This is a genomic window from Mycetocola miduiensis (genome assembly GCF_900115155.1).
Taxonomy (GTDB): Bacteria; Actinomycetota; Actinomycetes; order Actinomycetales; family Microbacteriaceae; genus Mycetocola_A; species Mycetocola_A miduiensis.
The window spans coordinates 1-57671 of sequence record NZ_FOVM01000001.1 but is presented as its reverse complement, the minus strand read 5'-3'; the positions used below and the strand labels follow the sequence as shown (position 1 = coordinate 57671).

The window sequence follows — 57671 nt, the reverse complement described above, 5'->3', positions numbered from 1 at the left end:
TTCGGTGACCCGGAAGCCCAGGTCCTCCATGTAGCCGCGGGCTCTCGGCACGTCAGGGGTGACCTGGTTGAAGTGGTCGAGCCGCACGAGCGCTCCAGGGCCGTACAGGTCGTACCGCCAGGCGAGCCGCTCGACATGCTCGACGTCGTGGAAGAACTCGTACGGGAATCCGAGCGGGTCCTCGACCCGGACCGAGTCGCCGATGCCTTTCGTGAATCCCTCGGCGCGACGTTCAACGCGGCAGCCCAGTTCGGTGTAGAACTCGACGGCGCGGTCAAGGTCCTCCGGGCTGCGCACCCGGTAGGAGAACGCGGCCACCGCGGCAACCGGTCCCTTCCGCAGCACGAGGTTGTGGTGGATGAACTCCTCGAACGAACGCAGGTAGATCTCGTTCTCGTTCTCCTCCGTGACGACGAGGCCGAGGATGTCGACGTAGAACTCCCGGGACGCAGCGAGGTCGGTCACGACGATGTCCATGTACGCGCAACGGAGGATGTCCGGCGGCGTCGCGGTCGGCGTCGGAACGGGGTTCGAGTTCGGGTTCCGCTTGGCGTGCGGTTCCGGGATGGGGCTTGGATTGTGGTCCATGTCAGCTTCCTTGCGTGAGAGAGATCAAAAAAGGCGGGGAGCGGCTACGGGTTCGCGGTGACGACCGGAGCGGCATCGTCCGGCGCGGTCGCCCCGAACCGGGCGGTGTGCACATCGCCGATGGTGATGTGCACGGCCTGCTGGTCGGTGTAGAAGTCGATCGAGCGGTAGCCCCCCTCATGCCCGAGACCGGATGCCTTTACGCCGCCGAACGGTGTGCGGAGGTCGCGGACGTTGTGCGAGTTCAGCCACACCATCCCCGACTCGACCGCCTGGGCGAAGGTATGCGCACGGGTGAGGTCCTGGGTCCAGATGTACGCGGCCAGCCCGTAGCGGACGCCGTTGGCCAGCTCGAGAGCTTCCTCATCGGTGTCGAACGGGGTGATGGCGACGACCGGGCCGAAGATCTCCTCCTGGAAGATCCGCGCATCAGCGGCGACATCTGCGAAGACGGTGGGGGAGACGTAGTTGCCGTCTGGCAGGTGGTCGGGGCGGCCACCGCCGGCGAGGAGCCGGCCTTCGGACTTGCCGATCTCGACGTAGCTCATCACCTTGTCATAGTGCTCGGGGTGCACGAGAGCGCCCACCTCGGTCCTTTCGTCGTGCGGGTCGCCGACGATGATGTTCTTCGCCCGCGCGGCGTAGCGCTCGAGGAACTCGGCGTAGATCGGCCGTTCCACGAGGATCCGGCTTCCGGCGGTGCAGCGCTCGCCGTTCAGTGAGAACACCCCGAAGAGAGTCGAGTCGATGGCGGCGTCGAGGTCGGCGTCCGCGAAGACGATGGCTGGTGACTTGCCGCCGAGCTCCATCGACATTCCCTTGAGGTTCACCGCGCAGTTAGCGAAGATCGTCTGGCCGGTGCTGCTCTCTCCGGTGAAGGAGATCAGCGGGACGTCAGGGTGCTTGACGAGCGCGTCCCCGGCTTGTTCACCGAGCCCGTGAACGAGGTTGAAGACACCCTTCGGAAGCCCTGCTTCCTCGAAGATCGACGCCCACAGGCTCGCCGACAGCGGGGTGAACTCGGCCGGTTTCAGCACGACGGTGCAGCCAGACGCGAGGGCGGGCGCGAGCTTCCAGCTCTCGAGCATGAACGGCGTGTTCCACGGCGTGATCAACCCGGCCACGCCCTTGGGCTTGCGGTTGACGTAGTTCACCTGGCGACCGGGCACCTTGTAGGTGTCATCGGACTGGGCGACGATGAGGTCGGCGAAGAAGCGGAAGTTCTCGGCCGCGCGCTGTGCCTGGCCGAGCGCCTGCGTGATCGGGAGTCCGGTGTCAAAGGTCTCGAGTTCGGCGAGGCGGGAGTCCTGCGCCTCAACCGCGTCGGCGATCCCGTGCAGGACGCGAGCCCGCGCACGCGGAAGCATCCGTGGCCATGGTCCGAAGTCGAACGCGCGTTTCGCAGAGGCGACCGCGCGGTCGATGTCCTCCTGCTGGCCGGCCGCCGCGGTTGCGTAGTTCTGGTTTGACACCGGGTCGAGCACGTCGAAGGTCGAGCCTGAGATGCTGTCGACGAATTCGCCGTCGATGTAGTGCTGGATTCTGTTCGGCAGGTTCTCGGGAATGTAGTGGGCCATGATGCGCTGCTCCGTTGCTGTTATCGCTGGGCGGGGGAACGTTTGCGGTCGGCCTGGTACGCCGCGAACGCATCGAGCGTGCGGGTGCGGTGGGCCCGCGCCGCCATCTCGATCTCGAGGCTGTCTGCGCCGTCTTCGATGAGCTTCAGAATGTGTTCGTGCTCGTCGACGGATGCGCGCGCACGGCCGGGGACGAAACTGAAGGTCGAGTCGCGGAGCACATTCATCTGGTTCCAGCCGCGGTGAACGAGATCCAGGAGCTGGTCGTTCGGGCAGCGTTCGAACAGCACGGAGTGGAACTCCCGGTTGAGTTCTGTGAACCGGCGCGGTTCGAAATGTTCAAGCGATTCGATCATCTGGGCGTTCACGAGCCGGGCGGCGGCGATGTCGGCCGCGGTGATGAACGGCGCGGACAGCATGGTGGCTGCGCCCTCCACGATCCCGAGGGCCTGCATTGTCGCACTGTATGCACTGTCGTCGAGCATGGCGACCTGGGCGCCGACGTTGCGTTCGAAGGTGACCAGTCCCTCCGCTTCGAGTCGTCGGATGGCTTCGCGCACCGGCACGACGCTGACCCCGAGTTCCTTGGCGATCGACCCGAGGACGAGGCGAAAGCCCGGGACGAAGGCGCCGGAGTTGATCCGTTCGCGGATCCAGGAGTAAGCCTGCTGTGACTTGCTCAGCGTGCCGTTCGTGTCTGTCGCGGTCATGACTGTTCCGCCAGCCAGGCCTGGTAGCGCTCGGTCCACGCGGCGTTCATCGGGTAGAGACCGTCGACACCTTCTCCGTTGGCGACCTGCTCGGCGATGAACGTCTCCTCGCGCTCCTGCTCGATGGCGTCGGCGACGACCTCCTCGACCAATGACGGCGGGATCACGATCAGCCCGTCGGCATCCCCGACGACGACATCTCCTGGCTGAACGGATGTTCCACCGCACGCGACGGTCACGTCGACGTCCCACGGGATGTGGCGCCGGCCGAGCACCGCAGGGTGCCCACCGGAGTGGTAGGTGGGTATGTCGAGTGCGGCGACGGCGGCGAGGTCGCGGACGCCACCGTCGGTGACGATCCCCGCGGCGCCGCGCACCTGGGCACGAAGCGCGAGGATGTCGCCGACGGTGCCCGTGCCTCGTTCGCCGCGCGCCTCCATCACGAGGACGTCACCGGGGCCGAGGGCGTCGAATGCCCGCTTCTGGGCGTTGTACCCGCCTCCGTGCGAGGCGAAGAGGTCTTCCCGGTTCGGGATGTAGCGGAGGGTGCGTGCTCGTCCGACGAGCCGCGCATCCGGCCGGGTCGAGCTGAGCCCGTCGATGGATACATTGTTGAGGCCACGTTTGCGGAGCTGTGAGCTCAAGGTCGCCGTTCCGACGGAGCTGATCTTGCTTTTGAGTTCGGCGGTGAGCTCGAACGGGTGTTCCGAGCCGAGTCCGGCGGCTTCGGCGCTGCCCCACGCTTCTTCGCGCTGTTTGTCGTCGACGCTCGGTTTCGTGCCGAAGTCCGCGAATGGTTCGGTTCCCTCGGTGATGGTGGTGATCAGGCGCCCGGTCGACGGAGAACCGGGTGCGCCAGGGGCGTCGACTTCGACCTCGACGGTGTCGCCTGGCACTGTCACGGATGACCCGGCCGGAGTTCCGGTCAGGATGACGTCGCCTGGCTCCAGCGTCATCAGTTGGGAGAGGTCGGCGATGATCTGGCCGAAGGGAAAGAGCAGGCCGGCTGTCGTGTCGTCCTGGACGAGTTCACCGTTGAGCCAGGTGCGGACGCGGAGCGCGTCTGGGTCGAGCCCGTTGGCCGGGAGGACGATAGGGCCGATCGGGGTGAATCCGTCGCCGCCCTTCGAACGCACGTTGGAACCGTTGTCGGCGGTTCGCAGGTCGTAGACGCCGAAGTCATTCGCTGCAGTGACGCCGCCGACCGCCGCCCATCCCTGCTCAGGGGTGACCCGGCGGGCGCGCGTGCCAATGATCAGCGCGACTTCTCCTTCGAAGGCGAGGAGTTCCGTGCCCGCGGGGCGCTCGAGCTCATCGCCGGAGGATGAGAGCGACGACGCCGGCTTGAAGAAATACGATGGGTGCGACGGCACCCGGCCGCGCTGCTCAGCTCGCGAACGGTAGCTCAGGTGCACGGCGACGATCTTGCCGGGCTGTGCGATGGGTGAGCCCTGAAAAGTCATAGACTTCCTTGTCTGTCGGATCGACGATACGCGGTATCTCAAATAATATACAATCTCTCTGCTAACGCAACCGCTTCGCCCGGTCGGAATACCGTTCGCTAGTAGCTCGCCCGGGGCTCCGAGGTCTCGGCCTGATCCTGGGTCGGGATGAACGAGCCAGCGAGCGCCTCCGAGCCGCGGGCGAGGAGCGCGACATCGGCGCCGACAAGCACGAAGGTGGCGCCGGCCGCGCGGTAGCGTTCCGCGACCTTCGTGCCGAACGCGTTCACCCCGACCGGTTTGCCGAGTGCCGAGGTCGTCCGGATGGCACGTTCAACGGCCTCGACCACCTCCGGGTGTTCCTGCTGGCCGAGGTACCCCATCGACGCGGCAAGGTCGGATGGGCCGACGAAGGCGCCGTCCACCCCGTCGACGGATGCGATAGCGGCGGCGTTCGCGACGGCATCCGCCGTTTCGATCTGGACGAACAGCGAAACGTACTCGTCGGCGCGGCCGAGGTAATTTTCGACCCGGTTCCAACGGGCGGCGCGTGCCAGGGCGCTTCCGACACCGCGTACGCCCAGCGGCGGATAGCGAACGGCCGAGGCGACCGCCAGGGCGTCGGCTTCGGTATTGACCATGGGGACGAGAAGGTTCTGAACGCCGAGGTCGAGGTACTGCTTGATCACCACGGTGTCACCGGAGGGAACCCGGACGAGCGGCGTGATCGGGTAGGCGGCGACCGCCTGCAGCTGGGCGATGATCGATTCGAGGGAGTTCGGGCTGTGTTCGCCGTCGATGAGCAGCCAGTCCAGACCGGAGCCGGCGCAGATCTCGGCGACCAGCGGGCTTCCCGAGCACACCCACATTCCGATCTGCGCGCGGTCGGCGTCGGCGAGAACGTCGCGGAACGTTGGATTCAGGAAAAGCGGCATGTGATGCTCCCCAGCTGGCCGTAGTCTGCGTGAACGGTGTCGCCCTTTTCGACCCACATCGGGCGGGTGAACGAACCAGCGAGGATGATCTCCCCGGCTTCGAGTGTGGTGCCGTGTTGGGCCAATTTGTTGGCGAGCCAGAACACGCCGGCCGCCGGGTGATTGAGCACCGCTGCGGCGACGCCTGACTCCTCGATGGTTTCGTTGCGGTACAGTAGCGCAGATACCCAGCGCAGGTCGACGTCGCCGGTCTTCACCGGGTTGCCGCCCATCACCATTGCCCCCATCGCGGCGTTGTCGGAGATGGTGTCGACGATGGTCCTGCCCTCCATGTCGATGCGCGAGTCGAGGATCTCGAGTGCGGGGACCACGTAGTCCGTCGCAGCCAGGACGTCGAAGATGGTGCAACCAGGGCCGGACAGCGGCTTGCCGAGGACGAAGGCGAGCTCGACCTCGATCCGGACGTTCGAGAACGTGTCGAACGGGATGACGGCGCCGTTCTCGTAGACCATGTCGTCAAAGATGATGCCGTAGTCGGGCTCGGTGATCCCGGTGGCCTGTTGCATCACCCGCGAGGTCAGGCCGATCTTCCGGCCGACCAGGCGCCGGCCTGATTCGAGCCCGCGGTTCTTCCAGACGTTCTGCACGGCGTACGAATCCTCGACCGTCATTTCGGGGTAGCGGGCCGTGATCCGGGGAATCACTGACTTGGATTGCTCCGCCTCGTACAGTTCGTCAGCGATGTTCCGGATGGTGGACTCGTCTAACACGCGGCGCGCCTTTCGTTCCTGACAGCTTGAGGAAATCATCCGTCCGTGGTGTGCCGGTGACGGCGCCTTCATCAACGGTGATCGTATACGACACCCTATCGCCCGCGCGGTCGAGTCGGGCGGGGGTCTTCACCGGGCGCGGGCGGCTCTACCTGGCGCGCAGCTAGGGCGTCCACCACGGGCGTAAGGGCAGGTCCCCGGTGCTGCCCTTCCAGTCCGGTCGAACGGCCAGCACCTGGTGCAGCTGGATGCCGTTCGATTCGAAGGCGAGTCGCGACCCCGCCATGTAGAGGCCCCAGACCTTCGCTGTCGGGAGCCCCACCTCGGCCACCGCTTCGTCCCAGTGCGCGACGAGGTTGGCGCACCAGTCGCGCAGCGTTATCGCGTAATGAGGTCGCAGGTTCTCTTCGTGAAGGACTTCGAGGCCGACGTCCTGCGCCGCCCGGATGATGCGGCCTGAGCCGGTGAGCTCACCGTCGGGGAAGACGTACCGGTCGATGAAGCCGCGAGCGGACGGTTCTGAGCGGTTGTCCGGGCGGGTGATGCAGTGATTGAGCAAGAGCCCGCCTGGACGCAACCGGGACTGCAGGAAGCGGAAGTACGACGGATAGTTGCGCACGCCGATGTGCTCGAGCAGCCCGATCGACGAGACCGCGTCGAAGCCTGCCTCGGGAATGTCACGGTAGTCGCCGTAACGCACCTCGGCGAGGTCGTCGAGGCCCTCCGCGGCGATGGCCCGTTGCGCCCATGACGCCTGCTCGGTCGAGAGCGTCACCCCTGTGGCGCGGATTCCCCGGCGTGCTGCGTAGCGCACCATGCCGCCCCATCCGCATCCGACGTCGAGCAGCCGGTCGCCCGGCTTCAGCCGGAGCTTCTCGAACACCAGCCGGTACTTGTTCTCCTGGGCCTCGTCAAGCGATGCGTCGAGGCGCGGATAGCACGCGCAGGTGTACGTCATCGATGGCCCGAGCACCCACTCGTAGAACGTGTTCGAGACGTCGTAGTGGTGATGGATCGCTTCGGCGTCCCTGCTCTTGCTGTGCCGCATCCCCTCGGCGACACGCCGCCAGCGGGGCGGTGCTTCCTGTGGAGGTGGCGCGATCGGCCGCAGGTGTTCAAGGCCGATGGAACGGATCACCTGGACCATCACCGGTGGCGGCGGCATCGTGAATACCAGGTCGTCGGCGAGTGCCTTGAGGAGCTCATACGGGTCGCCGGGGTGCACCCCGTGCACATCGAGGTCACCGGCGATGTAGGCGCGGGCAAGGCCCAGGTCGCCTCGCCCTGTAGCGAGGTAGGTCAGCCCCCGCGGTGTCTTCAATTCCAACCCGAATGCGGCATCCGGTGGCCCGGCGGAGCTGCCGTCATAGGCGCGAAATTCCATTGGAAGCCGACCGCCCGCGAAGATCTCGAGGATCTCTGCAAGCGTGAGCTTCTCCGACGGCGCCGTCGTTCGCCGCGTTCGTTCCCTGGACGTCGTCATCGTCGTTGCACCGCCTTGGCGTAGAGGTCAAGGAGACGGGAGTCGGGATCGTATCGACCCTTCGCCGCACGATAGGTCTCGCCCCCGTAGAGCTGGTCGAAGTCCTCGCGCGAATAGAACGAGTCGGAGTAGAGCGATTTGTGCCCGCTGAGTTCGGCGACTTTCCGTTCGATCTGCCGGTTGGTCTGCCCGTCGGTCGATCCGACCGGCACCGTCGACCAGAAGCCGACGTTCACATAGGTCCGGCGCGGTTGGAGCGGATAGAGCGGCCAGGCTTCGTTGTCCCGCAGCCGGAGCGGGCACAGCCAGATCGGCTGGATCGGGACGGTGGCGAGGAACCAGTGGAGGAACTGAGCCGTCCGCTCGATCGGCACCTCGATGTCCTGCACGACTCGCTCGCGCGGCGGACGGCCGTGGAGCTTCTCGATCCGGTCGCCGATGTGCAGCCGTTGTTCGTGTTTCATCAGCGTCCAGTAGAAGCTGCTGCGCCGGTAACGCCTGGGCCACAGCCGGCGGATCCGCGGATTCTGCACGCCGAAGGCTTCGGAGCACCAGAACCAGTCGGTGTCCCACCGCCACAGGTAATCAGCAATGGTGAGCCGGTCCTCCGAGACGCCCTCGTCATGGTGCAGGGAACGGTAAAAGATCTGCTGCCCGGTGTAATCGCTGACCGGCCCGGGAGTGGAGGTCTGGGTACCCACGCACAGGTAGCTCTCGTCGGCGCTGAACACCACGCCGTCGAGATAGTGGATGCGCACTCCGTCCAGCGTGCCCGTTTCGATGATCCGGGCCATCGTCCCGACGAGGTCGGATAGTGAGTGGAATCGCACGTGACGGAGTGCCACGAACGGCGCAACAGCCTCCAACTCGATACGGAGCCGCACCGCGTAACCGAGAGTCCCGTAGGAGTTCGGGAACGCACGGTACAGGTCCGTGTGTTCGCCGGGTGATGCGGTGACCACCTCGCCGGTGCCGGTGAGGATGTCCATGTCCAGCACTGATTCGTGCGGCAGGCCGTTGCGAAATGACGACGATTCGATGCCGAGGCCGGTCACCGCGCCGCCGAGCGTGATGGTTTTCAGCTGGGGGACCACCAGCGGTGCCAGCCCGTGGGGGAGGGTTGCGGCGACGAGGTCTTCGTAGGTGCACATGCCGGCGACGTCGGCCGTCCGCTCCTCCGGGTCGACCGCGATCACGTTCGTCAGTCCGGACGTGTCCAGGCCCTTCGCGCCGGTCTTTCTGCGGGAACGGAACAGATTGGAGGTGGGTTTGGCCAGCCGGACGGCCTCAGTCGGAGGGAGGTCCCGATAGCTCGAAAGAAGGCGCCGCACGCCTTCGGCGTGATCGGCTCGGGTATTGGCCGCCGTTACAGACACGTTCGCACGCTACTCCGCCGCGCGATCCTGCGGCAGCCCCCGGCATCCGCTGGTCTCTACGCCGAGATCGCCACGGCGTGTTCGTAGATCTCCCGCTGGAACGGCGCCACGACACTCGTGGAAATCCGGCAGTCAAGCAGGTATACGCCGCCCTGGCCGGACGCCAGCCAGGCCTCGACGCTCGACAGGTCGTCCAGTGAACGGATGACGTCACCTCGGCCGCCGAGGGATCGGGCGAGCCCCGCGAAGTCGGCCTCCTCGATGAGCATCGGAGCCCTGTCGAGTCCCATTCGCCCGTACAGGTGAATTTCGGCACCGTAGGCGGCGTCGTTCCAGACCACGATGACGCCCCGTCTCGCGGTGCGGATGACCGAATCGAGGTCGGCCAGGGCCATGAGCCCTCCGCCGTCGCCGGTCGTGACGACGAGCGTGGAGTCCGGCATGGCGGCGGCGGCGCCGACCGCGCTCGGGAAGCCGAGGCCGATGGACTGGAACGCTGTGCCGACCATCATCGTCCTGTTCGGCGCGGCAACATCCCAGTGGGTGTTGGACCAGCCGAGGAAGTGCCCGCCGTCTGACACGGTCACGCGGTCCGTCGGAAGGATCCGGTTGAGGCGGCTGGCGAGGCTGCGCGGGTCGAGGCGGCCGTCTTCGCACAGCGGGGCGCCGGCATCCCGCAGGCGAAACGGTGCAGGGTCCGCCATCACCTGGCGCCAGCCCCGGCCGACGTGGTGTTTCCGCTCGAGATCGGCGAGGAGGGCCTCTGTCGCGAGGCGCGCGTCACCGAGGATGCTCACCGTGACGGCTGGGTGTTCCCCCTGCGACCGGTCGTCGATCCGGATGACGGTTGCCGCCGGCGAGAACAGGGTCCCGAACCGGGTCGTGAACTGGTTGAGGCCGGCCCCGATCACCAGGACGACGTCGGCCTGGCCGATGACGTCCATGGCTTCGTCCTGTCCGAAACCGCCGACGACGCCGAGGTCGAACTCCGGCCGCCGGAACAGGTTCCGCCCGAGAGCGGTGGTCGCGGTGATCGCCCCCAGCGCATCGGCGAGGTCACTGAGCGGTTTCCCCGCGTTCGCCAGCCAGGCTCCGCGCCCGGCGAGCAGCAGGGGCCGGGAGGCTCGGGCAAGGGCCTGGCCTGCCGCCTCGATTGCAGCCTGTTGCGGGGCCACCGCCGTCGGAACGGTGGGGGCGCGCAGCATGCCCTCGTCATCTGCAGGGGCGATGGCGAGCCCGTAAGGCACGGCGAGCACCACAGCGGTGCGGTGCGTGAGCGCGTGGCTGATGGCGGCGATGGTGACCCGACCGGCATCCGACGTTCCGACGGTGAAGGTTTTCGCCCCGACGGAAGCGGCCAGGCTGCGCTGGTCGATGTCCCACGGGCGGGGTCCGGTTTCGGGCGCATCGCCGACGAGGAGAACCAGGGGAGTGTGTGCCTGCACGGCCTCGGCGAGTGCGGTGATGGTGTTCGTGAAACCGGCGCCATAGGTCGCCGTTGCGAGGGCGAGTGAGCCGCTGGCGCGGTAGAAGCCGTCAGCGGCGGCGACCGCCGCGGTCTCGTGCCGGACGGCGATGTAGGTGACGGACGTTTCACGGAGCGCGTCGATGAGGTGCGCGTTTCCGTTTCCCATCACCCCGAAGGCGTGCGAAAGAGAGGGAGCGAGAGCGTCGGCGATGCGGGTGGCTACGGTTGTCATGGGATCCTTCGAGGTCATATAGCGGGATGGAATCTCCGTATATGTCTCGCGACCCGAGAGGATCGTTCAACGCCCCTTTTCCGAGCGCACCGGCCGCAGTGCCGTTTGACGAGGGCAGTCTATCCGGATGCCGTGGGTGGCGCGAGCGGTCGTTGCCGCGATCGAGGAGTCCCAAAGGGCCGTTCCCTTCGACGTGAACCACCCTTTCGGCCCGATCGGTAGCACGAGCTCTCGCTAAACTCGCCGAGTGCCCGTTCTCGAGATTTCAGACCTGTCCGATCCCCGTCTCGTGGACTATGCGCACGTCACCGACGTCGCCCTGAAGAAGGCCCGGGGAACCGAGCACGGCTTGTACCTGGCCGAGTCGCTCCTCGTCTTCGAACGCGCTCTCCGCGCGGGCCACAAACCTCGGTCGGTTCTGGCCCTCGGCGGCACGGCGGATGCCGCGCTCGACCTTCTCGGGGATTCCGATGTGCCCGTCTTCGTCGGACCGGGGGAACTCCTCGAGGAGCTAACCGGCTACGTGCTGCACCGCGGCCTGATCGCGTCGATGCATCGGCCCGCCCTGCCGGACCCGGACGAGCTGCTCGCCGGCGCTCGCCGCATCGTCCTCCTCGAGGACGTCGCCGACCCGACGAACGTCGGTGCGATCTTTCGCTCGGCCGGTGCGATCGGTGCGGATGCCATCCTCGTCACGCCGCGTTGCTCCGACCCGTTCTACCGCCGGTCGATCCGCGTCTCGATGGGCACGGTGCTCCAGGTGCCGTGGACACGCGTCGCCGGCTGGGACGACACCAGGGCGCTGCTGACCCGCCACGGTTTCCACGTCGCGGCGCTTGCCCTCACGCCGGATGCCGTCAGCCTCCGCGATGTGCACAGCGCCGACCACGACCGTCTAGCCCTCGTGCTCGGCGCCGAAGGCACCGGGCTCACTCCAGCCGCCATCGCGGCATCCGACACCGTCGTGCAGATCCCGATGAAACACGGCATCGACTCGCTCAACGTCGCCGCAGCCAGCGCCGTCGCGATGTGGGCACTGGGGTAGAGGGTTAGTAGTCGAAGGGCGCTAGACGCGGACGAACGTTAGCGTGTCTGAGACGGTCCCTGCCCTTCGGCAGGCTCAGGAACCAAGCAGGTCGCTCCGCGACCGAGTCGAAGGGTCGCTCGGCCGGACCGGGGCGTCCTCGGCGATGTCGATGCGGGTGGCGCCGTTCGCTCCCTCGCTGACCTCGATCCGCGGGGCAGCGTCGGCCTCGGTCGACTCCGGAGCGCTCGTCAGCTGGTCGTGACGGTTCTCCTCATGCGAGGGTTCCTGGGTTTTCTTGACGGATTCAGTCATGCCGCGACCCTAACACTCGCGCGTCGTCACCGGTTGTATGCCGGCCTCGGTCCGCGGAGCTCGACGCCGACGGCATCCGCTGCCGCGGAAACGTCGGCGAGAAGCGGGCCACGACCGAACGCGTCGATGTTCTCGCGGATGTGCGCGACCCGGGTGCAGCCGAGCACGACCGATTGCACGGCCGTCAGCTGCCGCTGTGTCGTTCGAGGAAGTCGTACACCTCACTGTCGTCGACGCCGGGGAACGTGCCGCTCGGCAGCGGCGACAGGACGTGGGCGTGCAGCCGGGCACTCGGCCAGGCCTTGCCGAGCCAGCGCTCCGCGAGGTCGTTCGGCGGGCGCCGGCAGCAGGACGGATCGGGGCAGGATGACACCGCCCGGTTCGTTGTCTCCCTGCCGCGGAACCACTTGGCCTCGTTGAACGGCACCCCGACGGAGATGGAGAACTCGCCGGCGCTCGTTGTGCCCGTCTGGGTCGCGCACCAGTACGTGCCGGCGGGCGTGTCGGTGTACTGGTATAACTCGGTGGTGCGGTTGGTGCGCTCGAATGCGCTGCGTGCGCTCCATTTGCGGCACACGAGTTGCCCCTCGATGCCGCCGGTGACGTCGGCGGGCAGGGGCAGGCCGTCGTTTTCGTAGCCCTTCGCAAGCGACCCGTCCTCTGACACGCGGAGGAAGTGAAGCGGCATGTCGAGGTGGTGGGTGGCCAGGTTCGTGAACCGGAGTGCGGCCGCTTCATGGGTGACGCCGAAGGCATCCCGGAAGTCTTCGACCGCCAGGTTCCTGTCCCGTTTGGCCTGGCGGAGGAAGGCAACCGCTGCCTCCTGCGGCATCAGGCAGCAGGCGGCGAAGTAGTTGATCTCAAGGCGCTGGCGGAGGAAGGCGGCGTAGCTCGTCGGCTGGGAGTGTTCAAGCAGCCGGTGTGCCATCGCCTGCAACGCCATCGACCGCAGGCCGTGGCCCCCGGGGATCGAGGCAGGTGGGAGGTAAATGCGGCCGTTGGCAAGGTCGGTCACGCTTCGCGCCGAGTGCGGCAGGTCGTTGACGTAGATCAGGCTGAAGCCCAGCTGCTCCGCCATGATGCTCACCGTGCGGTGCGTGACCGCCCCGCGGACGTGCCCTGCGGCACGGATTCGCGCTTCGGCGAGTTCCTCGATCTCTGGAAGGTAGTTGTCGCGTTCGCGCATCCACTCGCGAAGTTCGGTGTTGGCCCGGCGGGCTTCTTCGGGGGTGGCGATCGCTTCGGTCGCCTTGCGCTGCAGTTCACGGTGCAGGCCGACGAGCGCGGCAAGGGCGTCGTCGCTCATGCCCTTGTTCGGCTTCACCGCCGGGAGGCCGAGTTCGGTGTACAGCGGTCGTTGCTGCGCCTGACGGAGCTCGATCTCGAGCGCGGCGCGCGGGTTCGGCGGTTCGGCGGCGAGGAGTTCGGTCAGCTCGACGTCGAGTGCGCCGGCGATCGCCTGAAGGATCGAGAGCTTCGGCTCCCGCTTGCCGTTCTCGATGAGTGAGAGTTGGCTGCCGGCCAGGCCGACCCGTTCGCCGAGCTCATCGAGGGTGAGTGCGCGTTGCGTCCGGAAATGACGGATGCGATGCCCGAGGGTCGAAAGATCAGAGCCCGTTCGATTCATTCCTTCACAATATCGTAAAAACGGGCATTTTTAACACGATTAATTGCGATATCTCTGCCTGTTTATGCGTCATCGTGGAATTACGCCGCGAGGACAGAGGAGCCAAGAGGAAATGAGCATCGCCGAGATCAGCCGTGACACCGAAGTCGACGCACGGGTCGACAGTGAGGTCGGCACCCCGTCCATGGCTGCACCAGACCAGGGCGAAGCCGGGTCGCGTCGCACACGGACCCCGAGCGCGACATCCGCCCCGCTGCAGGCGCTGCGCGACTGGGTTGACTCGATCGCAGCCCTCACCCAGCCCGACGCGGTCGTCTGGTGCGACGGGTCCCGTCGCGAAAGCGACCTGCTGACGAAGCAGATGGTGACCGAAGGCAAACTGATCAAGCTCAACCCTGAATGGCGCCCCAACAGCTACCTTGCCCGCAGTGCCCCGAGCGATGTCGCCAGGGTCGAAGCGCGCACCTTCATCTGCTCTGAGAACGAAGAGGATGCCGGCCCCACGAACAACTGGCAGGCGCCGGATTCGATGCGCCAGGAACTTGACGGCGTCTTCGCCGGGAGCATGCGCGGTCGCACCATGTACGTGGTTCCGTTCTCGATGGGACGCGTCGGAGGGCCTCTTTCGCAGCTCGGTGTCCAGGTCACCGACTCCGTGTACGCCGTTCTCTCCATGGGCATCATGACGCGCATGTCGAACTCCGTCGTCGACCTCATCGCCGACGGCGCTGCGTGGGTCAAAGCGGTGCACTCGGTCGGCGCTCCACTCGCCGCCGGCGACGAGGATGCCGTGTGGCCCTGCAACGACACCAAGTACATCGTCCAGTTCCCCGAGGCGCGTGAGGTCTGGTCGTACGGTTCCGGCTACGGCGGGAACGCACTCCTGGCGAAGAAGTGCTTCGCGCTCCGGATCGCCAGCGTGATCGGCCGGGACGAAGGCTGGCTTGCCGAGCACATGCTTCTCGTGCGGATCATTTCCCCAGAGGGCAAGCAGTACCACGTGGCGGCGGCGTTCCCCTCCGCCTGCGGCAAGACGAACCTCGCTATGCTCCGGCCGACGGTTCCCGGCTGGAGGGTGGAGACCCTCGGTGACGACATCGTCTGGCTCCGCCCGGGCGAGGACGGCCGTATGTGGGCGATCAACCCCGAGGCCGGGTTCTTCGGTGTCGCACCGGGCACCGGTGAAACGACCAACGTCACCGCGGTGGAAACCCTCTGGGGCAACACCATCTTCACGAACGTCGCGCTGCGCGCTGACGGCGACGTCTGGTGGGAGGGCCTCACCGAGAAGGCCCCGGAACACCTGATCGACTGGGAGGGCAACGACTGGACCCCGGACTCCGGTCGACCGGCCGCCCACCCGAACTCCCGGTTCACCGTCGCCGCAGCCCAGTGCCCGCAGATCGCCGCGGACTGGGAGGAAGCGGTTCCGCTCGACGCCATCCTGTTCGGTGGCCGCCGGGCAACGAACGTGCCCCTCGTCGTCGAGGCGACGGACTGGAGCCACGGCGTCTTCATGGGCGCCACCATTTCGAGCGAGAAGACGGCAGCAGCCGAGGGGACCGTCGGTGAGCTTCGCCGCGACCCGTTCGCCATGCTCCCGTTCTGCGGGTACAACATGGCCGACTACTGGGGCCACTGGCTCACGGTCGGCGGCAAACTCCGTTTCGACCGTGCGCCGCGAATCTTTCAGGTCAACTGGTTCCGCAAGGACGACGACGGCAGCTTCCTCTGGCCCGGATTCGGCGACAACTCCCGCGTGCTGGAGTGGATCGTGCGCCGCACCGAAGGCCGCGTCGCTGCGACGGACACGCCGATCGGTCGCATCCCGCTTCCAGGCGACCTGAACATCGAGGGAACGGATGTCACCGAGGGCGCCCTCGAGAAGCTCTTCGCGATCGACCCGGAATCCTGGCTGGCCGAGGCCGACCTGACCGAGGAGTTCTTCGGCCAGTTCGGTAAGAAGGTTCCTGCGGCCTTGAACGCGGAACTCGCGTCGTTGCGTTACCGGCTGCGTACGTCCTGAGGCCTGGCGCACCGCGAGGTGCCCGGAAGTGGTTCGAGATACCTTGGCGGGATGTCTCGAAGCACTTCCCGGCACCTTGCGGTGTTTCGGTTAAACGAGCAGTTGGTGTTTCGCGAGGTCGCGATACAGCGGCACGGATGCCACCAGCTCGGAGTGCGTGCCCGTTCCGACCACACGGCCGTGATCGAGCACCACGATCGAGTCGCTGTCGACGACGGTCGACAGCCGGTGGGCGATCACGATCAGCGTCCTGTCCTCGGCGACGGCGTCGATCGCAAGGCGCATCTTTTGCTCGTTGACCCCGTCGAGCGAAGACGTCGACTCGTCGAGGAGGAGGATCGGCGGCGCGGCGAGGAGCGCACGGGCGATCGCCAGCCGCTGACGCTCGCCGCCGGAAAGCATGATGCCGTCCTCTCCCACAGCGGCGTCGAGCCCTTGCGGGTTGCGGTCGAGCACCTCGGTGAGGTTCACGGCGTGGAGCACCCGGATGCACTCCTCGTCCGTCGCGTCCGGGGAAGAGAGCAGCAGGTTGTCGCGAAGCGAGCCGGCGAGCACCGGGGCATCCTGTTCGACATAACCGATCTGCGAGCGCAGGGTCGTGCGGGGCATCGTCCGGATGTCGACCCCGCCGAAGCGGATGGCGCCCGCCTCCGGGTCGTAGAACCGTTCGATCAGGCCGAGGATGGTGGACTTGCCCGCACCGGACGGTCCGACGAGCGCCGTGCGCTGGCCGTGGGCGGCGGTGAAGCTCACCCCGCGGAGAACGGGTTCGCCGGCGGTGTTCCGCTGATCGTGCTTCGGCGGGCTCAGCGACTGAGCGCTTGCGCCAGTATCGAGATCCGAACCGCTGCGAGCCTCGTCGTCGGTGTCCGTCTTCACCGCACCGGACGGGTACGCGAACACGACGTCGTCGAATTCGATCGCTGCGGCGCCGGCGGACGCGATGCCAGGGGTCGACACGGATGCGGCGATGTCGGCATCCGCTGAATCTTCGAGCGGAAGGTTGATGATTTCCTGGATCCGGCCGAGCGCACCAAGCGCCTGGTTCGTGGCGGAGATCGCCCCGAAGGCCTGGCCGAGCGGCATGATCATCATGAACAGGAAGAGGATGAACGCGACGAGGCTGGCGATCGTGATCGCGCCGCTCGCCACGCGGAAGCCGCCGACGCCGAGCACGACGAGAAACGACACCTGCATGGCGATGCCTGCGACCGGAACGACGAGGGCGGAGATCCGGGCGACCTGGATCCCTGCGTCCCATGCGCCGGTGGCGTCGGCGTCGATGGTCGCGATCTCCCGGGTGGTGGCATTGGAAGCGCGTACGGTACGGACGGCGCTGATCGCGCGCTCGACGCTCGCTGCGAGGTCGCCGACCTTCGCCTGGGCGCGCTGGCTGGCGACGCGGATCCGCATGGAGAGCAGCGTCACCGTGACGATTGAGACGGCGATGACCAGGGAGGTCAGCCCGAGCAGTACCGGGTCGATGATGAGCATGGCGATGAGGGCGCCGATGAAAGTGATGGCGCCGCCGACAGCTTCGACGAGACCCTGCGTGAGAACCGCCCGGAGCAGCGTTGTGTCGCTGCCGACGCGTGAGACCAGGTCACCAGTGCGGCGGGTGTCGAATTCGGAGATGGGAAGGTGCAGCATCCGCGCAACGAGCCGTCGCCTGCTCGACAGCACGACGCCCTCGCCGGTGCGCTGGAGCAGGTAGTGCTGGTACCCGGCGATGATGCCGGAGAGGACCACGAGGGCGATGAGCCCCCAGACGAGACCGTCGAGCGCGCCACCCTGCTCTACGACGCCGATGACCTGGCTGACGAGCAGCGGCTGCGCCAGCGAGGCGGCCGAGCCGAGGATGCTGAGCCCGATGACGAACCAGAGCACGCGCTTGTGCTCGAAGAGGTAGGGGAGCAGCTCGCTGAACCGTGCCCTGGGGCCGTCCTCCTGGCGCGCTTTCGCAAACGGGGAGCGGCGCGCGGGGCGCGTGGTGCTTGGGGATGACATCCGGGTCCTCACGGGGGAGAGTGGGTTACTGTCGGCCGTACTTCTTATGGACGGCCTGGCGGCTCACGCCGAGGGCGAGGGCGATCAGTTGCCATGACGCGTTCGCGTTGCGCGCGCGGCGCACTGCGACGGCTTCTGCCCGATCGAGCTCCCTCTGAAGTTTAGCGATTGCCCGGAGCGCCTGGATCGGGTCGTTCGACCCGGCCTCGGCGGCGAGGGTTCCGATCGTTTCGATGCTCATGCTGTCAACTTTAGTTGACACGCGTGTCATCGTCAACCAATGTTGACACCGGCGCGCGGGCAGCCGACCGCCGGGCTCGCGCGATTAGGCTGATGCTCTGACAGTTTCGAAGGAGCGCAAGTATGGGTTCGATCATCGGCGACATCCTCACGAGTGCCCTCGGTATCGCCCTCAGCCCGATCGCGCTCCTCGCGGCCATCACCCTGGTGCTCTCACCGCGGGGGAACGCAGCAGGCCTCGGCTTCCTCGGGGGCTGGCTGATCGGCGTGATCGTTCCTGTGCTCGCGATCTCGACGCTCGCCGGGCTTCTTCCCGAAGGTGAGCCGGATGCCTCCCGCCCGGTCGCCGGCACGATCCTCCTCGTGCTCGGCGCGCTGCTGCTTTACCTCGCGATCGGTGAATGGCGGATCCGGCCGATCCCCGGGAAGGCGCCGATCCTGCCGCGCTGGGTCCCGGCCCTGAACTCGATGACGGTGCCCCAGGGCCTCGCGCTCGGCTTCGGCCTCGGGGCCGCCTCGCCGAAGAACCTCACCCTGGGGGTCGCCGCCGGCCTGACGATCGGTGGGGCGGACTTCCGCCCGAGGGAGATCATCCTCGTGCTCCTGGTCTGGGTCGTCATCGCCGTCTCGAGCATGCTTGTGGTCGTCGTCGGCGGGATGCTCGGCGTGGACGTGTGGCGTCGGCAGCTGGTCGACTTCCGCGACTGGCTGGGCAGGAACGCCGCCACGGTGCACGTCGTCCTGTTCCTCGTGCTCGGCACGTCCCTCATCGGCGCGGGCATCAGCGCGTACTGACGCTTCGCTCTTCCCCGTGCACGAGTTCACTCGATGCGGACTGGTTCACGCGGTGCGCCGGGTGCTTCGGTCCGCGACGGGTGAATTCGCCGGGCTGGATGAGGCGGGAAGCTCCATCAGTGCGTACTGACGCCTCGCTCTTTCCCGTGTCAGAGGCCTGGTCTAGGGTGAAGAACTGTGCCGGCAGCAGTCATCACAGCAGAGAATCTCGTCAAGAAATATCAGGATTTCGCGGCGGTCGACGACATCTCGTTCGAGGTGCAGCCGGGGGAGGCGTTCGGCCTGCTCGGGCCCAACGGGGCCGGTAAATCGACGACGATGCGGATGGTCGGCGCCGTGTCGACCCGGACCAGCGGTGCCCTCAACGTTCTCGGGCTCGACCCGGACCGGTACGGACCGGAGATCCGCGCCCAGCTCGGCGTTGTGCCGCAATCCGACAACCTCGACATGGAACTGCGCGCCCGCGAGAACCTCATCGTCTACGGGCGGTATTTCGGCCTCCCCAGCCGGCAGGTCGCCGCCCGCGCGGACGAACTGATGGCGTTCGCCCAGCTCGAGGACAAGGTCAAGGCAAAAGTCGACGACCTGTCCGGCGGCATGAAACGCCGGCTGACCATCGCCCGTGCCCTGATCAACGACCCGCGCCTGCTGCTCCTCGACGAACCGACCACCGGCCTCGACCCGCAAGCGCGTCACATCCTGTGGGACCGGCTGTTCCGGCTCAAGGAGCAGGGCACCACGCTGCTTCTCACCACGCACTACATGGATGAAGCAGAGCAGTTGTGCGACCGCCTCGTGGTGATCGACAAGGGCGCCATCATGGCCGAGGGGTCGCCGGCGTCCCTGATCCGCCGGTACTCGTCTCGGGAGGTTCTCGAGGTGCGATTCGGGTCCGATCGCAACGCGGCGGCATCCGCCCGGCTGGAGGGAATCGGCGACCGAGTCGAGGTGCTGCCCGACCGGATCCTCCTTTACTCCGATAACGGTGAGGCGGCGCTCGTCCGCATCACCGAGCTGGGGCTGCGGCCGATCACGAGCCTGGTGCGCCGGTCGAGCCTCGAAGACGTGTTCCTCCGCCTCACCGGCCGGAGCCTGATCGAATGACCGACCTGGCGACGCCGTCGGATCTGGAGCGCGGGGTGGCGCTTGCCGCCCGGGCGCGCAAATGGGGTGCCTGGTATGTCGCGGAGCATCGGTTCCGCGTCATGCGCTCCTACCTGCAGACCGTGCTGCTCACCGGGATCGGCAACCCGCTCGTCTACCTGTTCGCGACGGGAGTCGGGCTCGCCAGCCTCGTCGACGCGAACCTCGGCGACGATGCGTTCGGAGGCGTCGGATACCTCGTGTTCGTCGCGCCCGCACTGCTCTGCGCTGCCGGAATCACTGTGGCGACCGAGGAGTTCACGTATCCCATCATGCTCGGCTACAAGTGGAACCCGGTGTTCCTGGGCATGAACGCCAGCCCGTTGCGACCCGGGCAAATCATCGACGGCATCGTGATCAGCGTCGTCGTGCGGATGCTGCTCACCTGCCTGCTCTACTACGTCTTCATGGCGTTGTTCGGCGCTGTTCCGGATGCCGCCGGCTGGGTGGCCGTGCCGGTCGCTGTGCTCACGGGGCTCGCGTTCGGGGCGGTTCTCATGGGCTACACCTCGACGCTGACCGAGGATACGGGCCAGCTCGCCATGGTGATGCGCTTCGTCGTGCTGCCCATGACGCTGTTCTCCGGGACCTTCTTCCCGCTCGCGCAGTTGCCGCTCTACCTGCAGTGGATCGGCTGGATCTCTCCACTCTGGCACGGTACCGAACTGGCCCGGGTGTTCAGCTACGGGTACGCCGAGCCGATCTGGCTCACCGTCCTTCACGTCGCCTACCTGGCCGTCCTCTTCGCCGTCGGCTGGGTCTGGGCGCGCCGGATCGCCGTTCGGAGGCTGTCGAAATGACCGGGACGTTGGTGGAGGCATCCGCTCGCCGCGACCGCCCGCTCGGTTCGTTGTATGCGGGCAACGCGCGTTCGGTGATGTCGCGCGGCTGGCGGGCGACCAGGTCGACCAACTGGCTCGTCGTCGTGTCTGGCCTGTTCGAGCCGGTGTTCTACCTGCTGTCGATGGGGCTCGGCCTCGGGGCGCTCGTCGGCACCGTCGATGGGCCCGGCGGCACCGAGATCTCCTATGCGGCGTTCATCGCGCCGGCGCTCCTGGCGGTCGCCGCGATGAATGGGGCGATCTACGACTCGACCTGGAACGTGTTCTTCAAGATGCGGTTTTCGAAGCTGTACGACGGGATGCTCGCGACCTCGCTCGGCCCGCTCGACGTCGCGCTCGGCGAGATCTCGCTCGCGCTGCTCCGCGGGGCTCTCTATGCCACCGGTTTCATGCTCGTGATGCAGGTGCTCGGGCTCAACCTGTCCTGGTGGGCGTTGCTCGCGTTCCCCGCCGTCGTGCTCATCGCGTTCGGTTTCGCGAGTTTCGGGATGGCCGTGACGAGTTACATGAAGACGTTCCAGCAGATGGACTGGATCAACTTTCTGCTGCTGCCGATGTTCCTCTTCTCGGCGACGTTCTACCCGCTCAGCGTGTACCCGCCGGTGATCCAGACACTCATCCAGTGTCTGCCGCTCTGGCACGGGGTCGAGCTCGTGCGTTCGCTGACCACAGGGGCGGTCGACGTGGGGCTGCTCTGGCATGTGCTCTACTACCTCGTCATGATCGCGGTCGGGCTCGTCTTCACGACGAGACGCCTGCGGGCCCTCTTCCTGGACTGAGCGCCGCTCGCCGTGCTGTGGCCTCTCTGTGCACGGGTTCACTCGGTCCGGACGGGCTCACGCGGTGCGCCGGGTGTTCTGGTCCGCAACGGGTGACTCGGTGACTCGGTTGCAGCGGGAACCAAAAACGGATGCCGCCCCTCGCGTTGGCGAGGGACGGCATCCGTTGTGACAGCGAAAGACCTAGCGGTCGATGTCGACGTCTTTCGTTTCCTTGCCGAGGATCAGCGCGGTCAGGGTGATGGCGCCCATCGCCGAGAGGTACACGCCGACGAGGACCGGGCTGCCGTCTGCCGTTGCCCACAGCCAGACGGCGATGAACGGGGCGACAGCGGCGCCGAGGATCGACGACACGTTGTAGGAGATCCCTGAGCCGGTGTACCGCACGTTCGTCGGGAACAGCTCGGGCAGCAGGGCGCCCATCGGTCCGAAGGTCATACCCATGAGGCTGAAGCCGATGATGAGCCAGAGCATCACGCCGGCGAAACCGGCACCGAGCAGCGGCACCCAGAGCAGGCCGAACGCGATGATGCCCAGGGTGACGAGGATGAGCGTCTTGCGACGGCCATACTTGTCGGCGAGCGGACCGGAGACGAGCGTGAAGATGCCGAAGAACACGACGCCGGCAATGAGCATCAGCACGAAGGTGTTGTAGCTGAAACCGAGTCCGGGCTGTTGGCCCTCGGCCGGGTCGACCGGCGCGCGGCCGTAGCTGAGCGAGAACGTCGTCATCAGGTAGAACAGCACGTAGGTGGCGAGCATGAAGAAGGTGCCGAGGATCAGCTCGCGCCAGTTGCTCTTGAAGACGAGTTTGAGCGGGAGCTTGGCGACCTTGCCGGACTTCACCGTGTTGGTGAACGCTTCGCTTTCGACGAGCTTCAGGCGAACCCAGAGGCCGACGATGACCATGACGGCGGAGAACAGGAACGGGATGCGCCAGCCCCAGTCGAGGAACGCGTCAGACGGCCGCGACGGGTCGTTCGACGGCAGCAGGAACGCGATGATGAGGAACAGGCCGTTGGCGATGATGAAGCCGATGGGGGCGCCGAGCTGCGGGAAGGTGCCGTACCAGGCACGCTTGCCCGCGGGTGCGTTCTCGGTTGCGACCAGCGCAGCGCCGCTCCATTCGCCGCCGAGCGCAAAGCCCTGGGCGAGACGCAGGATGACGAGCAGCAGCGGGGCGAACCAGCCGATCACGAGGTACGTCGGCAGCAGGCCGATCAGGAACGTCGCGATTCCCATCGTGAGCAGTGCTGCCACGAGCGTGGTCTTGCGGCCCACCTTGTCGCCGAGGTGCCCGAAGAAGACGGCGCCGAGGGGACGAGCGACCATCGCCGCACCGAAGATGGCGAAGGACGACAGCAGCGCCGTCGTCTCGTTGCCCGGGGGGAAGAAGAGGTGGGGGAAGACGAGGACTGCCGCTGTGGCGTAGACGTAGAAGTCGTAGAACTCGATGGTCGTCCCGACGAGGGACGCGAGAATGACCCGTGACTTCGGGTTGGCCGGAGCCGTTGGACTGATGGTGGCTGAGACTGACATGACGCTTTCTGAACAGTGCGGAAACGGGCCGATGGAGGCGCGGGCCGGTCGCGTCTGCCACCCCAACGGCGAGAAGAGTGTGCTGGCCCGCTTGTGGCGGGACCAACACACCTTACGCCCCGATCGCGCCGGAGAAAAAATTGCGGCAATCGGATGCCGGGCGCTCGCGGGGATTCGGACGGCCCGTGTGCGGCTACGAAACGTCGAATTCGAGCAGCACCTTGCAGCTGGCTTCACCGTTCGTGGCGATGCCGAAGGCCTCCGTCGCCTGCTCCAGCGGAAACCGCGGGAAACCGCGCGGAGCAGACGGCTCGCGGCTCAGGCGCGCAGGTCGAGGAGCAGCCGGGCGGTCGCCACGGCTGCTTCGGCGGCTTCGCGTCCCTTGTCTTCCTTCGACCCGGGCAGGCCGGCGCGGTCGATCCCCTGCTGCTCGTCGTCGAGGGTGAGCACACCGAACCCGACGGGTTTGCCGGTCTGGATCGAGACATTGGTGAGGCCGGACGTTGCGGCATCCGACACGTACTCAAAGTGCGGGGTCCCGCCGCGGATGATCACGCCGAGCGCCACGACCGCATCCGCGCCGGCGTCGAGTGCCGCTTTCGCCGCCACGGGGAGCTCGAAGCTGCCCGGGACCCGGACGAGACGGTGGGATGCCCCGCTCTCGTCAAGGGCGCGGGTCGCGCCGGCGATCAGCCCGTTGGTGATCTCCTCGTGCCAGTGTCCGGCGATGACGACGATTTCGAGGCCGGTGCCGTCGACGTTCAGTTGGGGGGATCCTTCGCCACTCATGATGTAGTCCTGCTTTCCTGGCCTGCGGCCGTAATTGCTGTCGATGTGAATTCGTGGCCCATCCGGTCACGTTTGGTTTCGAGGTAGGTCTCGTTGAAGGCACCGACGCCGACCACGAGGGGAACACGTTCGGTCACGGTGACTCCATATTCCTCGAGCTGCCGCACCTTCTCCGGGTTGTTGGTGAGCAGTCGGATGCTTGTTGCGCCGAGGTCCTGGAGGATCGACGTTGCCGCCAGGTAGTCCCGAGCGTCGGCCGGCAGGCCGAGCGCGAGGTTGGCGTCGAGGGTGTCGAGGCCGTTCTCCTGGAGGTGGTACGCCCGCAACTTGTTGATCAGGCCGATGCCCCGGCCTTCGTGGCCGCGCAGGTACACCACGATGCCGCCGTGTCGCTGGATCGCGTCGAGGGCGGTGTCGAGCTGCGGGCCGCACTCGCACTTCAGGGAACCGAAGGCTTCACCGGTCAGGCACTCCGAATGCACCCGGACCACCGCACCGGGCGCCGTGTGGTCGCCGGCGAGGATGGCGACGTGGTCGGCGCCGGTGTTGCGGTCGCGGTACGCACGCATCCGGAAGGTCCCGTGTGTCGTCGGAACGTTGGTCTCGACCTCGAACAGTACGGCGGAGGATGCGGTGGCGGGTTCACGGTCGTCGAAGTCGGACGCAGGAACCGACCCGGCGGATTCGGTGGGGGAGAGCTCGCGAGCGTTCATGTACTCGATGAGCGCGGCGATGGTGATCACCGGGAGCGAGTGGCGCTCGCCGAGGGCGATGAGCCCCGGCAGTCGCATCATGTTACCGTCGTCGTCGACGACTTCGCAGATCGCCCCAACCGGGGTCAGCCCGGCAAGGGTCATCAGGTCGACGGCCGCTTCGGTGTGTCCTGCGCGCTGTCTGACGCCCCCGTCGACGGCGCGAAGCGGAACGATGTGTCCTGGGCGGATGAGGTCGGTTGGGACGGCATCCGGGTTTCCGAGGGCACGAAGCGTGTGCGCGCGATCGGCGGCACTGATGCCTGTTGTGATCCGGTCGGCGGCGTCGACGGTGATCGTGTATGCGGTGTGGCGCAGGTCCTGGCTGTCCGGGACCATGATCGGCAGTTCAAGCCGGTCGGCGATCTCGTTCGTCATGGGAGCGCAGATGTAGCCGCTCGTGTTACGCACCGTCCAGGCGACCCAGTCACGGGTAGCGAGTTCGGCCGAGAGGATGACGTCTCCTTCGTTCTCCCGTCCTTCGTCGTCGGCGACGAGCACCGGCTTGCCCTGTCGGAGCGCGTCAAGCGCTTCAGGGATCGTGGCGAGGCTCATGCGTCGCTCCTTTCGCCGGCCGGCTGTGCCGTCGGCATCCGTTCCTGGGCCCACTGGAGTGCGAGCATGCGCTCCACGTGGCGTGCCAGGATGTCTGTTTCGATGTTGACCCGGTCGCCGACGACTCGGACGCCGAGCGTTGTTGCGGTCAGGGTTTCGGGGATGAGCGACACCTCAAACCACTGGTCTGGTTCGCTTGCGGGGGAGATGGCGCTCACGGTGAGCGAGATGCCGTCGATGGCGATCGACCCCTTGTCGGTGACGAGCCGTGCCAGGTCGTCGGCGAGGCTGAACCGCACCACCCGCCAGGCGCTTCCCTCGCTGATCGACAGGATCGTCGCGGTGCCGTCGATGTGTCCCTGCACGATGTGACCGCCGAGGCGGTCGCCGACCTCGGCTGCGCGCTCGAGGTTGACCCTGCGGCCCGGCTTGACACCGTCGAGCGTCGACATGGCGAGGGTCTGGGCCATCACGTCGACGGTGAATGAGTCGGAGGTCTGGTCGACGACGGTGAGGCACACCCCTGACACCGAGATCGAGTCGCCGTGCTTCGCGCCGGTGACGGCGAGCGGTCCTCGAACGGTGATGCGGGCGGCATCCGGGGTGCGGTCGACGTCGGTGACCTCGCCGATTTCCTCGATGATTCCGGTGAACATGATCAGGAGTGTCCTTTCGGGCGGGCGACGATCAACAGATCGTCACCGAGGGTGTGAACGCTGTCGACGGCGAGCCGCCTGGCGTCTGAGATCGAGCCGACGCCGATGTCGGTGACGGCCGTTCGGCTGCCTCCGAGAAGGGTGGGGGCGAGGTAGATGAGGTATTCGTCGACGAGGCCGGCGGCGATGAACGCGCTGATCAGCGTCGGTCCGCCCTCGAGGAACAGCGAACGGATGCCCTGGGCGTGCAATGCGGCGAGGTCGGCTGCGAGGTCGTGCCCGTCGAGTCGGACCGGGCGGCGAGGGTGCGCGTGCACGGCGGCGGACTCGGGCAGGTCGCGGCGGCCGAAGATCACCGGCGTCGGCTGCGACGCGTAGAGCGTGCCGGTTGAGGTTCGTGCGGTCAGCGATGGGTCGTCGGCCAGGACCGTGCCAGTTCCGACTCCGATGGCGTCGGCGGCGGCACGGCGGAAGTGCACGTCTGCGCGCGCTTCTGGCCCCGTCACCCACCGGCTGCTGCCGTCGTTCGCGGCGGCGCGGCCATCGAGGCTCTGCGCCCACTTGGCGATGACGAACGGGCGGCCGAGCCGGGCAGCCGTGAGCCAGCTGCCGAGGAGCGCTTCGCCTGCCGCGTGGAGGATGCCGGGGACGACGTCGACCCCGGCGGCGCGAAGCCGGACGGCGCCGCTTCGGGAATGCTCGCCAGGGTCGTCGACCGAGTACACGACGCGCGCGACACCGGCATCGATCAGGGCCTGCGCGCATGGACCGGTCCGGCCGGTGTGGTTGCACGGTTCGAGCGTCACCACGGCGGTCGCGCCGCGGGCGGCACCTGGCTCCAGTTGCGACAGCGCGTCGGTTTCGGCGTGGGCGGTTCCGGCGCCGCGGTGCCAGCCTTCGGCGATCACCGCGCCGGTCTGGTCGAGAATCACGCAGCCCACCTGCGGGTTTACTCCGCGCGCCGGTCCACGGCGCGCGAGGTCGAGGGCACGGCGCATGGCGTCGGCCAGAGCGGGAGCGGCCAGGCCGTCAGGGGTGTGCTCGTTGCTCTCGGTGGGGCGGGGCGCCATCGGTTCTCTTCTCGTTGTCGTACGAGCCCCGGGGTGCCGTGATCAGCGCGAGCGCCGTCGACGACCGCGGAGCAGGGATCGAGAAAGATCCTGCGACGCGCGTGCTGCCTCCCATCCGGACTCGAGCCCTGCCGCTTTCGCAACCTGACCCATAACCGTCGGTACCGGAATTTCACCAGTTCAATTCCGCACATTGCTGTGTGGAACTCGCGGACTATCACCGCCGGTTCGGACTCTCACCGACCCCGGAGCACGTTATTCGTTGTGTCTATCGTAGGGTCAACGCGCCCGGCCCGACAGTATTCCCCGCTTCTGTTACATCCGGCGTCACGGGGGAGTTTCACCCGGCCAGGATCTGCCGCGCTGTTCCCGAATCGACGATGAGGTCGGTGACGAGGCCCGCGGCGAGCGCACCCCGGAGCGTCTGCAGTTTGCTCTCGCCAGAGACAACGCACACCCGGCGGGCGATGCCGCGAAGCACGTCGAGGCTCGGCCCGCTAGACCTGTCGTTCAGGGGGATGCCGTCGCTCGACCCGTCTTCACGGTAGAAGACGGTAGCGATGTCACCGACGACGCCTGTCGCCCGCAGCTGGGCGAAGTCGTTGTCGTCGAGGTACCCGCCGATGTAGACGTGGCTGGGCACTCCCGCGAACGGCGATCCGAGCCCGAACACGATGGCGTCGAGCGTCTTCTGCATTTCGACGACGCGGCTGATGCTGCGCTCGCGCCAGAGGGCGGCCTTTGTGGCCGGGTCATCGAAGACGGCGGGCACAGGGAACTGCTGCACATTGGCCCCGTACGCCGAACCGAACCGTTGGAGGATTTCGCTGGCGTAGAGGATGCCCGTGGTGCGCGGGTTCGCGGCACCGTTGAGCTGGACGATGGTCGCGTTGTGAGTGGGTTTCGCGAGCAGGTGCCTGGACAGCGCGCTCATCGTCGACCCCCATGCGACCCCGAGCGACATGTTCGAGTCCACGAAACCACCGAGAATCCGTGCAGCGGAGAGCGCCACCCGGTCGAGCCGTTCGACGTCGCTCGTCTGGTCGGGCACCGGGACGACGTGCGCGGTCACGCCGAATGTGGCGCGGATGTCGCCCTCGAGCTGGCGCGGCATGTCGAGGGGAGACCGCACTTGGATCTCGACGAGGCCCGTCTCGCGCGCGTGCCCGAGCAGCCGGGACACCGACGACCGGGAGGTGTGGAGTTCGTGTGCGATGGCATCCATCGTCAGGTCCTGCAGGTAGTACAGCTGGGCGGCGGTGAGGGCGTCCCGGGTCTTCGGGCTCAGCTGCGCTGCTTTGAACGGGCTCATTCACGGTCTCCTTGCACGTTTGTGCATCGGGTTTGCACGTCGGTGAATATACCCGAACAATCGACAGGACACGAGAAACGCACGCGGATGCCCGGCTCACGTCGCCCGGGCCGCGTCGCCAGAGGAGGGCAAAGGCAATGACACAGCCAGCAACGCAGCCAGGCCACAAGCGGGCATCCGTCGAGACCCTGCGGAACCGCCCGAGCGCCCGCGTCCTCATAATCGGCGGAGGAATCAACGGCCTGGCCACCTTCCGCGACCTGGCGCTGCAGGGCGTCGACGTGGCGCTCGTCGAGCGGGGCGATTACTGCTCCGGCGCGTCCGCCGCGTCGAGCCACATGATCCACGGAGGCATCCGCTACCTCGAGAACGGTGAGTTCCGGCTCGTCCGTGAGTCGGTCACCGAACGCAACGGCCTGTTGAAGATCGCCCCGCACTACGTGAAGCCGCTGCAGACCACCGTTCCGATCTTCTCCACCTTTTCAGGGATCGTCTCGGCACCCCTGCGCTTCCTCACCCACAAGTCCGGTAAGCCGCAGGAACGCGGCGCACTGCTGATCAAGGTGGGGCTGGCGCTCTACGATTCCTTCTCCCGCGATGGCGGCACCGTGCCGAGGCACCGGTTCTTCGGCAGGAAGAAAGCACTCGCCGCCCTGCCGCAGCTCAACGCGGACCTGAAATACACCGCGACGTACTTCGACGCGTCTGTGCACGACCCGGAGCGGCTCGCGCTTGACGTGCTCCGCGACGGACTCGACGCCGGAGTCCACGCCCGAGCCGCGAACTACGTCGAGGCCGTTGGGTTCGACGCCGGCGCAGTGCGGCTGCGCGACGGTGTGAGCGGAGAGGAGTTCTCGTTCCAAGCCGAGGTCGTCATCAACGCCTCAGGCCCGTGGACCGACCTGACGAACGACGCGCTCGGCCAGTCCAGCTCGCTCATGGGAGGGACGAAAGGGTCACACATCGTCCTCGACAACCCCGAACTGCTCGCCGCGACCGGCGGCCGGGAGATTTTCTTCGAGCACGAGGACGGACGGATCGTGCTCATCTACCCGATCAAGGGCAAGGTCATGGTCGGCACAACGGATATCGATGCGGACCCGGCCGAGCCGTCGATCTGCACCGAAGACGAAGTCGATTACTTCTTCGACCTCGTGAAGCACGTTTTCCCGTCGATCCCTGTGAACCGCAGCAACATCGTCTACCGGTTCAGCGGCATCCGCCCGTTGCCCGGTCACGGCGATCTCGAACCCGGTTTCGTGTCCCGCGACTACCGCATCGTGCCAACCGCCCTCGGTTCCGGCACCATGCTCAGCCTCGTCGGCGGCAAATGGACGACGTTCCGTGCGCTGGCCGAACACCTCTCCACCGAGACGTTGGAACTCCTCGGGATGCCGAGGACGGTTCCGACGGCTGGGCTGCCGATCGGCGGGGGAGCAGGCTTCCCGTCGACGGATGCCGGGATGCAGGTGTGGCTCGCGGACAACTCCCGTGAGGTCGGCCGGGCCCGTGCCCTGCAGCTGATGGAACGGTACGGTACCCACGCGACGGCCCTCATCGAGGAGCTCTCCGAGGCCGGCGACGACCGGCTGGTGAACGCACCGGATTACAGCGTGCAGGAGATCGCGCGGCTCATCCGTACCGAGCATGTGGTTCACCTGCTGGACCTGCTGCAGCGACGCACGGCGATCGCGTTCACCGGCGGCGTGACGGCCGACCTCCTCACCGAACTCACGGCGCTGCTCGCGGGACAGCTTGGCTGGACGCCTGAGCAGGCCGAAGCGGAGCTCGAAACTGCGGCGGAAACCCTCCGCACTGTGCACGGCGTGCAGCTGGACGCCCGTTCGGTGGGCTCCAGCGCCTGAAAGGGCCAACGAGCAAGCGAATAACTGCACGCATTCTCACGGGAACCCTCTTGTCCCGTGGAGTCAAAGGTCGGTACGTTGCACAGAGCAACGAAAACCAATGCCGGTCAGTGTTGTTCGGCCGGGCCGAGATAAGCAAGGAAGGTCAACGTGGACGTTACTTTAGGATCTATTTTCCTCTCGGAGGTCGTCGGAACGGCGCTCCTCATCCTGCTCGGTGGTGGAGTGGTCGCCAACGTCGTTCTGGCGAAGACCAAGGGCTTCAACGGCGGCTGGCTCCTGATCAACTTCGGATGGGGTTTCGCTGTCTACATCGGTGTGCTCGCTGCGTACCTTTCCGGGGCGCACCTGAACCCCGCGGTGACAGTTGGCCTCATCACCGCCGGCACGACAGAGTTCGTCGATGGTATCCCCGTCGACTTCGCCTCCACCTTCACCTACTTCGGCGGTGAGATGGTCGGAGCGTTCCTCGGTGCCGTCCTCGCCTGGGTGACGTATAAGAAGCACTTCGACGCGTCCGACGACGCCGGCGCCAAGCTCGCCGTCTTCTCCACGGGCCCGGCCATCCGCAACTACGCCTGGAACCTCGTGACCGAGATCATCGGCACCTTCGTGCTGGTCTTCGCGGTGCTGTCCTTCAGCCGCCAGGGTGAGACGCCCGGCCTTGCCGCACTCGGCGCCCTGCCGGTTGCGATCGTCGTTGTGTCCATCGGTATCTCCCTCGGCGGGCCGACCGGTTACGCGATCAACCCCGCGCGTGACCTTGCACCCCGCATCGCCCACGCCATCCTCCCGATCCGCGGCAAGGGATCGAGCGACTGGAGCTACGCCTGGGTGCCGGTCGTCGGGCCCCTGCTCGGTGGCGCGCTCGCCGGCTGGGCATCCCTGGTCCTTCTGCCGACCGTCGGCGCAGTCTGATTCCTGCGGTCCGCACCGCACCCCTGTAAAACCGCACTGCCAACAAAGGAGTACTCATCATGGCGGATTACGTCATAGCAATCGACCAGGGAACGACCAGTTCCCGTGCCATCGTCTTCGACAAGTCCGGGTCGATCATCTCGACCGGACAGCTGGAGCACGAGCAGATCTTCCCGAAGGCCGGCTGGGTCGAGCACGACCCCGCAGAGATCTGGAACAACACCCGTGAGGTCATCGGCCAGGCGCTGTCCAAGGCGAGCCTGACCCGGCACGACATCGCCGCGGTCGGCATCACCAACCAGCGCGAAACCGCCGTGGTCTGGGACAAGACCACCGGTAAGGCGATCTACAACGCGATCGTCTGGCAGGACACCCGCACCCAACCGATCGTCGACCGTCTCGCCGCGGACGGGGGCGTCGAGCGGTTCAAGCAGAAGGTGGGCCTGCCCCTCGCGACCTACTTCTCCGGCACGAAGATCGTCTGGATCCTCGAGAACGTCGAAGGCGCACGCGAGAAAGCGGAGGCCGGCGACCTGCTCTTCGGGACGACCGACAGCTGGGTGCTTTGGAACCTGACCGGCGGCACCGACGGCGGTGTGCACGTCACCGATGTCACCAACGCGAGCCGCACGCTGTTCATGGACCTCGAGACGCTGCAGTGGGACGACGAGATCCTCTCGATCTTCAACGTCCCGAAGTCGATGCTGCCCGAGATCAAGTCGTCGAGCGAGGTCTACGGAACCGCGCACAGCTCGAGCCTGCTTCGCGAGACGCCGATCGCCGGCATCCTCGGTGACCAGCAGGCGGCGACCTTCGGCCAGGCGGCGTTCGACCCAGGTGAGTCGAAGAACACCTACGGCACCGGTAACTTCCTCATCTTCAACACCGGTGAAGAGATCGTCCACTCGAAGAACGGCCTGCTCACGACGCTCGGGTACAAACTCGGCGACGACAAGCCGCACTACGCGCTCGAGGGTTCGATCGCGGTGACCGGGTCGCTCATCCAGTGGCTGCGCGACAACCTCGGCATCATCAACTCGGCCCCGGAGGTTGAGACGCTCGCCACCACGGTGGATGACAACGGTGGGGTCTACATCGTGCCCGCGTTCTCCGGACTGTTCGCCCCGTATTGGCGTCCCGAAGCCCGCGGTGTGATCGTCGGCCTGACCCGGTTCGTGAACAAGGGACACATCGCCAGGGCAGCGCTCGAAGCGACGGCGTTCCAGACCCGCGAGGTGCTCGACGCTGTCAACGCCGACTCCGGCGTGGACCTGACCGAACTCAAGGTCGACGGTGGCATGGTCGCCAACGATGCGCTGATGCAGTTCCAGGCGGACATCCTCAACGTGCCGGTCGTGCGGCCCGTGGTTGCGGAGACCACGGCGCTCGGCGCGGCATACGCGGCGGGACTCGCGGTCGGTTTCTGGGCCAACCTCGACGAGCTGCGGGCCAACTGGCAGGAGGACAAGCGCTGGGAGCCGTCGATGGCCGACGAAGACCGCGACCGCCAGATGCGCCTGTGGAAGAAGGCCGTCAGCAAGTCGTTCGACTGGGTCGACGAGGACGTGAAGTAGTCCTCTCCGCTGAATCGGGCCCGTCCTCTGCGCTTGTGTGCACGGGGCGGGCCCGTTCTCGTTGGGCGCCGCGGGCTCAACAGGGGCGAATGCTGGTTTCGCACGCTCGACAGGGGAATCCGGCCGGTTCTCTCGGCTGCCTCCTGTCGGGCGGTGCCTACAGCTCGTCGAGGGTCGTGATCGTCCGCACGCCGGCAGCCTTCGCCAGCTCGGCCGGGTCCTCAGACGTCTCGCCGTGCCCGATGCCGCCGACGACGACATCGGCTCCGAAGCGGTTCAGCCAGATGCCCGTGAGACCGGCGGACGCCGCGCCGGCGGCATCCGTCAACAGCCGATCCCCGACGTACAGCGCGTCGGCGGGATCGATGCCGAAGAGGGCACACGCGTGTTCGAAGATCCGCGGGTCCGGCTTGGCAAAGCCGACAGCACCGGACGCGATGACGTGTTCGAACCGGTCGTTGAGACCGGTGCGCTCGAGTTTGACCCGCTGGTAGTCGGCCTCACCATTGGTGATCACGCCGACGCGGATCCCCGCATCCGCCAGCCGGTCCAGGCAGGGGAGGGCGTCGTCGAAGAGCTCCCAGGCGTCCCGGTAGCTTTCGAAATACGTGTCGAACCAGGCATCCGCTTCGAATGCCGAGAGGGTGACGCCGTGCGCGGCCGCGAAATCGTGGGCCCGCGCCCGCCGCTGCCCCGCGAAGGTGAGCTCCTTGGAGAGGTACCGGTGGTAGTGCCGGTCTTCGAGTTCGTGCCAGAGGGCGACCGAGTGCTCGCGATCGGGCAGCGGGAACGCGCCGGTCGCGTCGACGTGGCGCAGGATGCCGCGCGACACGGCGCCTCGGTGGTCCATCAGGGTGTCGTCGAGGTCGAAGAGAGCCAGCTTCGTCATCGCTGGAAGGCTTCGGTGGGCCAGCCGTTTGCAGGGCCGGGCAGGTCGGCCAGGGTCAGCTCCGCACGGTGGCTCGACGGAAACTCACCGAATCGCTCCACCTCGGCGCGACCGGTTCCGAGGTAACGGAAGCCCGTGCGGTGGGCGACGGTGGCTGAACTGACGTTGCCGACCATGGCTTCCCACAGGATGGACTCGTTGGATGCGCGACCGGGAATGTTCCAGTGGCCGGAGAAGAACCAGCGGGCAACGGCGCGGACCGCCTCGGGCATGTAGCCGAGGCCGCGCCATGGGGCGCCGAGCCAGAAGCCGACCATTGCCTGGGTGTCGTTCCAGTCCCGCAACGAGACGATGCCGAGAATCGTGTGCTCTTCCTTGCGCCGAATGGCCCAGGTCAGCTCGGTGCCGTTCACCCATCCCGGGTTCACCACCCGGGTGAGAAAGTTTTCGGCGTCCGACAGCGCGTACGGCTGCGGGACCGTCGTGAACTGCTGGATCAGGGGGTCCTGGCAATAGGCGTAGATGTACGGGATGTCCCGCTCGGTCGGCGCGTCAAGGATCAAACGGTCTGTTTCGAGTCGCACCACGTCCATGGCTTCAGCCTACTGGCCGGTCGTCGCCCCCGCTCGGGTGCACAATTCAGCCTTCCCTCCTTTCGGCGGCTGGTCCTGCCCGGGTTTCCGGGGGGTCGGGGCAGTCGGCAGCTCGGTCAGGAGGAGTTGTGCGCACCGGACCCGGGAGACCCCGGCTCCTCCACAGGTCCGCCGCGCCGGTCGTCTTTCCACGAACAGGGAAGTGCCCGGCCGGCAGTGGGTCGACGCCACCATCCTCAGAGGGTGAGCTATCTGCGGACCTTTTCTCAGAACGGAATCCTGATCGCGAGTCGCGACGAGCTCCTTGCCGGCGGGGCTCGCGGTCGGACACTGACTCGGGATGTCCGATCCGGGCGCCTCGTCCGGGTGTATCGCGACCACTACGCCCTTGCCGGTACGCCCGAGCACATCCTTCGAGCTGTGCGGGTCGGTGGTCGCCTAGCCTGTGTCTCGGCGCTCGCCGATCGGGAGGTCTTCGTCTTTCGCCATCACCCAGGGCATGTTCACGTCGAGCGGGGTTCCTCGCGTCTGCGGAGTCCATCGGATAGCCGCGCGCCCCTGCCGAAAGGCGACGGTCTGTCGAAAGGAGATGGCCGAGAGGGGATCGAACTACACTGGCGGCCGCTTCTTCGGCCCGGCGACGCGTCGGCTCATGCGGTGAGTCCGACGGATGCTGTTGCCCAGGCAATACGCTGCCAACCGCCGCGGATGGCGGTTGCAACGCTTGACAGCGCGCTCAACCGGCGGATCATCGGGCCCGACGATGTGCGCCTTATCTTCGACGCACTGCCGCACCGGTTCGAGCCGATCCGCTCGCTCAGCGACGGCAGGGCGGAGGCGGGTTCTGAGACGATCCTGCGCCTGCTCGTGAGGGCCGCCGGCCTGGAATTCGACATCCAGGTCTTCATCGACGGTGTCGGCAGGGTCGACATGCTGATCGAGGGATGCCTCGTCGTCGAGGCCGACAGCAGGGCCTATCACTCGGCCACCGACAGGTACATCACCGATCGCACCCGCGACACCACGCTCGCCATGCTGGGGTATCTGTCGCTGAGGCTTCTCTACGAGGACATCATGTTCCGGCCGGAGCGCGTAGTGGCCGCAATCCTGGGATTGTTGCGGGCGCGCACCGGCTTCCGTTCGGTCATCGTCTGAGCGCGGGCGGGCTAGGGTCCGCGCACAATTCCGTCTCGGTGCCGCTCAGGTAGCTGCCGCAGCCCGCCGTTCCGCCGGGCAGCCGCGGCACGGGCTCGGTTTGGAGGAGTTATGTGCGCCGGGTCGCCAAGGGCAGACACGAACGGCCGCGCTCCCAGGCTTTCGCACAGCGATGGTCCAAGCGGCTGCAGCCCGCACACAATTCAGTCTTGGCGGTGGGACCGCCGGTTCCACCGGCCGCCGTTCCGCCGGGCAGCCGCCGCGCGGGCTCGGTTTGGAGGAGTTATGTGCGCCCGGCTACCGCAGCAGCCCGACCCGCTCGTACGCGACAGCGAGGGTCTTCTCCGCCTGTTCGTTCGCTTTCGCAGCGTTGACCGCAAGCAGGCGGTCGAGCTCCGCCGGGTCGTCGAGCAGTTCGAGGGTACGGGCCCGCACCGGCTCGAACACGCTGTTGACCGCTTCGACGACCCCCTTCTTGAGGTCGCCATAGCCGCGACCGGCGTACTCGTCGACGATCGCGTCAATGGAACGCCCGGACATCGCCGAGAAGATCGTCAGGAGATTCGACACACCAGGCTTCGCCTCCCGGTCGAAGCGGATGCTCGCATCGTCGTCGGTCACCGCCCGCATGATCTTCTTCGCGTTGACCTTGGGGTCGTCGAGAACCTTGATCAGGCCTGCCTCGCTGTCGGCCGACTTGGACATCTTCGCGTCCGGGTGCTGGAGGTCGTAGATCTTCGCGGTCTCCTTGAGGATGACCGGCTCCGGCACGACGAACGTGTCTCCGAACCGGCTGTTGAACCGGCCGGCGAGGTCACGAGTCAGCTCCAGGTGCTGGCGCTGGTCTTCGCCGACGGGCACCACGTCGGTCTGGTACAGCAGGATGTCCGCTGCCATGAGCACCGGGTAGGTGAACAGTCCGACGGTGGTCGAATCGGCGCCGAACCGCGCGGATTTGTCCTTGAACTGGGTCATCCGCCCGGCCTCGCCGAAGCCGGTGATGTTGTTGAGAACCCAGGACAGCTGGGCGTGTGCCGGCACGTGGGACTGCACGTACAGCGTGCTCTTCGACGGGTCGATCCCGGCGGCGATGTACTGCGCAGCGGTCGAGCGGGTGCGCGCCCGCAGCTCGTCCGGGTTCGGTGAACTCGTCAGGGCGTGCAGGTCGACCACACAGTAGTAGGCGTCGTACTCCTCCTGCAGCGCAACCCACTGCTGGAGCGCCCCGACCACGTTCCCGAGGTGGAGCGAATCGTTCGAGGGCTGCATACCTGAGAACAGGACGGGCTTGGTCATAGCGGAAATCCTTTTATCGTTGCCGCGTGGGCGGCGAAGTGAGGCGAAAGTTGGGTGGCGGACGCCCGGAGGGCTCAGACCGCGTAGTCGACGACAACCGGAGCGTGGTCGGACCATCGCTCGGCGTGGCTGGCAGCCCGGTCGACGCGATAGTCGACGACAGTGGCCGCGAGTGCCGGGGTTGCGACGTGGTAGTCGAGACGCCAGCCGGTGTCGTTGTCGAACGCCCGTCCGCGCTGCGACCACCAGGTGTACGGTCCGTCGATCTCTCCCGCCCAGGCCCTGCCGACATCGACCCAGCCGAGGCCCTGGCCGACCGATCCGTCGACACCGGTGACTTCAGCACCCTTCGGCCCGAAGAACCGGTCGAAGTACGCGCGTTCCTGGGGCAGGAACCCGGCGTTCTTGACGTTGCCCTTCCAATTTTTGATGTCGAACTCGCGGTGGCCGACGTTGAGGTCTCCGAGGACGACGGCGTACGGGGAGTGCTCAGCGAGTTGCGGCATCCGCTCGGTCATGGCATCCAGGAACAGGTACTTCTCCACCTGCTTCGGGGTGTCGACCGCACCAGAGTGCACATAGGTGGAGACGACGGTGATGATCGAACCGTTCACGTCGTAGTCGGCTTCGAGCCAGCGCCCCGCACTGTCGAAATCAGCCGCGCCGAGTTCCACCCGGTGGATGGATGCTTTCGCCCGGCTCAGCAGGGCGACTCCCGCCCGGCCCTTCGCCGTTGCCGGGTCGTGGAGGATGTCCCACTCAGGCCCGAAGAGCCCCTCGAGGTCGCTGGTTGCCGCACGGACCTCCTGCAGGGCAAGGATGTCGATCTTCGCCTCTTCGAGCCAGTCACCCATCCCCTTGCGGAACGCGGCGCGAACTCCGTTCGTGTTGACGGAGGCGATGCGGACGGTACTGGGTGACGACATGAATCCAGCTTAGATCAGGGCACCGACGCCAGCCGCAGGCTGCAAAACGTCACGCGGGTCGCCCAAATGCGGGTCAGGGGGCAGAATAGGAGCACAGGTTCGTGCGCCCGCTCGCAGGGGAGTCGCCTGCACCGTTTTCTCAAGGGGGACCGTGAACACAGCAGAACACGACCGGCCGTCGTATCGCTACGCGATGACGAACACGGGGACGCCCTGGATCTACATCGTTGGAGAGAAACTCCTGGTGGCGCTCCGGACCCCATCCGAACCGGCGATCGTCGAACAGCTGTGGTCACTGGTGACCTCGTCTTCGACCACGTTCGATGATGCCCTCCGGGTGATCCCGAACACGTCGGGCGGCCAGCCGGCATCCTTCGTCGCACTTGAGCGTTCTGGAGCAGACGGGGACACGATGAAACTCCTCGTCCACGGCGAAGCCGTGGTCGACGCCCACGCCGGGGGTACCTGGACCCGCATCACGAGCGGCGACAAGCCGTGGCACCGCGACGAACTGAGCGGCGTTGAAGCGGTCGCAGCCGGCGGGCTCACCGGCGAGCCCGGCGCTGCCGTCTCCGGGGTGTCCTTCCCGCTCGGCTCGGGAGTCATCGTCGCCAATCGCATCGACTGGGTTGCCGACCCGGAAGCTGTCGCGGTTTCCCCGGTGCGGAGGGATGCCACCGCTCAGGCTCCCGCGCCTACGGTTGCCGGGCCGCCGACAACCAGGGGCACGTCGGCCGTCCCGCCCGCGCAGTCGCATTTCCGCCCGTCGCCCGCCGAGACGAATACGATCATCCGTCCACCGGTGCAGCGTGTCCGGCCGGAGGACGACCCGGCGATGCGCCACGACGGCGAGACGGTGCTCCGTCGCGACATCGCCCCGCCCATCCAGGACGAGACGGTGCTCCGGGAGTCGCCGCTGGTCCCCAACGACCCGAAAACCCTTCTGTACGGGTTCCGTATCAACGGCGGGCAGGCCTACCCGCTGGATGCCGTCCACTACTTCGGCAGGAACCCGCGCCAGCCGCGCATCCCGCTTCCGGATCCCTCTCGGCTCGTGCCGGTGGTTTCCGGGTCCAAGTCGGTTTCGGCGACCCACCTGGAGATCAAGCAGATCGGCGACTCGATCGTCGCCACTGACCTCAAATCCACCAACGGCACCTCGATCATCCCGCCGAACGGTCACTGGCGGCGTTTGCGCCAGGGCGAGTCCGTCGTCGTCGCCCCCGGCACGTTTATCGACATCGGTGACGGCAACGTCATCGAGATCTTGCCCCCCTGGCCGGGGGTATAGCCCTTCAGGGCCTCTGTTTACACTGGGGAGGGTAGGGGATCGGAGATCGTCCTGCATGTGCACCTTCCCCTCCATACTCTCAAGGAAGGGAAAGCCGTGCCCCGCCGCCTGCCATCGCAACCGCCGCAGCTGCCCGGATTTTCCTTCGTGCGCATTCTCGGCTCGGGTGGGTTCGCCGACGTCTTCCTCTACGAACAGGACAACCCGCGGCGCCAGGTGGCAGTCAAGGTGATGCTCAGCGAATACGTCACCGCCGACGTGCGGCGGATGTTCCAGGCCGAGGCGGACCTGATGGCCCAGTTGAGCGCGCACCCCGCCATCCTGACGGTGTACCAGTCGGGTGTCGCCGCAGACGGCCGACCCTACCTCGTCATGGAACTGTGTTCGTCGTCAATCGGCCAGCGCTACCGCGACGAGCCGCTCTCGGTCTCTGAAGCACTCCGCATCGGGATCAAGGTCGCCAGCGCGACCGAGACCGCGCACCGCGCAGGGGTGCTCCACCGCGACATCAAACCGTCGAACATCCTCATGACCGCGTACGGTAACCCGGTGCTCAGCGACTTCGGGATTGCAGGAACGGTGGGTGAGCACAACCCGGATGAGACGGTCGGGATGTCGATTCCCTGGTCGGCGCCCGAGGTGCTCCACAGCGAAACCAACGGCACCGTCGCCAGTGAGGTGTACTCGCTCGCCGCGACCATCTATTCGCTTCTCGCCGGGCGCGCGCCGTTCGAGATGCCCTGGCAGAGCAACACCTCCGCAGACCTCATTTCCCGAGCCAGCAAGGGTAAGCCCCAACCGATCGGTCGCGACGATGTGCCCGACCGGCTGGAACGTGTGCTCGCCCGGGCGATGTCGCGCCGCCCCGAGGCCCGCCCGCAGTCCGCGATGGAACTGATTCGTGAATTGCAGGCCATCGAAATGGACCTCGGCCTTCCGCCGACCCAACCCGATGTCGCTGTGGACGATTGGGCTTTCAGCCCGGTTCACGACGCCGGCGACCGAACCAGGGTGAACCCGATCCGCACCGTCGAACCCGGTCGAAAGCGCAGGCGTACACCGGGGGACGCTGCGCGGCAGCCGGGATCGACACGACTGGCCACCGCCGAGGCAACTCCGCTCAGTGACCGCAGCGCCAAGCGGAGTGCCCCGCCGTTGGGCCGCTCGTTCATGCTGGCCGTTGTCGCCTGTTCAGCGCTCGTGGTGCTCTTGGCCGTGACGACGGTGTTCGTCGTCGTGCGGCTCACACCGGGAAGCGGCATCCCCACCGTGACGAACATCACCGCCGAGATGCAGAATTCGAGCGTTGAGTTCCGCTGGGCGGACCCGGGACTGGACAGCGCCGATTCGTACGAGATTCGTCCGTCAAGCGGAACCCCGAGCATCCAGCGCGCCGCCCAGTTCACCATCGACGGAGCCGCCGGTGAGCGGGTCTGTGTCACGGTCCTCGTGAATCGTGAAGGGAAGCTCGGGCCCCCGAGCGCCGAGAAGTGCGTCGACATTCCTGAGGAAAGCGGAGAATGAACCGGCAGTGGTTCCGATCCCGGCGCTCCCTCCTCGCCACTCTCACGAGTGGCACCATCATCTGCGCCGTCATCGCTACCATCGCCACCGTTTCGTCCGGCTACCGGGCGCAGCAGTTCGACCTCGGCGACGGCGCCGTGTGGGTGGTCAACCAGGAACGACAGGCCATCGGCCGCGCCAACACGCAGGTTTTCGAACTGAACGCGGGGATCGAAGCCGACTCCGAACAACTTGACGTACTGCAGGAGGGCGAAACCGTCCTGCTGCTCGACGCCGGACTGAGCTCGCTCGGCATCGTCGACCCGGCGACGGCCAAGGTGGTCGAGAGCGTCCCGCTCCCGCCAGGCACGACGGATGTCCGGCTCGCGGGCGGCAGGGTGACGATCATCGCCGACGGGGACGTCTGGCTGATCCCCGTCGGCGACCTGGAGATCTTCGACGCGGAGGCCGATCCGACCCTGTCGTTCGGGCCGGGAACGATCGGCTCCGTCGCCCCGGACGGTGAGCTCTTCGTCTTCTCCCCGGACGCATCCGAGCTGTACCGGGTCCCCGCAGACGAGGACACGGTCCGCGGGACGACACGCGTCACCCTTGGGGACACCGCGGGCGACTTCCAGCTGAGCTCGGTCGGTTCCGAACCGGTCCTGCTCGACGGCGCCAGCCGCCGGCTCATCGTCCGCGGCAATTCGATCGTCCTCGGCGATGCTGCCGCACCCGTGCTGCCGCAGCCGGCAGCGACCGGCTCCGCCGTTCTCGTCGGGGTCGACGGCGGGCTCTTGTCCGTTCCCCTGTCGGGAGGCGAACCAGCTGACGTGCTCAGCGGCACCGAGGGTGAGCCGGTTCGGCCCATCAGCATTGGCGGTTGCGAATACGCGGCATGGTCGGGCGGCCAGGTGTTCGAACGGTGCGGGAACGATACGAGTGAGACCTCGATCGGATCCCCGGTGGGCACGGGCATGCAATTCCGCGCCAACGGCACGCATGTCGTGCTCAACGACGGTGCATCGGGAGCATCCTGGGCGGTGCAGGCCGAGAACCAGCTCATCGACAACTGGGACGATCTCATCGACGTCAACGAAGACGAGCAGAAGGTCGATGACACCCAGGAAGACACCCCACCGGAATACGAGCAGACCCAGGTCCCACCGACCGCTGTGCCTGATGCGTTCGGTGCTCGCGCCGGGCAGACCTCGCCTCTTCCCGTGCTGCTGAATGACATCGACGCCAACGGTGACGTGCTGATGATCGACAGGTTCACCGACCTCGATGAGTCTTTCGGCCGGCTCGAGCTCGTGAACAATGCCCAGCAACTGCAGGTGACGCTCCGCCCGGATGCCGTCGGGGAGGCGCAGTTCGAGTACACGATCACCGACGGCCGTGGCGGTTCGTCGACGGCGGAGGTCACCGTCACCGTGAAAGGCGCGGACGAGAATGCCCCGCCTGAGCAGGTGCGCACGTCGAAGGCGTCGGTCGCCGAAGGCGGTCGGCTGACGACACAGACCCTCGGGGACTGGGTCGACCCGGACGGCGACCCGTTCTACCTGACCCAGGCGAGCATCCCCGCCCCCGACCAGGTGCAGTTCACCCCGGACGGCACCCTCATCTACACGGACTCCGGCAGCGGCGAAACGCTGAAGGAGATCGGCCTCGTGGTCTCAGACGGCACGGCAGACGGGGTCGGAAGCTTCGCGGTCACGGTGTACCCCGCAGGCGAAGTACCGATCATCGCCGAACCTTTCGCCGTACTCGCTTACGCCGACCAGGACGTGCTCGTCTCGCCGATGTCGCATGTCCGTGGCGGGTCCGGCCCGCTTCGGCTGGTCAACGTTCCAGCCAAAGAGGGAGCGGCAATCACACCGGACTACGACGACGGCACCTTCCGGTTCTCGAGCTCCCAACCTCGTACCCACACCATCGAATACGCCGTGACCGACGGCAACCGCACCCAGAGCGGGTTCGTTCGCATCGACGTGATCGCACCGCCGGATGCCGGCGCCCCGCCGGTCACGGTCCCGCACACCGCGTACATCAGGGAGCAGAGCACCGAACGGGTCGACGTGCTCGCCGGTGATTTCGATCCAGCAGGTGGAGTCCTCGTCGTCACCGGAGTGCTCAATGTTCCCGCCGAGTCCGGCCTGCGGGTCGAGATCCTGGAGCAGCGGATACTGCGGGTCACGCTGACCACGCCGCTCGACGCCCCCGTCTCGTTCAACTACCGGGTCTCGAACGGAACCAGCGAAGCGCAGGGCACGGTCACGGTGATCCAGATCCCCACACCGGACGTCCGCCAGCCGCCGGTCGCATACCCGGACTCGGTATCGGTGCGTGTCGGGGACGCCATCGACATCCCCGTCCTCGACAATGACACGCATCCGGACGGAGACACGCTGAGCCTGAGTCCGACTCTGAGTGCGAACCTTCCCTCGAACGCCGGGCTGCTCTTCACCTCCAATCGTGTGTTGCGCTACCTCGCGCCGGACAAGCCGGGCAACTTCACCGCCTCCTACCGGGCGCTCGCGCCTGACGGGCAATGGGCCGACGCGACAGTGACCCTGAATGTGCGGGAGATCGATGCCGCCTCCAACGCTGCGCCTGTTCCCGAGACGGTGACCGCCCGCGTGCTGAGCGGGGAACGGGTGCGGATACCCATCCCGCTTTCCGGCATCGACCCCGACGGTGACTCGGTCCAGCTCGTCGGCCAGGCGTCGAACCCTGAGAAGGGGTTCGTCGTCGGCACAGGGAAGGACTGGTTCGATTACGAGGCCGGCGCCTACTCGACCGGTACGGACAGTTTCAGCTACACCGTTATCGACACGCTCGGGAGCCAGGCCACCGGCACCGTGCGCATCGGCGTCAGTGCGAAACTCGACGGCTCACGCGCTCCGATCGCCGTGGCCGACGAAGTGGTCACAAGGCCGGACAAGACGGTCGCCGTCCGGGTCCTCGCCAACGACTCCGATCCAGACGGTGGCGCCCTCAGCGTGACCTCCGTCGAACCGACCGGCGACGGCGCAACAGCCACAATCGACGGGGACCTCGTGCGGGTGTCTGTGCCCGAAGGCGAGGGGCGGTACGGGTTCGTCTATGAGATCGAGAACGACGCCGGCAACACGTCGACGAACTTCATCACCGTCGTGGCAAGGGAAGACGCGCCCCTCGCCCGACCCGTAGCCGGCGACACCGTCCTCACCCTCGATGACATCCTGGAGAAGTCAGCCGTCGACGTCAACGTGCTCTCACGGGTGTTCTTCGCCGACGGCCCGGTGTCGAGCCTGCGGGTCTCGCTTCCCCTCTCCGACGGCTCCGCCGAGGTGCTCGAGAACAAGCGCGTACGGGTCCAGGTCGGCGACAAGTCCCAGATCATCCCGTTCAGGGTGAGCCGCCCGGATGACGACACCGTCAGCGCCATCGCGTTCATCTGGGTCCCAGGCCTCGACGACGCGCGGCCCCAGCTGGCAGCGGGTACGTCACCGATCACCGTCGTCAGCGGCGAACCGGTGAGGATCGACATCAACGACTACGTTGTCGCCGTCGGGCGGAAGGACGTCCGGTTGACGGATGCCGCCAAAGTGCGCGCATCCCACGCGAACGGTGACGAGCTGGTCACCGACAGCGACACCATCACCTACACGAGCGCCGAGCGGTATTTCGGCCCGGCATCCGTGTCGTTCGAAGTCACCGACGGGACGAGCGCAAGCGACCCGGACGGGCGCACAGCAACGCTGGTGCTGCCCATCACCGTTACCCCGAGGGACAACCAGCCGCCGGTCTTCACAGGAGGCGACGTCGACTTCGAACCGGGGCAGCAAAAAGTGATCGAGCTGACCAGGCTCACCACATACCCGTACGCGGACGACACCGACGAACTCGAGTATTCGATCCTCGACCCCCAGCCGACCGGATTCACGGCCGCCATCGCAGACCAGAGGCTGACCCTCACGGCCACGGAAGACATCCCGATCGGGGCGGAACGGGGCATCCTGATCGGGGTCAGGGACGCCGTGAACGAAGGCGTAGCCGGGCGGATCGTACTGAACATCACCCCGTCGACGAGACCGATCGCAGTTCCAGCGACCGACACCGTGATCGTGCAGCGGGGAACGACCGAGGTCGTCGACGTGCTTCAGAACGACGCTGCGACGAACCCGTTCCCCTCAACGCCGCTTCGGGTGGTCGGGGTCCGCGGCCTCGGCGGTGCGCTGCCGCCTGGGGTCTCCGTCTCGCCGAGCGCCGACAACCGCCAGTTGAGCATCTCCGTCTCGGCGGCGGCAACTGCTGCTGACACCGTGCTTCAGTACCAGGTGGCGGATGCCACGGACGACCCGTCGAGATACGCATGGGGAACCGTGCAGATCTCGGTGCAGGACCGGCCGGACCCGGTCGGGAACGTGCGGATCACCGCCTTCGGCGACCGGTCGGTCACGCTCGCGTGGGAGCCGGGGGCGGCGAACAACTCGCCGATCTCCGGCTTCAGCGTGGCGCTGTTCCGCGCCGGATCCGGCGAATCACTCGGAGTGACGACGTGCTCGTCGACGACGTGCGTCATTCCAACTCCCGGAAACGGGCGGGACAACGCCGTCAGGGCCGACGTCTCCGCGGTCAACGCGATCGGGGCATCCGACGCCCAGCAGACCCCTGAGCCTGTCTGGTCCGACGTCGTGCCCGCCGCACCGCAGAACCTCAGCACCGCGCCTCTCGACGGGGGACTCACGATCAACTGGGCACCGGTCGTCCCCGAACGCGGAAGTTCGGTCAAGACGTACGTACTCACCGTCGGCGGAGCAGCCCCCGTGAACGTCAGCCCGACCCGGTGTTCGTCGACGCTGTGTTCCGTCGACGTGTCGAGCCTCACCAACGGCTCGCAGGTGCCGGTTTCGGTGTCAGCCCGTAACGACGCATACCCCGCCCTGTCGACCTGGAACTCGTCGAGCGGCGTCGGGACCCCCTATGGTCCCCCCAAGGCAGGGGCGATCACGGTCAACGCCGACTCGGGAAGCGGATCGGCGACGGTCAGCTGGGATACTTTCGGTGCGAACGGCGACGCCATCGGCGGCTACTACGTCCAGCTGCTCGACGCGAACGCGTCGCCGACGGCGTGCACCGTGACCTCGCCGGCCCCGGGAACCGTGAGCCCGCCGGCCGGGGCTGGCGTCCTCGAGACGAGGCAGCTCGGCGGTGGGGCCACCTCGACGACCTTCACCGACCTGGCGGCACAACCGGACAGCACTTACCGGTTCGTGGTCTGGGGCTTCAACCGGGCCGGGTGTGCCGCGACCGAAACCGTCAGCGCAACACTGCGTCCGACGCCGCCGGCCGCAACGGCGGTGTCTGGTGAGATGCGCTGGACCAACGGGCAGCAGAACGTGTGGGACTACTACATCAGCTCCGTGACCCCCGGCGGCTACAGCTACGAAATCCGTACACCGGGCGGCACCTGGCAAACCTTCGACGGCTCGGGCTACCCGCGGGAGCTGCTCGGTGCATCATTCGGCGCCGCGGTGGCATTCGAGGTGAGGACAGTCAGCCAGTACGGTGACCTCCGCGTGGTGGGCCAGGGCTTCTCCGGCACCGCGCCATCCCCATCGATCAGTCTGGTTCCTGCCGGGCTGGATTATGCAGCCGACCTCGCCAGCTGGAGCTGGACGGGCAACCCGCCGAACGGCGACTACGGGGCGGAGTACGCGTGCGGCTCCGTCTCCGACCCGGCCATCGCCGGCGTCGCCGGCCCGAATTCCTGCACCCTCGCCACCGTGCCCGTTGAAGGACAGGCCTGGCTCGACGTCACCGTCCGGGTGGGCGACACCGCACTCGTCAAAAGGTATTTAGCGCCATGATGGTCTCTGCACACGCTCGCCACAGATTTGACCCGGAAGAGGCCACCCCTATGACGATGACCCCCGACCAAGCCACCTGGTTCGCCGGGATCTGTGACGAGCTTGTCGAGAACGTCGAGCAGGTTCTGCTCGGCAAAAATCACGTCATCCGCCTCTCGTTCACCGCTTTGCTCAGCCGCGGCCACCTGCTGCTCGAGGACGTACCCGGAACCGGCAAGACGTCGCTCGCCCGCGCCATGGCCGAAAGCATCGCCGGAACGTCGAACCGGGTCCAGTTCACCCCTGACCTGCTCCCCGGCGACATCACCGGGGTGAGCATCTATGACCAGCGCAGCGGGGAATTCGCCTTCCACCGCGGACCGATCTTCTCGAACATCGTGCTGGCCGACGAGATCAACCGGGCCAGCCCGAAGACCCAGTCCGCGCTTCTCGAGGTGATGGAGGAGCAGCACGTCACCGTCGACGGCGTCACACACGCCGTCGGGTCGCCCTTCATGGTCATCGCGACACAGAACCCGATCGAGCAGGCGGGAACCTACCGGCTTCCTGAGGCGCAACTGGACCGTTTCATCATGAAGACGTCGATCGGCTACCCCGATCACCAGTCCACCCTCCGGATCCTCGAAGGGTCGGATGCCGCGGAGAACGCGATTCTCAGCCCGGTGGCGTCCGCTGCGACCATCACCGAGATGACGCGCATGGCGACGACGGTGCACGTGGACGCGTCGATCAACGATTACGTCGCGCGCATCATCGAGGGCACGAGGACCGCGAGCGAGATCCGCCTCGGCGCCAGCGTTCGGGGTGCACTCGCGCTCGTCCGTACCGCGAAGACACTCGCCGCGGTTTCCGGCCGTTCGTTCGTCATCCCCGACGATGTGAAGGCGCTCGCCGACACCGTCCTTGCCCACCGGCTGATCCTCGACCCTGAAGCAGAGTTCGACGGGGTCAACCCGTCGAACGTCATTGCTCAGGTGCTCATCGACACACCGCCGCCCAGCGACAGCCAGGTGGCATAGGGCAACGATGGTCAACCGGAACATCGCAGGGGAGACGGCGCGGAGGAACGGATCCCGCATCGCCCGTGCCGATGCGCCGACCGTGCTCGGTGAAACCCAGCTGAGCAACGCGAGAACCCGGTTGGTCGGATCGCGTCAGGGCAGGCTGGCCGACACGGTCGTTGCCGTCGTCCGGTTCTGGCGACGGGCGCGACGCGTCGCGGCGCGCTGGTGGGACGCTCTCTCGGCCGTCGTCACTCCGCTCGGCTGGGGCATCGCGGTTTCCGTTGTGGTCGCGTTCCTCGTCGGGTACGGCCTCGGCTGGCTTGAACTGATCGCCGCGGGCTGGGCGGGACTGCTCGTCATCGCTGGGGCCGTTCTGTTTCTCATCGGCAGGACCTCGCATGACGCGGCGCTGACCGTTCCCGTGAACCGGGTGGTGGCAGGAGAAAACGCGGTTGGACAGCTCACGGTTCTCAACCCGACCCGGCGACTCTTGCCCGGTACGCGGATCGAGGTGCCGGTCGGTGAAGGGCTCGCCGACTTCCAGGTTCCGACGCTCGCCCCGTCCGGTCGGTACGAGGACCTGTTCACCGTCCCGGCGCTTCACCGCGGCGTCATCGCCGTTGGCCCCGTCCGCGCCGTGCGCGCCGACCCGATCGGCCTGGTTCGGCGGGAGCGGGAGTGGGACGAGCGGGTCGACCTGTTCGTTCACCCGCGTACCATTTCGGTCGCCAGCATGAGCACAGGCTTCGTCCGCGACCTCGAGGGCAACCCGACGAAGGACCTGACCTCGAGCGACGTGTCGTTCCACGCACTGCGCGAGTACATGCCAGGAGACGAACTCCGGAGCATCCACTGGAAGAGCACAGCACGAACCGGCCAGTACATGGTCCGGCAGTTCGAGGAGACGAGGCGCAGCCACCTCATGCTCGCGATCAGCCTCGCCGAAGAGGACTACGCGGGCGAGGAGGATTTCGAGATGGCGGTCAGCGTCGTCGGGTCGCTCGGCGTGCGCGCCATCCGGGACGGTCGGACGATCTCGGTCGTGGCCAGCGAATCGACCCCTGAATTCGCAAGTAAGCGCCTCCTCGCGGTGAAGAACATCGCTGCTGTGAGCACCTCACGACTGCTCGACGATCTCAGCCGGGTCGACCGGTCGGGAACCGCGCTCCCGCTGGCCGAACTCGCGCGTGTCGCCGCCGACTCGATCGCCGGGATCTCGCTCGCCTTCCTTGTCTGCGGTGCCGCGGTCCCGGTGGCATCGCTCCGCCACGCGGCCAGCCATTTCCCGCCAGGAGTCGAGGTCGTCGCGGTGGTCTGCGACCCCGAAATCGTACCGAGCTTCAAACGCGCCGGCGGGCTGACCGTGCTGCGGATCGGTTATCTCGAGGACCTTCAACAGTCGATGGCACGGGCCAGCGCATGACCTCGTGGGGACTACGGATTCCCGTCGCTGTTCTCTTCGCGGTGGCGTCGATCGCGATCGCGACCAGCGTCTGGTGGCCGGTCTACCAGACGCCGCAGTTCGTCGTGATGTGCGTCGGCGCGATCCTGTTCGGCACGCTGATCGCCCTGGCCGGCTGGCTGTTCCGGCTGTCGGGCATCGTGGTGCTCGGCATCACGGTCCTCGTGTACCTTGCCATCGGTGTACCGCTCACCATGCCGGACCGCGCGGTTGCCGGGCTCCTCCCCAGTCCTGACGCGCTGCTCGACCTGATCAAAGAAACGGCGACAGCGTGGAAAGAACTCATCACCATCCTCGTTCCGGTCGGGACCTACCAGGGCCTCCTGATCCCTGCGCTGTTCGCCATCCTCGGCACGACGGTGCTCACTGTGTCGATGGCGCTTCGGGTCGAGCGCGCGGAACTGGCGGTGCTCTGGCCGATCCTTCTCCTCGTGCTCGGGATCGCGTTCGGTCCAGAGGACCCGTGGTTCCCACTGGCCATCGGCCTCGGCCTCACCCTGGTGCTCCTCGGCTGGCTGATCTGGCTGCGAGGCACACGACATCGGGACCAGCTCCGCCAGCACACCGCGGTTGTGGCCAGCGTCGCACCGTCCAGGCGGGAACGCCGCCGCGCCGGCATCGTCGGAGCGATGAGCGCCGCACTCATCCTGGCGATCGCGATCAGCGGTGGTGCGGTCCTGGCATCCGCTCTTCCGGCCGACACGCCGCGCAACGTTCTCCGTAGCAACATCGAGCAGGATTTCGACCCCCAGGACTACCCCAGCCCGCTCTCGGGGTTCCGGCGCTACCTGCTCCCAGACCTCGCCAGCCAGCCCATGCTCAGGGTCAGCGGAATCCCGCAGGACGGACGCGTCCGCCTCGCAACACTCGATACGTACGACGGCGTGGTGTACAGCGTCGGAGGGCCGGAGAGCGCGTCCGCGTCCGGCACATTCGTCCGGGTGCCGCACCGGCTGGAGCAGGCGGCGCGCGGTGAACGGGTCTCGATGACCGTTGTGATCGACGGTTTGTCGGGCGTCTGGGTTCCCGGTGCAGGACACCTCGCCGAGATCCGGTTCACGGGGGAGAACCGTGCCGAGCTCGCCGACAGGTTCTTCTACAACGACGTCACCGGGTCTGGTGCCGTTCTCAGCGGACTGGCGAAGGGCGACGGATACCGGCTGACGTCGGTCGTGACGCCGATGCCCTCCCAGGCGGAACTCTCGGACATCCGCCCGGGGACCGCCGAACTGCCGCCATTCGACGGAGCTCCCGGTGCGCTCACCGACCGCCTTTCCGACTACACCGACGGGATCACCACACCAGGCGCCCAGCTCGTGGCCATGCTCGATGGCCTGAAAACCGACGGCTACATCAGCCACGGGGTCGGTGCAGACGAACCGCCCAGCCGGTCGGGTCACGGCATCGACCGTATCGAAGAACTCTTCACGAGCCAGCCGATGGTCGGCGACGCAGAACAGTACGCCGTCGCTGCCTCCCTGATGGCGCGTGCACTCGGTTTCCCTGCTCGCGTCGTCGTCGGGTTCCTCTCGCCCCAGCCGGATGCCACCGGCATCGTGACGCTGAGCGGCAGAGACATCAGCGCCTGGGTCGAGGTGCAGGACTCCTCCGGACGGTGGCTGAGCGTCGACCCAGTTCCCGCCGCGCGCGAGATCCCTGAGAAGCAGCCCGAAGAGCCGCAGAAGGTCTCCCGTCCGCCCGCCATCGTCCAGCCGCCCGTCGACGAGGACGACGATGAGATCGAGCAGGTGCCGCCGGCCGACAGCGAACAAAACGACGACGTCGCCGCGAACCCGTTCCTCGCGGCGCTGCTGCTCGTCGCCCAGATCGGCGGCAGTCTTCTCCTGGTGATCGCGCTCATCGCCGCTCCGTTCCTCGCAGTCGTCGCCGCCAAGGTCCGGCGCAGGACGCTGAGGCGCAGGCGACCGCACCCGGCCGATCGAATTCGGGGCGGCTGGCAGGAGTTTGCGGACTCGGCGCTCGACTACGGGCTGGAACCGCCGCCCTCAGCGACACGGAGGGAAGTCGCCCGTGCCGTTGGCGGTAAGCGTGCCTTCGCCCTGGCATCCGTCGCCGACCGCGCGACGTTCTCGATCGAACGCCCCAGCCACGAAGATGCCGACCGGGTCTGGGCGGCTGTCGACGACCTGCGGCGCTCCCTCGCCACCGGGCGTACCCGGCGCCAGCGGTTCCGTGCGGCGAGTTCACTCCGATCGCTGCGCACCCGTCGGCGCTGAGCCCGCTGGGCGTCACTCCGCGATAGGGTCGAACTCAATCCGGAAGGAGCGTTCATGCGGTTACAGGGAGTCGGCGTCGGGCGTGGCATCGCCCACGGCCCCATCGTCCGCATGCCGGATCCGATTCCTGAACCAGGCACGGGGCACCGCGCCGCCGACGCGGACACCGAGTTCGACCGTGCGATGGATGCCCTCAAGGGTGTTGCCGCCGACCTCTCTGAACGCGCCGAACGGGCCGGCGGTGAAGCCAAGGGAGTGCTCGACGCCCAGTCGATGATGGCGCAGGACCCAGCCCTCCTCGACGACGTCCGTTCGCGGATCTCAACGGGGCGCACGGCGGAGCGGGCGGTCTTCGAAGCGTTCCATGGCTTCCAGCAGATGCTCATCTCGATGGGTGGTTACATGGCCGAACGGGCCGCCGACCTCGGCGACGTCTCGCAGCGCACCATCGCCCAGCTGAACGGCGTCCCGGCCCCTGGGGTGCCCGAGGTGAACCATCCGTTCGTCCTCGTGGCCCACGATCTTGCGCCGGCGGATACTGCAGCCCTGGACATCACCAAAGTGCTCGGACTGGTTACCATCGGGGGAGGGCCGACCTCGCACACCGCGATCCTCGCCCGGTCGAAGGCCATCGTCGCCGTGGTCGGGGTGGCGGATGCCGGGGCGCTCGTCGACGGGACCCAGGTCCTCGTTGACGCGTCGGACGGCAGCGTGATTCTCGACCCGACCGCCGACGATGTTGCGGCGGCAGAGCAGCGGCTCGCCGCAAGCCGGGTGGAGGCGCCGATCGGTCCCGGGAAGCTTGCCGACGGAACAGACATCCCGTTGCTGGCGAACATCGGACGCCCGTCCGACATCGCTGATGCGTTGCTGCGCGGCGCTGAGGGTGTCGGGCTGTTCCGGACCGAGTTCATGTTCCTCGGCACCGAAACCGCGCCAACCGTGGCGGAGCAGCAGGAGCAGTACCGGACCGTGTTCGCCGCCTTCGGCGGTAAGAAGGTGACCGTGCGCACCCTCGACGCCGGGTCGGACAAGCCGCTCGCGTTCCTCTCAACCGGGCATGAGGAGAACCCCGCCCTCGGGCTTCGCGGCATTCGCGCTACCCGGGCTCATGAAGAAATCCTCCGGGACCAGCTCACGGCGATCGCCGCAGCGGCAGCTGAAACCGACGCCGATGTCCAGGTGATGGCCCCGATGGTGGCGGATGCCGCCGAGACCGAATACTTCGTCACCCTCGCCCGATCTCTCGGGATCCCCGTCGCCGGGGTGATGGCCGAGGTGCCGTCGTGTGCCCTCGTAGCCGGCCAGGTGCTCGGCATCGCCGATTTCGTGTCGATCGGCACCAATGACCTCACCCAGTACACCCTCGCGGCGGATCGGCTGCTGGGCAGCGTCGCCGCCTACCAGGACCCGTGGCATCCGGCTGTCCTCCGACTGGTGAAACTGCTCGGGGACGCCGGCATCCAGTCCGGCCGACCGGTCGGCGTGTGTGGGGAGGCTGCGGCAGACCCGATGCTGGCTGTCGTGCTCGTCGGCCTCGGCGCCACGAGCCTGTCGATGGCGCCCTCAGCGCTTGCCGATGTGCGCACCGAGCTGCGCCAGCACACCCTTGAGCATGCGCGGGCCCTCGCCGTCCGCGCGCTCGACGCGGCGAGTGCCGCCGAAGCACGGGCGGTCGTCCGCGACTGAGGTTGTGCATGGACCCGGCGTCGATTGGTCCGAAAGGGTTGTTGGTCGGAACCCGGGGTGACCTCTTGGGCCCATTCGGGTTCGGCGAGTGACCCGTTGGGACCGATCGGGAGCGTCGAGCCCCGAGCCCGAGCTCACGAACGACGAACCCCCCGCTCCATCGGGAGAGGGGGGTTCGACAAACATATTGTGCGAGCGGAAGCTACGGCTTGCCCCGCATGATGGCCTGCTTGACCTCTGCGATCGCCTGGGTGACCTGGATGCCTCGCGGGCAGGCATCCGTGCAGTTGAAGGTCGTGCGGCAACGCCACACGCCCTCTTTGTCGTTGAGGATGTCGAGGCGCACCTTGGCGGCATCATCGCGCGAGTCGAAGATGAACCGGTGCGCGTTGACGATCGCCGCCGGACCGAAGTACTGGCCGTCGGTCCAGAAGATGGGGCACGACGAGGTGCACGCGGCGCAGAGGATGCACTTGGTGGTGTCATCGAACCGGGCACGGTCGGCGACGGACTGGATCCGCTCCTTGCCCGCACCGGGCTTCGACGAGGGGATGAGGAACGGCTGCACCTCGCGGAAGGACTCGAAGAACGGGTCCATGTCGACGATGAGGTCCTTCTCGAGCGGCAGGCCCTTGATCGCTTCGACGTAGATCGGCTTCGAAATGTCGAGGTCCTTGATCAGCGTCTTGCAGGCGAGGCGGTTGCGGCCGTTGATGCGCATCGCATCCGAACCGCAGATGCCGTGCGCGCAGGAGCGGCGGAACGTCAGCGAACCGTCCTGCTCCCACTTGATCTTGTGCAGCGCGTCGAGGATGCGGTCGGTGGCGAACATCTCGACGTCGTAGTCGACCCACTTCGGCTGCTCGTCGACCTCGGGGTTGTACCGGCGCACGATGAGCGTGACGGTGAACGATTCGATGACCTCAGGCGTCGGAGCCGGCGCGGCCTCGTCAAGAACGGCTGTGGACATCTCAGTACTTCCTCTCCATCGGCTGGTAGCGCGTCATCACGACAGGCTTCCAGTCCAGGCGGATGTGATCGGCGGCATTCGACGAATGCGGGTCACCGGTCAGGTACGCCATCGTGTGCTTCATGTAGTTTTCGTCGTCACGATCCGGGTAGTCGTCACGCATGTGGCCGCCGCGGCTTTCCTTGCGGTTCCGCGCGGAGAACACGACGACCTCGGCGAGGTCGAGCAGAAAGCCCAGCTCGACGGCTTCGAGCAGGTCGGTGTTGTACCGGCGGCCCTTGTCCTGAACTCCGATGTTCCGGTACTTCTCACGCAGCTGGTGGATGGTCTCGGTGACCTCGGCGAGCGACTCGTCGGTGCGGAACACCTGGGCCTTCTTGTCCATCTCCTCCTGCAGCTCCCGGCGGAGAACAGCGATCCGCTCGGTGCCCGGGTTGTTGCGGATGCCTTCGATCGCGTCGCGCACCGTCTTCGCGGGGTCCTCAGGGAGAGGGAGGAACTCCGCCGTCTTCACGTAGGCGACGGCGTTGTTGCCCGCGCGCTTTCCGAAGACGTTGATGTCGAGCAGCGAGTTGGTGCCGAGTCGGTTGGAGCCGTGCACAGAGACGCAGGCGCATTCGCCGGCGGCGTAGAGGCCTGGCACGACCGTCGTGTTGTCGCGGAGCACCTCGGCGTTGTTGTTGGTCGGGATGCCGCCCATCGCGTAGTGCGCTGTCGGCATGACCGGGACGGGCTCGGTGACCGGGTCCACACCGAGGTAGGTGCGGGCGAACTCCGTAATGTCGGGAAGCTTGGTCTCGAGGACCTCGGCCCCGAGGTGGGTGCAGTCGAGGTAGACGTAGTCCTTATTGGGGCCGGCGCCGCGGCCCTCGGCCACCTCCTTGACCATGCAGCGGGCGACGATGTCACGCGGTGCGAGGTCCTTGATGGTCGGGGCGTAACGCTCCATGAACCGCTCGCCGCTTGCGTTGCGGAGGATCGCTCCTTCACCGCGGGCGCCCTCGGTGAGGAGGATGCCGAGCCCGGCGAGGCCGGTCGGGTGGAACTGGAAGAACTCCATGTCTTCGAGCGGCAGCTTCTTGCGCCAGATGATCCCGACGCCGTCACCGGTGAGGGTGTGCGCGTTGGAGGTCGTCTTGAAGATCTTGCCGAATCCGCCGGTGGCGAAGATGATCGCCTTGGAGTGGAAGACGTGAAGGTCACCGGTGGAGAGCTCGTAGGCGACGACGCCTGCGGGCTGCTCGACGCCGTCGACGTCGCTCATGATCACGTCGAGCACATAGAACTCGTTGAAGAAGTTGATGCCGAGTCTCACGCAGTTCTGGAACAGCGTCTGCAAGATCATGTGACCGGTACGGTCAGCGGCGTAGCAGGCGCGGCGAACCGGCGACTTGCCGTGGTCTGACGTGTGCCCGCCGAACCGGCGCTGGTCGATCTTGCCCTCGGGCGTGCGGTTGAAGGGGAGACCCATGTTCTCGAGGTCGATGACCGCGTCGATGGCCTCTTTCGCGAGGATCTCAGCCGCATCCTGGTCGACGAGGTAGTCGCCGCCCTTGACCGTGTCGAAGGTGTGCCACTCCCAGCTGTCCTCCTCGACGTTGGCGAGGGCGGCCGCCATGCCGCCCTGCGCCGCTCCGGTGTGGGAGCGCGTCGGGTAGAGCTTCGAGATCACCGCGGTCTTCGCGCCGGGACCGGCTTCGATGGCCGCGCGCATGCCGGCGCCGCCGGCGCCGACGATCACGATGTCGAACTGGTGGTAGTGCACTCCATCGATGATGGTGGAGTCGCTTGGGTCCTGAGTCACAGATGCATCCAAAATATTTCAGTTACTCGTTACGCAGCGCAGAACGAGGGGAGGAGGTCAGCGGGCTGTCCGATCGGGCACGGCTCGAACGTGAAGACGACGAGGGTGCCGAGGAGGATGAGGATCGCGACGGCCGCGAGGATCGCCAGCTTGAGGGCTGCACGGAATTTCGGGCCGCGGGCGTAATCGTTGACCAGGGTGCGCATGCCGTTGCCGCCGTGGATGAGTGCGAGCCACAGCATGGCGACATCCCACCACTGCCAGAACGGGTCGGCCCACTTGCCGCCGACGAACGCGAAGTCGATGGCGCTGACGCCGTCGCCGACGATCAGGTTCATGAACAGGTGGCCGAAGATCAGAACCACGAGCACGACACCGGAGACGCGCATGTAGATCCAGCCCCACTTCTCCCAGTTCACGCCCTTCTTACGGGCGGGACGGAGCGGGGTGCGGGGAGCGTCGAGAGTTGCAGACATTGTGCTTCCCCTCCTAGTGGCTGAAGACGTTGATGAGGTGGCGGGGCGTGAAGCCGAGCATGGTGATGACCCAGAGGGCGATCACCACATAGAACATCGCCTTCTGGTATCTGGTCCCCTTGGACCAGAAGTCGATGAGGATGATCCGGAGGCCGTTGAACGCGTGGAACACGATCGCTCCGACGAGGGCAACTTCGCCCAAGCCCATGATCGGCGTCTGGTAGGTGCCGATGACCGCGTTGTACGCCTCGGGCGACACGCGAACGAGCGCGGTGTCGAGGATGTGCACCAGAAGGAAGAAGAAGATGGCGACACCGGTGATGCGGTGCAGTACCCACGACCACATGCCCTCGCGCCCACGGTACAAAGTCCCTGACGGGCGTGGAGAGGTCGTGGAATCCAATGGTGGTGTTCTGGCAGTCTTCACTGACAACGAACGGCCCTCCCTGTTTTGAAAGCGTTCCTGGCCGCTGATGAGGCGGCCGTGCGTCACAACGGCGCGGCACCAGTCTAAGGTCCCGGGGCGTCGTTCCGCCGGTAAGGGGAGCCTAAGCATCTTGACGTCGAGATACCTCGGGCGTCGACAACCGCGAAACGGCCGTGCCGTACTCTGGGGCCATGACCAGTCCACTCGAACGCTTCTACAGTGTGATCCCTGCCGGTGGCATCGGATCGAGGCTCTGGCCGCTGTCGCGGGCGGATGCCCCCAAGTTCCTCCATGACCTCACCGGCTCAGGCAGCACCCTCCTGCGGGCCACCTGGGATCGGCTCGTGCCTCTCTCCGGCGAGCAGCGCATCATGGTCGTCACCGGGCGCGCTCACCGCGCCGCCGTCGAAGCCCAGCTTCCCGACCTTGCCGACCACAACGTCGTCCTGGAAAGCAACCCGCGCGACTCATCCGCAGCCATCGGTCTTGCCGCCGCGATCCTCGCCCACCGCGAACCCGACGTCATCATCGGGTCGTTCGCCGCGGACCACGTGATCCGAGGCGACCGCCTGTTCCGTTCCGCGGTGACCCAGGCCATCGCCGCCGCGGATGCCGGTTACATCACGGCGATCGGCATCCAGCCGACGGAGCCGGCGATCGGCTTCGGCTACATCCGTTGCGGCGCGGCGCTCGACGTGCGCGGCGCCGACTCGGCGCTCCTCGTCGACTCGTTCGTGGAGAAACCGAACCTCTCCACCGCCAAGAAGTACGTAGCAGGGGGCGCGCACCTCTGGAACGCTGGGATGTTCATCAGCCGCGCCGACGTGCTGCTGGAGGAGCTCGGCCGCAACCAGCCGGAGTTGCACGCAGGACTTGTCGAGCTGGCATCCGTCTGGGACGACCCGGCCACCCGCGGTCCCGCCGTTGACCGGATCTGGCCGACCCTGACGAAGATCGCCATCGACTACTCGGTTGCCGAACCTGCCGCCGCTGCCGGTCGTCTCGCCGTCGTGCCCGGTTACTTCGACTGGGACGACGTGGGCGATTTCGCGTCGCTCGCGAAGCTCAACTCTGGTGGGCGACAGACGGACCTCGCGATCCTCGGAGAGAACGCCCGCGTCCTGTCGGATGCGTCGAGCGGCATCGTCGTCAGCCAAACCAGCCGCGTGATCAGCCTGATCGGTGTCAAGGACATCGTCGTCGTCGATACGCCCGATGCTCTCCTGGTGACCACAAGCGCCAACGCCCAGCGGGTGAAGAGCGTCGTGGACGCCCTGAAGCTGTCGGGCAGGGATGACGTTCTCTAGCGCTCGTCCGATCGAGGCCCGTCCGGTCTAGGTGTACTGCACAGGGACGTTGGTTGAATCGGTGTGACGACTCGCTGTAGTTGCTGCGAATGAGGTGAGGACCTCCGGTTGCAGAGTGGGAGTTGCTTAGACAAACACTCTCGACAGCCAGGAGGTCCTCGATGTCCCACGCTAATGCTGCTCTAACTCCACGCCAACGACTTCGAGTGGCGCGGCTGATCATCGATCAGGGCTGGCCAGTCTCACAGGCCGCGAAAGCGTTCAACTGCTCCTGGCCGACAGCGAACCGGTGGGCCGAACGATACGCCGCGATGGGCGAGGCCGGGATGCAGGACCGGTCCTCGCGCCCGCACCGGATCTCGAACCGGACGTCGCCGG

The 57671-nt window shown here is 66.8% G+C and carries 47 protein-coding genes and 1 riboswitch (1 of these 48 running past the window's edge); of the genes, 19 read left to right on the top strand and 28 right to left on the bottom strand.

Annotated features, from left to right (window positions below):
* The 9 genes from hpaD to BM197_RS00190 all read right to left on the bottom strand — a co-directional run.
* Positions 1-588: the 5' portion of a 3,4-dihydroxyphenylacetate 2,3-dioxygenase gene (gene hpaD, locus BM197_RS00230; RefSeq protein WP_090707819.1), read on the bottom strand. 537 nt of this gene lie to the left of the window's left edge; 588 of the gene's 1125 nt are visible here — the first part of the coding sequence; the start codon lies at positions 586-588; the stop codon falls past the left edge of the window.
* Positions 589-632: 44 nt separating this feature from the next.
* Positions 633-2165 (bottom strand): 5-carboxymethyl-2-hydroxymuconate semialdehyde dehydrogenase, encoded by a 1533-nt coding sequence (gene hpaE / locus BM197_RS00225; RefSeq protein WP_090707817.1) that lies wholly within the window; start codon positions 2163-2165, stop codon positions 633-635.
* 20 nt (positions 2166-2185) lie between these two features.
* A complete protein-coding gene (locus BM197_RS00220) occupies positions 2186-2875 on the bottom strand; it encodes a GntR family transcriptional regulator (RefSeq protein ID WP_090707815.1) in 690 nt (229 codons plus the stop codon).
* Positions 2872-4338, bottom strand: coding sequence for a fumarylacetoacetate hydrolase family protein (locus BM197_RS00215; RefSeq protein ID WP_090707813.1), 1467 nt, complete (start codon positions 4336-4338; stop codon positions 2872-2874). The genes BM197_RS00220 and BM197_RS00215 overlap by 4 nt, the downstream gene beginning before the upstream one ends.
* 98 nt (positions 4339-4436) lie before the next feature.
* Positions 4437-5252: an aldolase/citrate lyase family protein gene (locus BM197_RS00210; protein WP_090707811.1), complete on the bottom strand. Its 816-nt coding sequence runs from the start codon at positions 5250-5252 to the stop codon at positions 4437-4439.
* Complete coding sequence (hpaH, locus tag BM197_RS00205; protein ID WP_090707809.1) at positions 5237-6022, bottom strand: 2-oxo-hept-4-ene-1,7-dioate hydratase; 786 nt, start codon at positions 6020-6022, stop codon at positions 5237-5239. The genes BM197_RS00210 and hpaH overlap by 16 nt, the downstream gene beginning before the upstream one ends.
* Positions 6023-6185: 163 nt before the next feature.
* Positions 6186-7505, bottom strand: coding sequence for a class I SAM-dependent methyltransferase (locus BM197_RS00200; protein ID WP_090707808.1), 1320 nt, complete (start codon positions 7503-7505; stop codon positions 6186-6188).
* Entirely contained in the window at positions 7502-8881 is a 1380-nt protein-coding gene (locus tag BM197_RS00195; protein ID WP_090707806.1) for an FAD-binding oxidoreductase, read from the bottom strand. Before BM197_RS00195 ends, BM197_RS00200 begins: the two co-directional genes overlap by 4 nt.
* Positions 8882-8937: 56 nt before the next feature.
* On the bottom strand, positions 8938-10581 hold the full coding sequence (locus BM197_RS00190; RefSeq protein ID WP_090707805.1) for a thiamine pyrophosphate-binding protein: 1644 nt from the start codon (positions 10579-10581) through the stop codon (positions 8938-8940).
* Between the two features lie 247 nt (positions 10582-10828).
* On the opposite strand from BM197_RS00190, the gene BM197_RS00185 reads away from it, so the two are divergent.
* Positions 10829-11626 (top strand): TrmH family RNA methyltransferase, encoded by a 798-nt coding sequence (locus BM197_RS00185; RefSeq protein ID WP_090707803.1) that lies wholly within the window; start codon positions 10829-10831, stop codon positions 11624-11626.
* 75 nt (positions 11627-11701) lie between these two features.
* On the opposite strand, the gene BM197_RS00180 is transcribed toward BM197_RS00185, so the two are convergent.
* From BM197_RS00180 to BM197_RS00175, 3 genes are read right to left on the bottom strand one after another with little or no spacing between them, the layout of a single operon-like run.
* A complete protein-coding gene (locus tag BM197_RS00180) occupies positions 11702-11920 on the bottom strand; it encodes a hypothetical protein (RefSeq protein ID WP_090707801.1) in 219 nt (72 codons plus the stop codon).
* A gap of 26 nt (positions 11921-11946) precedes the next feature.
* Complete coding sequence (locus BM197_RS16170) at positions 11947-12099, bottom strand: hypothetical protein (protein WP_177216660.1); 153 nt, start codon at positions 12097-12099, stop codon at positions 11947-11949.
* A 5-nt stretch (positions 12100-12104) separates the two neighbouring features.
* Entirely contained in the window at positions 12105-13547 is a 1443-nt protein-coding gene (locus tag BM197_RS00175; RefSeq protein ID WP_090707799.1) for a helix-turn-helix transcriptional regulator, read from the bottom strand.
* A gap of 112 nt (positions 13548-13659) precedes the next feature.
* On the opposite strand from BM197_RS00175, the gene BM197_RS00170 reads away from it, so the two are divergent.
* Positions 13660-15573 (top strand): phosphoenolpyruvate carboxykinase (GTP), encoded by a 1914-nt coding sequence (locus tag BM197_RS00170; RefSeq protein WP_090707798.1) that lies wholly within the window; start codon positions 13660-13662, stop codon positions 15571-15573.
* A 90-nt stretch (positions 15574-15663) separates the two neighbouring features.
* Here the strand turns inward: BM197_RS00170 and BM197_RS00165 are convergent, their stop codons facing one another.
* A complete protein-coding gene (locus BM197_RS00165) occupies positions 15664-17580 on the bottom strand; it encodes an ABC transporter ATP-binding protein (protein ID WP_090707796.1) in 1917 nt (638 codons plus the stop codon).
* A gap of 25 nt (positions 17581-17605) precedes the next feature.
* Entirely contained in the window at positions 17606-17821 is a 216-nt protein-coding gene (locus tag BM197_RS00160; protein WP_090707795.1) for a hypothetical protein, read from the bottom strand.
* A 122-nt stretch (positions 17822-17943) separates the two neighbouring features.
* Between BM197_RS00160 and BM197_RS00155 the strand changes: the two genes are divergently transcribed.
* The 4 genes from BM197_RS00155 to BM197_RS00140 all read left to right on the top strand — a co-directional run bounded on the left by BM197_RS00155 (position 17944) and on the right by BM197_RS00140 (position 21379).
* Positions 17944-18615, top strand: coding sequence for a GAP family protein (locus tag BM197_RS00155; protein ID WP_090707794.1), 672 nt, complete (start codon positions 17944-17946; stop codon positions 18613-18615).
* Between the two features lie 177 nt (positions 18616-18792).
* The gene (locus BM197_RS00150) at positions 18793-19719 is read left to right on the top strand and encodes an ABC transporter ATP-binding protein (RefSeq protein ID WP_090707792.1); all 927 of its coding nucleotides are present in this window, start codon (positions 18793-18795) and stop codon (positions 19717-19719) included.
* Positions 19716-20558: an ABC transporter permease gene (locus BM197_RS00145; protein WP_090707790.1), complete on the top strand. Its 843-nt coding sequence runs from the start codon at positions 19716-19718 to the stop codon at positions 20556-20558. Before BM197_RS00150 ends, BM197_RS00145 begins: the two co-directional genes overlap by 4 nt.
* Positions 20555-21379 (top strand): ABC transporter permease, encoded by an 825-nt coding sequence (locus BM197_RS00140; protein ID WP_090707789.1) that lies wholly within the window; start codon positions 20555-20557, stop codon positions 21377-21379. Before BM197_RS00145 ends, BM197_RS00140 begins: the two co-directional genes overlap by 4 nt.
* A gap of 183 nt (positions 21380-21562) precedes the next feature.
* Here BM197_RS00140 and BM197_RS00135 read toward each other — a convergent pair whose 3' ends face one another.
* The 6 genes from BM197_RS00135 to BM197_RS00110 form a co-directional block, all read right to left on the bottom strand.
* A complete protein-coding gene (locus BM197_RS00135; protein ID WP_090707787.1) occupies positions 21563-22918 on the bottom strand; it encodes an MFS transporter in 1356 nt (451 codons plus the stop codon).
* Between the two features lie 318 nt (positions 22919-23236).
* Positions 23237-23707 (bottom strand): 6,7-dimethyl-8-ribityllumazine synthase, encoded by a 471-nt coding sequence (gene ribH / locus BM197_RS00130; RefSeq protein WP_090707785.1) that lies wholly within the window; start codon positions 23705-23707, stop codon positions 23237-23239.
* Positions 23704-25014: a 3,4-dihydroxy-2-butanone-4-phosphate synthase gene (gene ribB / locus BM197_RS00125; RefSeq protein ID WP_090707784.1), complete on the bottom strand. Its 1311-nt coding sequence runs from the start codon at positions 25012-25014 to the stop codon at positions 23704-23706. The genes ribH and ribB overlap by 4 nt, the downstream gene beginning before the upstream one ends.
* The gene (locus tag BM197_RS00120; RefSeq protein WP_090707782.1) at positions 25011-25670 is read right to left on the bottom strand and encodes a riboflavin synthase; all 660 of its coding nucleotides are present in this window, start codon (positions 25668-25670) and stop codon (positions 25011-25013) included. Before BM197_RS00120 ends, ribB begins: the two co-directional genes overlap by 4 nt.
* A gap of 2 nt (positions 25671-25672) precedes the next feature.
* Positions 25673-26668 (bottom strand): bifunctional diaminohydroxyphosphoribosylaminopyrimidine deaminase/5-amino-6-(5-phosphoribosylamino)uracil reductase RibD, encoded by a 996-nt coding sequence (ribD, locus tag BM197_RS00115; protein WP_090708866.1) that lies wholly within the window; start codon positions 26666-26668, stop codon positions 25673-25675.
* Between the two features lie 170 nt (positions 26669-26838).
* Positions 26839-26997, bottom strand: a riboswitch (FMN riboswitch).
* An 83-nt stretch (positions 26998-27080) separates the two neighbouring features.
* On the bottom strand, positions 27081-28052 hold the full coding sequence (locus tag BM197_RS00110) for a sugar-binding transcriptional regulator (protein ID WP_090707780.1): 972 nt from the start codon (positions 28050-28052) through the stop codon (positions 27081-27083).
* 137 nt (positions 28053-28189) lie between these two features.
* On the opposite strand from BM197_RS00110, the gene BM197_RS00105 reads away from it, so the two are divergent.
* The 3 genes from BM197_RS00105 (at position 28190) to glpK (ending at position 32409) form a co-directional block, all read left to right on the top strand.
* Positions 28190-29917: a glycerol-3-phosphate dehydrogenase/oxidase gene (locus tag BM197_RS00105; RefSeq protein ID WP_090707778.1), complete on the top strand. Its 1728-nt coding sequence runs from the start codon at positions 28190-28192 to the stop codon at positions 29915-29917.
* 150 nt (positions 29918-30067) lie between these two features.
* The gene (locus tag BM197_RS00100; protein WP_090707776.1) at positions 30068-30835 is read left to right on the top strand and encodes an MIP/aquaporin family protein; all 768 of its coding nucleotides are present in this window, start codon (positions 30068-30070) and stop codon (positions 30833-30835) included.
* Between the two features lie 59 nt (positions 30836-30894).
* A complete protein-coding gene (glpK, locus tag BM197_RS00095; protein ID WP_090707775.1) occupies positions 30895-32409 on the top strand; it encodes a glycerol kinase GlpK in 1515 nt (504 codons plus the stop codon).
* 157 nt (positions 32410-32566) lie between these two features.
* On the opposite strand, the gene BM197_RS00090 is transcribed toward glpK, so the two are convergent.
* Entirely contained in the window at positions 32567-33298 is a 732-nt protein-coding gene (locus BM197_RS00090; protein ID WP_090707773.1) for an HAD family hydrolase, read from the bottom strand.
* Complete coding sequence (locus tag BM197_RS00085) at positions 33295-33891, bottom strand: GNAT family N-acetyltransferase (RefSeq protein WP_090707771.1); 597 nt, start codon at positions 33889-33891, stop codon at positions 33295-33297. Before BM197_RS00085 ends, BM197_RS00090 begins: the two co-directional genes overlap by 4 nt.
* A gap of 708 nt (positions 33892-34599) precedes the next feature.
* Here BM197_RS00085 and BM197_RS16510 point away from each other — a divergent pair.
* Positions 34600-35046, top strand: coding sequence for an endonuclease domain-containing protein (locus tag BM197_RS16510; RefSeq protein ID WP_245762321.1), 447 nt, complete (start codon positions 34600-34602; stop codon positions 35044-35046).
* 297 nt (positions 35047-35343) lie between these two features.
* Here BM197_RS16510 and trpS read toward each other — a convergent pair whose 3' ends face one another.
* A complete protein-coding gene (gene trpS, locus BM197_RS00075) occupies positions 35344-36342 on the bottom strand; it encodes a tryptophan--tRNA ligase (RefSeq protein ID WP_090707769.1) in 999 nt (332 codons plus the stop codon).
* A 74-nt stretch (positions 36343-36416) separates the two neighbouring features.
* Positions 36417-37268 carry an exodeoxyribonuclease III gene (locus tag BM197_RS00070; RefSeq protein ID WP_090707767.1) on the bottom strand — a complete coding sequence of 284 codons (852 nt, stop codon included), beginning with the start codon at positions 37266-37268 and terminating at the stop codon, positions 36417-36419.
* Between the two features lie 151 nt (positions 37269-37419).
* Between BM197_RS00070 and BM197_RS00065 the strand changes: the two genes are divergently transcribed.
* From BM197_RS00065 to ptsP, 7 genes are all read left to right on the top strand, one after another.
* Positions 37420-38559 carry an FHA domain-containing protein gene (locus tag BM197_RS00065; protein ID WP_090707765.1) on the top strand — a complete coding sequence of 380 codons (1140 nt, stop codon included), beginning with the start codon at positions 37420-37422 and terminating at the stop codon, positions 38557-38559.
* 96 nt (positions 38560-38655) lie between these two features.
* The gene (locus tag BM197_RS00060) at positions 38656-40083 is read left to right on the top strand and encodes a serine/threonine-protein kinase (protein ID WP_090707763.1); all 1428 of its coding nucleotides are present in this window, start codon (positions 38656-38658) and stop codon (positions 40081-40083) included.
* Positions 40080-45917 carry an Ig-like domain-containing protein gene (locus BM197_RS00055; RefSeq protein ID WP_090707761.1) on the top strand — a complete coding sequence of 1946 codons (5838 nt, stop codon included), beginning with the start codon at positions 40080-40082 and terminating at the stop codon, positions 45915-45917. Before BM197_RS00060 ends, BM197_RS00055 begins: the two co-directional genes overlap by 4 nt.
* Positions 45918-45967: 50 nt before the next feature.
* A complete protein-coding gene (locus tag BM197_RS00050) occupies positions 45968-46936 on the top strand; it encodes an AAA family ATPase (RefSeq protein ID WP_090707759.1) in 969 nt (322 codons plus the stop codon).
* Between the two features lie 7 nt (positions 46937-46943).
* Complete coding sequence (locus BM197_RS00045) at positions 46944-48344, top strand: DUF58 domain-containing protein (protein WP_090707758.1); 1401 nt, start codon at positions 46944-46946, stop codon at positions 48342-48344.
* A complete protein-coding gene (locus tag BM197_RS00040) occupies positions 48341-50620 on the top strand; it encodes a transglutaminase TgpA family protein (RefSeq protein WP_090707756.1) in 2280 nt (759 codons plus the stop codon). The genes BM197_RS00045 and BM197_RS00040 overlap by 4 nt, the downstream gene beginning before the upstream one ends.
* A gap of 54 nt (positions 50621-50674) precedes the next feature.
* Positions 50675-52309, top strand: coding sequence for a phosphoenolpyruvate--protein phosphotransferase (gene ptsP, locus BM197_RS00035; RefSeq protein ID WP_090707755.1), 1635 nt, complete (start codon positions 50675-50677; stop codon positions 52307-52309).
* Between the two features lie 202 nt (positions 52310-52511).
* Here ptsP and BM197_RS00030 read toward each other — a convergent pair whose 3' ends face one another.
* The 4 genes from BM197_RS00030 to sdhC are packed head-to-tail and all read right to left on the bottom strand — an operon-like array spanning position 52512 to position 55992.
* Positions 52512-53279 carry a succinate dehydrogenase iron-sulfur subunit gene (locus tag BM197_RS00030; protein WP_090707754.1) on the bottom strand — a complete coding sequence of 256 codons (768 nt, stop codon included), beginning with the start codon at positions 53277-53279 and terminating at the stop codon, positions 52512-52514.
* A gap of 1 nt (position 53280) precedes the next feature.
* Positions 53281-55083 carry a succinate dehydrogenase flavoprotein subunit gene (sdhA, locus tag BM197_RS00025; RefSeq protein ID WP_090707752.1) on the bottom strand — a complete coding sequence of 601 codons (1803 nt, stop codon included), beginning with the start codon at positions 55081-55083 and terminating at the stop codon, positions 53281-53283.
* Positions 55084-55112: 29 nt separating this feature from the next.
* The gene (locus tag BM197_RS00020; RefSeq protein ID WP_090707751.1) at positions 55113-55559 is read right to left on the bottom strand and encodes a succinate dehydrogenase hydrophobic membrane anchor subunit; all 447 of its coding nucleotides are present in this window, start codon (positions 55557-55559) and stop codon (positions 55113-55115) included.
* A 13-nt stretch (positions 55560-55572) separates the two neighbouring features.
* Positions 55573-55992: a succinate dehydrogenase, cytochrome b556 subunit gene (sdhC, locus tag BM197_RS16505; protein WP_425435657.1), complete on the bottom strand. Its 420-nt coding sequence runs from the start codon at positions 55990-55992 to the stop codon at positions 55573-55575.
* Between the two features lie 185 nt (positions 55993-56177).
* Here sdhC and BM197_RS00010 point away from each other — a divergent pair, with 185 nt between their 5' ends.
* Both BM197_RS00010 and BM197_RS00005 read left to right on the top strand, forming a co-directional pair.
* Complete coding sequence (locus BM197_RS00010) at positions 56178-57293, top strand: mannose-1-phosphate guanylyltransferase (RefSeq protein ID WP_090707748.1); 1116 nt, start codon at positions 56178-56180, stop codon at positions 57291-57293.
* A 161-nt stretch (positions 57294-57454) separates the two neighbouring features.
* Positions 57455-57671, top strand: a 217-nt coding sequence (locus BM197_RS00005) for a helix-turn-helix domain-containing protein (RefSeq protein ID WP_143094945.1), incomplete at its 3' end; no start/stop codon positions are given.

What these genes read in the sequence shown, in the direction of transcription:
- BM197_RS00135 (WP_090707787.1), bottom strand. Translation starts at nt 22,918, where the DNA reads ATGTCAGTCTCAGCCACCATCAGTCCAACGGCTCCGGCCAACCCGAAG.
- BM197_RS00020 (WP_090707751.1), bottom strand. Translation starts at nt 55,559, where the DNA reads ATGTCTGCAACTCTCGACGCTCCCCGCACCCCGCTCCGTCCCGCCCGT.
- BM197_RS00160 (WP_090707795.1), bottom strand. Translation starts at nt 17,821, where the DNA reads ATGAGCATCGAAACGATCGGAACCCTCGCCGCCGAGGCCGGGTCGAAC.
- BM197_RS00220 (WP_090707815.1), bottom strand. Translation starts at nt 2,875, where the DNA reads ATGACCGCGACAGACACGAACGGCACGCTGAGCAAGTCACAGCAGGCT.
- BM197_RS00210 (WP_090707811.1), bottom strand. Translation starts at nt 5,252, where the DNA reads ATGCCGCTTTTCCTGAATCCAACGTTCCGCGACGTTCTCGCCGACGCC.
- BM197_RS00170 (WP_090707798.1), top strand. Translation starts at nt 13,660, where the DNA reads ATGAGCATCGCCGAGATCAGCCGTGACACCGAAGTCGACGCACGGGTC.
- BM197_RS00165 (WP_090707796.1), bottom strand. Translation starts at nt 17,580, where the DNA reads ATGTCATCCCCAAGCACCACGCGCCCCGCGCGCCGCTCCCCGTTTGCG.
- BM197_RS00045 (WP_090707758.1), top strand. Translation starts at nt 46,944, where the DNA reads ATGGTCAACCGGAACATCGCAGGGGAGACGGCGCGGAGGAACGGATCC.
- ribD (WP_090708866.1), bottom strand. Translation starts at nt 26,668, where the DNA reads ATGCGCCGTGCCCTCGACCTCGCGCGCCGTGGACCGGCGCGCGGAGTA.
- BM197_RS00190 (WP_090707805.1), bottom strand. Translation starts at nt 10,581, where the DNA reads ATGACAACCGTAGCCACCCGCATCGCCGACGCTCTCGCTCCCTCTCTT.
- BM197_RS00050 (WP_090707759.1), top strand. Translation starts at nt 45,968, where the DNA reads ATGACGATGACCCCCGACCAAGCCACCTGGTTCGCCGGGATCTGTGAC.
- BM197_RS00085 (WP_090707771.1), bottom strand. Translation starts at nt 33,891, where the DNA reads ATGGACGTGGTGCGACTCGAAACAGACCGTTTGATCCTTGACGCGCCG.
- BM197_RS00140 (WP_090707789.1), top strand. Translation starts at nt 20,555, where the DNA reads ATGACCGGGACGTTGGTGGAGGCATCCGCTCGCCGCGACCGCCCGCTC.
- BM197_RS00155 (WP_090707794.1), top strand. Translation starts at nt 17,944, where the DNA reads ATGGGTTCGATCATCGGCGACATCCTCACGAGTGCCCTCGGTATCGCC.
- BM197_RS16510 (WP_245762321.1), top strand. Translation starts at nt 34,600, where the DNA reads ATGGCGGTTGCAACGCTTGACAGCGCGCTCAACCGGCGGATCATCGGG.
- trpS (WP_090707769.1), bottom strand. Translation starts at nt 36,342, where the DNA reads ATGACCAAGCCCGTCCTGTTCTCAGGTATGCAGCCCTCGAACGATTCG.
- BM197_RS00180 (WP_090707801.1), bottom strand. Translation starts at nt 11,920, where the DNA reads ATGACTGAATCCGTCAAGAAAACCCAGGAACCCTCGCATGAGGAGAAC.
- BM197_RS00175 (WP_090707799.1), bottom strand. Translation starts at nt 13,547, where the DNA reads ATGAATCGAACGGGCTCTGATCTTTCGACCCTCGGGCATCGCATCCGT.
- BM197_RS00110 (WP_090707780.1), bottom strand. Translation starts at nt 28,052, where the DNA reads ATGAGCCCGTTCAAAGCAGCGCAGCTGAGCCCGAAGACCCGGGACGCC.
- BM197_RS00010 (WP_090707748.1), top strand. Translation starts at nt 56,178, where the DNA reads ATGACCAGTCCACTCGAACGCTTCTACAGTGTGATCCCTGCCGGTGGC.
- ribB (WP_090707784.1), bottom strand. Translation starts at nt 25,014, where the DNA reads ATGAGCCTCGCCACGATCCCTGAAGCGCTTGACGCGCTCCGACAGGGC.
- BM197_RS00105 (WP_090707778.1), top strand. Translation starts at nt 28,190, where the DNA reads ATGACACAGCCAGCAACGCAGCCAGGCCACAAGCGGGCATCCGTCGAG.
- BM197_RS00145 (WP_090707790.1), top strand. Translation starts at nt 19,716, where the DNA reads ATGACCGACCTGGCGACGCCGTCGGATCTGGAGCGCGGGGTGGCGCTT.
- BM197_RS00040 (WP_090707756.1), top strand. Translation starts at nt 48,341, where the DNA reads ATGACCTCGTGGGGACTACGGATTCCCGTCGCTGTTCTCTTCGCGGTG.
- BM197_RS00030 (WP_090707754.1), bottom strand. Translation starts at nt 53,279, where the DNA reads ATGTCCACAGCCGTTCTTGACGAGGCCGCGCCGGCTCCGACGCCTGAG.
- BM197_RS00055 (WP_090707761.1), top strand. Translation starts at nt 40,080, where the DNA reads ATGAACCGGCAGTGGTTCCGATCCCGGCGCTCCCTCCTCGCCACTCTC.
- BM197_RS00120 (WP_090707782.1), bottom strand. Translation starts at nt 25,670, where the DNA reads ATGTTCACCGGAATCATCGAGGAAATCGGCGAGGTCACCGACGTCGAC.
- glpK (WP_090707775.1), top strand. Translation starts at nt 30,895, where the DNA reads ATGGCGGATTACGTCATAGCAATCGACCAGGGAACGACCAGTTCCCGT.
- BM197_RS00090 (WP_090707773.1), bottom strand. Translation starts at nt 33,298, where the DNA reads ATGACGAAGCTGGCTCTCTTCGACCTCGACGACACCCTGATGGACCAC.
- BM197_RS00070 (WP_090707767.1), bottom strand. Translation starts at nt 37,268, where the DNA reads ATGTCGTCACCCAGTACCGTCCGCATCGCCTCCGTCAACACGAACGGA.
- ribH (WP_090707785.1), bottom strand. Translation starts at nt 23,707, where the DNA reads ATGAGTGGCGAAGGATCCCCCCAACTGAACGTCGACGGCACCGGCCTC.
- BM197_RS00200 (WP_090707808.1), bottom strand. Translation starts at nt 7,505, where the DNA reads ATGACGACGTCCAGGGAACGAACGCGGCGAACGACGGCGCCGTCGGAG.
- hpaE (WP_090707817.1), bottom strand. Translation starts at nt 2,165, where the DNA reads ATGGCCCACTACATTCCCGAGAACCTGCCGAACAGAATCCAGCACTAC.
- BM197_RS00215 (WP_090707813.1), bottom strand. Translation starts at nt 4,338, where the DNA reads ATGACTTTTCAGGGCTCACCCATCGCACAGCCCGGCAAGATCGTCGCC.
- ptsP (WP_090707755.1), top strand. Translation starts at nt 50,675, where the DNA reads ATGCGGTTACAGGGAGTCGGCGTCGGGCGTGGCATCGCCCACGGCCCC.